Annotated in this window: 56 protein-coding genes and 1 pseudogene (2 of these 57 running past the window's edge); 33 read left to right on the top strand and 24 right to left on the bottom strand. The window is 64.1% G+C overall.

Annotated features, from left to right (window positions below; all coding sequences use genetic code 11):
* Window positions 1-753, top strand: partial view of an autotransporter outer membrane beta-barrel domain-containing protein gene (locus tag BRA1417_RS0121335; protein WP_027517561.1) — the 3' portion only. Its footprint begins 399 nt before the window's first position; the window shows 753 of its 1152 coding nt (coding positions 400-1152); the start codon falls outside the window, past its left edge; its stop codon occupies window positions 751-753.
* Window positions 754-832: 79 nt separating this feature from the next.
* Here BRA1417_RS0121335 and BRA1417_RS0121340 read toward each other — a convergent pair whose 3' ends face one another.
* Window positions 833-1873: a LysR family transcriptional regulator gene (locus BRA1417_RS0121340; RefSeq protein ID WP_027517562.1), complete on the bottom strand. Its 1041-nt coding sequence runs from the start codon at window positions 1871-1873 to the stop codon at window positions 833-835.
* A 71-nt stretch (window positions 1874-1944) separates the two neighbouring features.
* Between BRA1417_RS0121340 and BRA1417_RS0121345 the strand changes: the two genes are divergently transcribed.
* From BRA1417_RS0121345 to BRA1417_RS0121365, 5 genes are all read left to right on the top strand, one after another.
* Window positions 1945-2562, top strand: coding sequence for a hypothetical protein (locus BRA1417_RS0121345; RefSeq protein WP_027517563.1), 618 nt, complete (start codon window positions 1945-1947; stop codon window positions 2560-2562).
* Window positions 2549-3169: a GNAT family N-acetyltransferase gene (locus BRA1417_RS0121350; RefSeq protein WP_007591919.1), complete on the top strand. Its 621-nt coding sequence runs from the start codon at window positions 2549-2551 to the stop codon at window positions 3167-3169. The genes BRA1417_RS0121345 and BRA1417_RS0121350 overlap by 14 nt, the downstream gene beginning before the upstream one ends.
* 25 nt (window positions 3170-3194) lie before the next feature.
* Window positions 3195-3758, top strand: coding sequence for an isochorismatase family protein (locus tag BRA1417_RS0121355; RefSeq protein WP_027517564.1), 564 nt, complete (start codon window positions 3195-3197; stop codon window positions 3756-3758).
* Window positions 3759-3788: 30 nt separating this feature from the next.
* Complete coding sequence (locus BRA1417_RS44870; RefSeq protein WP_007609402.1) at window positions 3789-3959, top strand: hypothetical protein; 171 nt, start codon at window positions 3789-3791, stop codon at window positions 3957-3959.
* A gap of 158 nt (window positions 3960-4117) precedes the next feature.
* A complete protein-coding gene (locus BRA1417_RS0121365) occupies window positions 4118-5500 on the top strand; it encodes an aspartate aminotransferase family protein (protein WP_027517565.1) in 1383 nt (460 codons plus the stop codon).
* 188 nt (window positions 5501-5688) lie between these two features.
* Here the strand turns inward: BRA1417_RS0121365 and rnd are convergent, their stop codons facing one another.
* Window positions 5689-6840: a ribonuclease D gene (gene rnd / locus BRA1417_RS0121370; RefSeq protein WP_027517566.1), complete on the bottom strand. Its 1152-nt coding sequence runs from the start codon at window positions 6838-6840 to the stop codon at window positions 5689-5691.
* Window positions 6841-7213: 373 nt separating this feature from the next.
* A complete protein-coding gene (locus tag BRA1417_RS0121380) occupies window positions 7214-8113 on the bottom strand; it encodes a LysR family transcriptional regulator (RefSeq protein ID WP_027517567.1) in 900 nt (299 codons plus the stop codon).
* Window positions 8114-8216: 103 nt separating this feature from the next.
* Between BRA1417_RS0121380 and BRA1417_RS0121385 the strand changes: the two genes are divergently transcribed.
* Window positions 8217-9206, top strand: a complete 990-nt coding sequence (locus BRA1417_RS0121385; protein ID WP_027517568.1) for a zinc-dependent alcohol dehydrogenase family protein — start codon at window positions 8217-8219, stop codon at window positions 9204-9206.
* Between the two features lie 87 nt (window positions 9207-9293).
* On the opposite strand, the gene BRA1417_RS0121390 is transcribed toward BRA1417_RS0121385, so the two are convergent.
* Window positions 9294-10769, bottom strand: coding sequence for a YdiU family protein (locus BRA1417_RS0121390; RefSeq protein WP_027517569.1), 1476 nt, complete (start codon window positions 10767-10769; stop codon window positions 9294-9296).
* 194 nt (window positions 10770-10963) lie between these two features.
* Here BRA1417_RS0121390 and aspS point away from each other — a divergent pair, with 194 nt between their 5' ends.
* Window positions 10964-12736, top strand: a complete 1773-nt coding sequence (aspS, locus tag BRA1417_RS0121395) for an aspartate--tRNA ligase (RefSeq protein WP_027517570.1) — start codon at window positions 10964-10966, stop codon at window positions 12734-12736.
* 143 nt (window positions 12737-12879) lie between these two features.
* Here aspS and BRA1417_RS0121400 read toward each other — a convergent pair whose 3' ends face one another.
* Complete coding sequence (locus tag BRA1417_RS0121400) at window positions 12880-14850, bottom strand: hypothetical protein (RefSeq protein ID WP_027517571.1); 1971 nt, start codon at window positions 14848-14850, stop codon at window positions 12880-12882.
* Between the two features lie 245 nt (window positions 14851-15095).
* Here BRA1417_RS0121400 and BRA1417_RS0121405 point away from each other — a divergent pair, with 245 nt between their 5' ends.
* On the top strand, window positions 15096-17405 hold the full coding sequence (locus BRA1417_RS0121405; protein ID WP_027517572.1) for an NADP-dependent malic enzyme: 2310 nt from the start codon (window positions 15096-15098) through the stop codon (window positions 17403-17405).
* A 177-nt stretch (window positions 17406-17582) separates the two neighbouring features.
* On the top strand, window positions 17583-18035 hold the full coding sequence (locus BRA1417_RS0121410; RefSeq protein WP_007591884.1) for a DoxX family protein: 453 nt from the start codon (window positions 17583-17585) through the stop codon (window positions 18033-18035).
* A gap of 11 nt (window positions 18036-18046) precedes the next feature.
* Here the strand turns inward: BRA1417_RS0121410 and BRA1417_RS0121415 are convergent, their stop codons facing one another.
* The 4 genes from BRA1417_RS0121415 to BRA1417_RS0121430 all read right to left on the bottom strand — a co-directional run bounded on the left by BRA1417_RS0121415 (window position 18047) and on the right by BRA1417_RS0121430 (window position 22059).
* Window positions 18047-18598, bottom strand: a complete 552-nt coding sequence (locus BRA1417_RS0121415) for a dihydrofolate reductase (protein ID WP_027517573.1) — start codon at window positions 18596-18598, stop codon at window positions 18047-18049.
* A gap of 8 nt (window positions 18599-18606) precedes the next feature.
* A complete protein-coding gene (locus tag BRA1417_RS0121420; protein WP_027517574.1) occupies window positions 18607-19632 on the bottom strand; it encodes a polysaccharide deacetylase family protein in 1026 nt (341 codons plus the stop codon).
* 166 nt (window positions 19633-19798) lie between these two features.
* Window positions 19799-20368, bottom strand: a complete 570-nt coding sequence (locus BRA1417_RS0121425) for a glutathione peroxidase (protein ID WP_027517575.1) — start codon at window positions 20366-20368, stop codon at window positions 19799-19801.
* Window positions 20369-20460: 92 nt separating this feature from the next.
* Entirely contained in the window at window positions 20461-22059 is a 1599-nt protein-coding gene (locus BRA1417_RS0121430) for a L,D-transpeptidase family protein (protein WP_027517576.1), read from the bottom strand.
* 208 nt (window positions 22060-22267) lie between these two features.
* Here BRA1417_RS0121430 and BRA1417_RS0121435 point away from each other — a divergent pair, with 208 nt between their 5' ends.
* Window positions 22268-22816: a CreA family protein gene (locus BRA1417_RS0121435; RefSeq protein ID WP_027517577.1), complete on the top strand. Its 549-nt coding sequence runs from the start codon at window positions 22268-22270 to the stop codon at window positions 22814-22816.
* Window positions 22817-22848: 32 nt separating this feature from the next.
* Here the strand turns inward: BRA1417_RS0121435 and BRA1417_RS0121440 are convergent, their stop codons facing one another.
* On the bottom strand, window positions 22849-23058 hold the full coding sequence (locus BRA1417_RS0121440; protein WP_027517578.1) for a hypothetical protein: 210 nt from the start codon (window positions 23056-23058) through the stop codon (window positions 22849-22851).
* Between the two features lie 416 nt (window positions 23059-23474).
* Between BRA1417_RS0121440 and BRA1417_RS44875 the strand changes: the two genes are divergently transcribed.
* Both BRA1417_RS44875 and BRA1417_RS0121450 read left to right on the top strand, forming a co-directional pair.
* The gene (locus BRA1417_RS44875) at window positions 23475-23639 is read left to right on the top strand and encodes a hypothetical protein (protein ID WP_198034845.1); all 165 of its coding nucleotides are present in this window, start codon (window positions 23475-23477) and stop codon (window positions 23637-23639) included.
* 35 nt (window positions 23640-23674) lie between these two features.
* Window positions 23675-24037, top strand: coding sequence for a hypothetical protein (locus tag BRA1417_RS0121450; protein WP_027517579.1), 363 nt, complete (start codon window positions 23675-23677; stop codon window positions 24035-24037).
* A 3-nt stretch (window positions 24038-24040) separates the two neighbouring features.
* Here the strand turns inward: BRA1417_RS0121450 and BRA1417_RS0121455 are convergent, their stop codons facing one another.
* Complete coding sequence (locus tag BRA1417_RS0121455; protein ID WP_027517580.1) at window positions 24041-24289, bottom strand: DUF6719 family protein; 249 nt, start codon at window positions 24287-24289, stop codon at window positions 24041-24043.
* Between the two features lie 67 nt (window positions 24290-24356).
* Window positions 24357-25829, bottom strand: a complete 1473-nt coding sequence (locus BRA1417_RS0121460; protein ID WP_027517581.1) for a PLP-dependent aminotransferase family protein — start codon at window positions 25827-25829, stop codon at window positions 24357-24359.
* Between the two features lie 74 nt (window positions 25830-25903).
* Here BRA1417_RS0121460 and BRA1417_RS0121465 point away from each other — a divergent pair, with 74 nt between their 5' ends.
* The 7 genes from BRA1417_RS0121465 to BRA1417_RS0121495 all read left to right on the top strand — a co-directional run bounded on the left by BRA1417_RS0121465 (window position 25904) and on the right by BRA1417_RS0121495 (window position 32434).
* Window positions 25904-26629 (top strand): pyridoxamine 5'-phosphate oxidase family protein, encoded by a 726-nt coding sequence (locus BRA1417_RS0121465; protein ID WP_027517582.1) that lies wholly within the window; start codon window positions 25904-25906, stop codon window positions 26627-26629.
* Between the two features lie 54 nt (window positions 26630-26683).
* A complete protein-coding gene (locus BRA1417_RS0121470) occupies window positions 26684-27961 on the top strand; it encodes an ArgE/DapE family deacylase (RefSeq protein WP_027517583.1) in 1278 nt (425 codons plus the stop codon).
* A 253-nt stretch (window positions 27962-28214) separates the two neighbouring features.
* Window positions 28215-29024 (top strand): alpha/beta hydrolase, encoded by an 810-nt coding sequence (locus tag BRA1417_RS0121475; protein ID WP_027517584.1) that lies wholly within the window; start codon window positions 28215-28217, stop codon window positions 29022-29024.
* A 33-nt stretch (window positions 29025-29057) separates the two neighbouring features.
* Complete coding sequence (gene kynA, locus BRA1417_RS0121480; protein WP_027517585.1) at window positions 29058-29897, top strand: tryptophan 2,3-dioxygenase; 840 nt, start codon at window positions 29058-29060, stop codon at window positions 29895-29897.
* An 8-nt stretch (window positions 29898-29905) separates the two neighbouring features.
* Window positions 29906-31108 carry a kynureninase gene (gene kynU, locus BRA1417_RS0121485; RefSeq protein WP_027517586.1) on the top strand — a complete coding sequence of 401 codons (1203 nt, stop codon included), beginning with the start codon at window positions 29906-29908 and terminating at the stop codon, window positions 31106-31108.
* 145 nt (window positions 31109-31253) lie between these two features.
* Complete coding sequence (locus tag BRA1417_RS0121490; RefSeq protein ID WP_027517587.1) at window positions 31254-31655, top strand: PaaI family thioesterase; 402 nt, start codon at window positions 31254-31256, stop codon at window positions 31653-31655.
* A 167-nt stretch (window positions 31656-31822) separates the two neighbouring features.
* Window positions 31823-32434, top strand: a complete 612-nt coding sequence (locus BRA1417_RS0121495; protein WP_027517588.1) for a GNAT family N-acetyltransferase — start codon at window positions 31823-31825, stop codon at window positions 32432-32434.
* 80 nt (window positions 32435-32514) lie between these two features.
* Here the strand turns inward: BRA1417_RS0121495 and BRA1417_RS0121500 are convergent, their stop codons facing one another.
* From BRA1417_RS0121500 to BRA1417_RS0121525, 7 genes and pseudogenes are all read right to left on the bottom strand, one after another.
* The gene (locus BRA1417_RS0121500; protein ID WP_007591844.1) at window positions 32515-32820 is read right to left on the bottom strand and encodes a hypothetical protein; all 306 of its coding nucleotides are present in this window, start codon (window positions 32818-32820) and stop codon (window positions 32515-32517) included.
* Window positions 32821-32915: 95 nt separating this feature from the next.
* A complete protein-coding gene (locus BRA1417_RS0121505) occupies window positions 32916-33602 on the bottom strand; it encodes a DUF2161 domain-containing phosphodiesterase (protein WP_027517589.1) in 687 nt (228 codons plus the stop codon).
* 189 nt (window positions 33603-33791) lie between these two features.
* A pseudogene (locus tag BRA1417_RS45685) lies at window positions 33792-34047 on the bottom strand (hypothetical protein).
* Complete coding sequence (locus BRA1417_RS0121510) at window positions 34044-34187, bottom strand: hypothetical protein (RefSeq protein ID WP_245286256.1); 144 nt, start codon at window positions 34185-34187, stop codon at window positions 34044-34046. Before BRA1417_RS0121510 ends, BRA1417_RS45685 begins: the two are co-directional and overlap by 4 nt.
* 107 nt (window positions 34188-34294) lie before the next feature.
* Window positions 34295-34975, bottom strand: coding sequence for an SDR family oxidoreductase (locus BRA1417_RS0121515; protein WP_027517591.1), 681 nt, complete (start codon window positions 34973-34975; stop codon window positions 34295-34297).
* A gap of 40 nt (window positions 34976-35015) precedes the next feature.
* Entirely contained in the window at window positions 35016-35759 is a 744-nt protein-coding gene (locus tag BRA1417_RS0121520) for a tyrosine-protein phosphatase (protein WP_027517592.1), read from the bottom strand.
* 167 nt (window positions 35760-35926) lie between these two features.
* Window positions 35927-36130, bottom strand: coding sequence for a DUF2735 domain-containing protein (locus BRA1417_RS0121525; protein WP_027517593.1), 204 nt, complete (start codon window positions 36128-36130; stop codon window positions 35927-35929).
* A gap of 537 nt (window positions 36131-36667) precedes the next feature.
* Here BRA1417_RS0121525 and BRA1417_RS0121530 point away from each other — a divergent pair.
* Genes BRA1417_RS0121530 through BRA1417_RS0121550 form a run of 5 tightly spaced genes read left to right on the top strand, consistent with a single transcriptional unit; the run spans window position 36668 to window position 40154 of the window.
* A complete protein-coding gene (locus BRA1417_RS0121530; protein WP_027517594.1) occupies window positions 36668-37702 on the top strand; it encodes a glutamine synthetase beta-grasp domain-containing protein in 1035 nt (344 codons plus the stop codon).
* 34 nt (window positions 37703-37736) lie between these two features.
* Window positions 37737-37904 (top strand): hypothetical protein, encoded by a 168-nt coding sequence (locus BRA1417_RS44130; RefSeq protein ID WP_156948838.1) that lies wholly within the window; start codon window positions 37737-37739, stop codon window positions 37902-37904.
* Window positions 37897-38598: a GrlR family regulatory protein gene (locus BRA1417_RS0121540; protein WP_027517595.1), complete on the top strand. Its 702-nt coding sequence runs from the start codon at window positions 37897-37899 to the stop codon at window positions 38596-38598. Before BRA1417_RS44130 ends, BRA1417_RS0121540 begins: the two co-directional genes overlap by 8 nt.
* 18 nt (window positions 38599-38616) lie before the next feature.
* A complete protein-coding gene (locus BRA1417_RS0121545) occupies window positions 38617-39300 on the top strand; it encodes a substrate-binding domain-containing protein (RefSeq protein WP_027517596.1) in 684 nt (227 codons plus the stop codon).
* 32 nt (window positions 39301-39332) lie between these two features.
* Window positions 39333-40154 (top strand): tetratricopeptide repeat protein, encoded by an 822-nt coding sequence (locus tag BRA1417_RS0121550; RefSeq protein WP_027517597.1) that lies wholly within the window; start codon window positions 39333-39335, stop codon window positions 40152-40154.
* A gap of 87 nt (window positions 40155-40241) precedes the next feature.
* On the opposite strand, the gene BRA1417_RS44135 is transcribed toward BRA1417_RS0121550, so the two are convergent.
* A complete protein-coding gene (locus BRA1417_RS44135; protein WP_156948840.1) occupies window positions 40242-40430 on the bottom strand; it encodes a hypothetical protein in 189 nt (62 codons plus the stop codon).
* Between the two features lie 121 nt (window positions 40431-40551).
* On the opposite strand from BRA1417_RS44135, the gene BRA1417_RS0121555 reads away from it, so the two are divergent.
* Window positions 40552-41256: a GrlR family regulatory protein gene (locus tag BRA1417_RS0121555; RefSeq protein ID WP_027517598.1), complete on the top strand. Its 705-nt coding sequence runs from the start codon at window positions 40552-40554 to the stop codon at window positions 41254-41256.
* Between the two features lie 158 nt (window positions 41257-41414).
* On the opposite strand, the gene BRA1417_RS0121560 is transcribed toward BRA1417_RS0121555, so the two are convergent.
* Window positions 41415-42200, bottom strand: coding sequence for an IclR family transcriptional regulator C-terminal domain-containing protein (locus tag BRA1417_RS0121560; protein ID WP_035968706.1), 786 nt, complete (start codon window positions 42198-42200; stop codon window positions 41415-41417).
* A gap of 114 nt (window positions 42201-42314) precedes the next feature.
* On the opposite strand from BRA1417_RS0121560, the gene BRA1417_RS0121565 reads away from it, so the two are divergent.
* Genes BRA1417_RS0121565 through BRA1417_RS0121585 form a run of 5 tightly spaced genes read left to right on the top strand, consistent with a single transcriptional unit; the run spans window position 42315 to window position 48087 of the window.
* Window positions 42315-43532, top strand: a complete 1218-nt coding sequence (locus BRA1417_RS0121565) for an ABC transporter substrate-binding protein (protein ID WP_027517600.1) — start codon at window positions 42315-42317, stop codon at window positions 43530-43532.
* Window positions 43533-43579: 47 nt separating this feature from the next.
* Complete coding sequence (locus BRA1417_RS0121570; protein WP_027517601.1) at window positions 43580-44530, top strand: 3-carboxyethylcatechol 2,3-dioxygenase; 951 nt, start codon at window positions 43580-43582, stop codon at window positions 44528-44530.
* Window positions 44531-44575: 45 nt separating this feature from the next.
* Complete coding sequence (locus tag BRA1417_RS40650; RefSeq protein WP_035968708.1) at window positions 44576-46387, top strand: FAD-dependent monooxygenase; 1812 nt, start codon at window positions 44576-44578, stop codon at window positions 46385-46387.
* 24 nt (window positions 46388-46411) lie between these two features.
* Window positions 46412-47293, top strand: a complete 882-nt coding sequence (locus BRA1417_RS0121580; RefSeq protein ID WP_027517602.1) for an alpha/beta fold hydrolase — start codon at window positions 46412-46414, stop codon at window positions 47291-47293.
* A gap of 11 nt (window positions 47294-47304) precedes the next feature.
* Window positions 47305-48087, top strand: a complete 783-nt coding sequence (locus tag BRA1417_RS0121585) for a 2-keto-4-pentenoate hydratase (RefSeq protein WP_027517603.1) — start codon at window positions 47305-47307, stop codon at window positions 48085-48087.
* A 57-nt stretch (window positions 48088-48144) separates the two neighbouring features.
* Here BRA1417_RS0121585 and BRA1417_RS0121590 read toward each other — a convergent pair whose 3' ends face one another.
* From BRA1417_RS0121590 to BRA1417_RS0121600, 3 genes are read right to left on the bottom strand one after another with little or no spacing between them, the layout of a single operon-like run.
* A complete protein-coding gene (locus tag BRA1417_RS0121590; RefSeq protein ID WP_027517604.1) occupies window positions 48145-48762 on the bottom strand; it encodes a hypothetical protein in 618 nt (205 codons plus the stop codon).
* A gap of 8 nt (window positions 48763-48770) precedes the next feature.
* Window positions 48771-49295: a (2Fe-2S)-binding protein gene (locus BRA1417_RS0121595; RefSeq protein ID WP_027517605.1), complete on the bottom strand. Its 525-nt coding sequence runs from the start codon at window positions 49293-49295 to the stop codon at window positions 48771-48773.
* Window positions 49292-52063 (bottom strand): xanthine dehydrogenase family protein molybdopterin-binding subunit, encoded by a 2772-nt coding sequence (locus tag BRA1417_RS0121600; protein ID WP_027517606.1) that lies wholly within the window; start codon window positions 52061-52063, stop codon window positions 49292-49294. Before BRA1417_RS0121600 ends, BRA1417_RS0121595 begins: the two co-directional genes overlap by 4 nt.
* Before the next feature lie 235 nt (window positions 52064-52298).
* Between BRA1417_RS0121600 and BRA1417_RS0121605 the strand changes: the two genes are divergently transcribed.
* Together BRA1417_RS0121605 and BRA1417_RS0121610 are read left to right on the top strand one after the other, a co-directional pair.
* Window positions 52299-53906 carry a multicopper oxidase family protein gene (locus tag BRA1417_RS0121605; protein WP_027517607.1) on the top strand — a complete coding sequence of 536 codons (1608 nt, stop codon included), beginning with the start codon at window positions 52299-52301 and terminating at the stop codon, window positions 53904-53906.
* 121 nt (window positions 53907-54027) lie between these two features.
* On the top strand, window positions 54028-55543 hold the 5' portion of the coding sequence (locus BRA1417_RS0121610) for an ABC-F family ATP-binding cassette domain-containing protein (RefSeq protein WP_018456346.1). 107 nt of this gene lie beyond the right edge of the window; the window shows 1516 of its 1623 coding nt (coding positions 1-1516); the start codon lies at window positions 54028-54030; its stop codon lies beyond the right edge, outside the window.

Consider the following 55543-nt stretch of genomic DNA (forward strand, 5'->3'; position numbering starts at 1 on the left):
GGAGACTTTGTCGGCGACAAGCGCAAGACATTTGGCGGTGTCGCAGGTTTCGGCGCGCGGCTCGCGCCGGGTGTCAATCTCGGCTTCTCCGTCGACCAGAGCCACACCGACATCGACGTGCCGCTCGCACTTCAGTCCGCGACGCTGGACCTGACCCAACTCGGCTTCAGCGGCTCCGTCGACAAGGGCCCATGGACCTGGGCCTTCGCCCTGGTGCACGGCTTCGGCAAGGTCCGCTCCAGCCGGGATACTGGTCTGGGACTTGCGACCGCGGGTTATCGCGCCGCAGTCGACGGCGCGCTGACTGAGATCAGCTATTACTGGACCAAGGACCAGATGCGCATCGTGCCCAAGGGTGCACTGGAATATGTCCGCGCCACCAGCGTCGCGTTCCAGGAGGTTGGCGGCCTCGATCCACTCAATGTCGGCTCGACGGCGCTCTCCCGCGCGCGGGTCATGATCGGAGCCGAGATCGGGCGCTACTTCATCTTCGACCAGAAGATCCTGGACCTGTCCGCCTACGGCAAGTTCGTCGACAATTTCCATCAGAACCTGGGATCGGTGCAGGTCAGCCTCGGGACCCAGAGCATCGTCGTGCCCGGCATCGGCGAGAGCCGCTACGGCGCGGATGCCGGCGCCTCGGCCTCGCTCAGCCTGACCAACACGGCGCGGCTCTACGTCAACTACGACGGCAAGTTCCGCAACGAGCTGACGTCGCACCAGGGCACGGTCGGCTTCGAATATCGGTGGTGAGGCGAAGCCTGCCCGCGTCCGCCCAGAGCAGGACCCGGAAAACTGCGAAGCGGTTTTCCGAAAAGATCATGTTCAAGCTTTAAGTCGGCATTGCCGCGACATATCCCGTCAATCCAAAGCCCTCGCGCGCGGCCGTCATCATCGGCGCTAGCGCGTTCGGATGGATGAACTCGTCGCGGAAACAGGGATGGATCTTGGGATCGAAGATTTTCTTTAGCCAATCGACCACGATCTTGTGGCGCTCGGAGGCGCGGAACTCCTTGTGATAGGTGAGCCAGAGATCGGCGTGGTGGCTGACGCCGAGATCGACGGCAACGAGCGGGGCACCGAGCGCGATCGAGACTGTCGGCAGGAACCCGATGCCGGCGCCGCGCTCCACCGCATAGAGCACGCCGACCGAGGAATTGGTCTTGATCCCGACGATGCCCTCGAGGGACTTAAGCCCGAGCACGCGGGCGTAGGCGCCGTCGTCGACCTGCGGGGCGCTCTGCTTGATGATGCGGTGGTTCTTCAGCTCGGCTAAGGTCGCGGGCACGCCGTAGAGGTTTTCGTACTCCTTGGAGACGAAGGGATAGATATGCAGCCTGCCGAGCTTGGCGACGATCAGATCGGGATTGGTCGGTGGCTCGAGCTGGATCGCGATATCGGATTCGAGCCGCGCGACGTCGGCCTGTTCCATCGCGCAGCGCAGGTCGACGGTGATCTTGCGATAGGTCTTCTGGAAGTCGATCAGTCGCGGCAGGATCCAGAAATTGCCGGGGCCTTCCGTCACCGCGACGCGCACGGTGCCTGACATGTCGTTCGACGATCGCGAGGCACGCCGGAACACGTTGAAGGCATGACGCTCCATATGCGCGACGTCGGCGATCATCGCGCTGCCTTCGTCGCTGAGCGTGAGCCCGCTCTGGTCGCGCAGGAACAGCTTGCAGTCGATGCTCTCTTCGAGCCGGTCGATCCTGCGCATCAGGGTGGTGGAGGTGAGCCCGAGCTCCTCGGCGGCGTTGCGGAAACTTTTATATTTTGCGCAAGCTAAAAACAGTTTCAAATCGTCCCAGGACATATCCAGGGCTTCTTCACGGTGCTGCATCATCGCAGCACCCCGGTGCAATAACTGCTGCATACGCCTGATCCCCAGCCGCTAAGCTCTTGGTCATAGCGGGGCACGAAAGCCGCGAACGATAGAGGGGTGACATGGGTATGGAAAGGGGCTCGTTTGCCGCAAGGCATGATTTCGACGCGCTGCCACTCAGTCCGGATGTCGACGTCCGTCGCGCTCAATCTTCCGAAATCGCCGCGCTTTCGCAGTTGGCGCACCGGCTGGTGCCGGGCGTTCGGATCGGGGCGGCGGAGCTTGCAAACTATTTCGCCTTCGATCCCGAGAGCATCCTGACTTTCAGCCGGAAGGGCACCCTCGTCGGCGGCATGGCCTTCCTGTTTCTCAACGATCGCGGGCATGATGCGCTGCTGCTCGACGAGATCTGCCTCACCGCGCCGGAGACGCGCCATCTCGCGTCCGCGAAGGAAGACGTTTCCGCCATCTACATCTGGGCGATCGCGGCGACGGGGCGCGGCGTCGCCGGTCTTGGCAAGGCCGCGGCTCATCTGAGACAGCTAAGGTTTCGCAACGCCAATTGCTATGCGCAGCCGTCAACCGTGGCCGGACGCGACATCATGAAGGCGACGGGCTTCGAGCCTGTTCCGAGCTTCCAACCCGACCTCTGGTGCTACGAGCGGCCCTGGCATCGGCAGCCGATGCGCATGCCGGGCGCGATCATTCAAGCAAGGAGTTTTGCAGATGCACGGTACTAGGATTCCTCTCGCGAAGCCCGATTCCCGCGCCATCACCATTCGCCTCGCACGCGATCTCAGCGATCTCATGCTGGTCACCTCGATCCGCTCGGCCGTCTATCTCGCCGAGCAGGATTGCCCGTTCGATGAGGAGTTCGACGGCAACGACATGGTCGCCGCGCATTTCATCGGCTATGTCGGCAACGAGCCTGCGGGCTGTCTGCGGGTGCGGTTCTTCGGCGATTTCGCCAAGGTGGAACGGCTTGCGGTGCGGCACCAATATCGGCGCTCACGCGTCTCGTTCAAGCTGGTGCAGGCGAGCGTCGACTATGTGAAGCGCAAGGGCTTTCGCAAGATCTACGGCCAGGCGCAGGATCGGCTGGTCGACTTCTGGGCCCATTTCGGCGCCAAGCCGCTCGGCCACAATCGCAAGATCACTTTCTCCGACTTCTCCTACACGGAAATGCTGCTGGAGATCGAACCGGGCCCGGATGCCATTACGCTGGACAGCGATCCGTACGTGATCATCCGACCCGAGGGCGATTGGGACCGGCCGGGCGTGCTCGACGCCTCGGCAGGACGGGCCGTGACGTCGCCGCTGCGGGACGTCGCGCTCGCTGGCCGTTGAAACTGGTGCAGCTGCGCGCAAAACCATGCTGGTTTCCATCACCGACGATCCGCCGATTCTGGTCTGCGCGGATCTCCAGGTCGAATATCTGACCCCCGGACGTCGCCACGTCATCCTCGACGGCGATGCCGCCACGGCGCGCTGCGTGGAACTGCTGACGCTGTGGCGCGCCAATCTCTGGCCGGTGATGCATCTGAAGCGCATCGCACAGGCGGCCTGGTTCAATCCGGCATCCAAGCTGACCGATTGGATCGCGGACGCGAAGCCGCGGCCGGGAGAAATGACGTTCGAGCACCCGCTGCCGTCGGCCTACAGTTCGGCACGGTTTGTGGACTACATGTCCAATATCCGCAATGTCCGTTGCGTGCTCGCGGGTTTTTCCCTGGATGAAACTGTCCTGGCCACCGCTATCGACGGGTTTCACCGCAGTCATCGCTTCCAGGTGGTGGCTGACGCGGTGGCCTGCCGGCAGCCGGGGACAGGCGATGCTGCCGCCTACAAGCATGCGGTAGTGAATGTGATCGGGAATTTTGCTACAATCCAGTCCAGCGCCGAACTGATCAGAACCAGCGGCGCCGTTGCGGTGTAGGCGGCCGCGATCGACGGATGGAGTGGGACATTGTCACGGGGAGATCAGCTCGAGGAGCTGGCAAGCGATTTGTCGCGTGCCGCCGAGGCGGCGCGCCGTCTTGGTCTGCCCACGACGGTGTATCTGCTCTCGATGGCGCTGGTGGAGGTGCGGGAGGCCGCTGCCGCCGATAGCGACGGGAATGACGACGGCGCGGCGTGACAGCTGCCCGATGTGCGGCTTTGTGCAACGCTGCTGAGCGCTTGCTGCCGACGAATTGACGTTGCAAGTTTTGTGCAGTGGCAATAGCCAAGGAGCTGGATCATCGAGTGATGACGCTGGCCGCGCCGGCGACGTGACGCTTTCAAGGATGCCTGCAAATGTCCATGTTGCCCAATTCGCAAGAAGCCCGGGATGTAGCCTACCAGCTCCATCCCTACACCAACGCGCGCGCCCATCAGCAGGCCGGTCCCCTGGTGATCGAACGCGGAGAGGGCCCTTACGTGTTCGACGCCTCGGGCAAGCGCTATTTCGAGGCGATGGCAGGCTTGTGGAGCGTCGGGCTCGGCTTCAACGAGAAGCGGCTGGTCGAAGCCGCGCACAAGCAGATGCAGGCGCTGCCATTCTATCACACCTTCTCCGCCAAATCGCACGGGCCCTCGATTGATCTCGCCGAGAAGCTGGTGGCGCTGTCGCCGGTGCCGATGAGCAAGGTCTTCTTCACCAACTCCGGCTCGGAGGCCAACGACACCGTTCTGAAGTTGATTGCCTATCGCTCCAATGCGCTCGGCCAGCCACAGCGCAAGAAGGTGATCAGCCGGATGCGCGCCTATCACGGCGTCACCATTGCGTCCGCCAGCCTCACCGGCCTGCCGAACAACCACCGTTCATTCGACTTGCCGCTCCCGAACATCCTGCACACGGGCTCGCCGCATTTTTACAAGGACGGCGCGCCCGGCGAGAGCGAGGTAGCCTTCGCGACGCGGCGGGCCGAGGAGCTCGATGCGCTGATCCAGAAGGAAGGCCCGGACACGATCGCGGCGTTCTTCGGCGAGCCGGTGATGGGCGCGGGCGGCGTCATCGTGCCGCCGGCGACCTATTGGGAGAAGATCCAGAAGGTGCTGAACAAGTACGACATCCTGTTGGTTGCCGACGAGGTCATCTGCGGCTTCGGCCGCACCGGCAAGATGTTCGGCTGCGAAACCTACGGCATCAAGCCTGACGCGATCGTGGTCTCCAAGCAGATCACCTCGAGCTATTTCCCGCTGTCGGCCATCATGATGAACGATCGCATGTTCGAGCCGATCGCCGATGAGAGCAACAAGATCGGCGTGCTCGGCCACGGCTTCACCGCGGGTGGCCATCCGGTCGGCTCGGCGATTGCGCTGGAGAATCTGAAAATCATCGAGGAGCGGGGCCTAGTTGCGCACGCCGCCGAGCTCGGTGGCTACATGCAAGGCAAGCTGCGTGAACTCACCAGCCATCCGCTGGTCGGCGAGGTCCGCGGTGTCGGTATGATCGCTGCGATTGAACTGGTGCTGGACAAGGCGCGCAAGACCGCAGCGGCAACGCCGGGCGCCGTCGGCGGCATGGCCAGCCGCATGCTGCAGGAGCGCGGCGTGATCTCGCGCAACATGCTCGATGCCATCGCCATCTGCCCGCCGCTGATCGTCACCAAGGCCCAGATCGACGAACTGGTTGCGGCGATTTCAGGTGTGCTGGACGACATGAAGGGCGAAGTGGCGAAGCTGACGCCGGCGTAAGGGAAGCGTCAGTGCAGGCGGAGCGATCCGCCGCATCCTCGGTGTCGTCCCGGCGAAGGCCGGGACCCATACCGCGGGGTCTCTCGATGGGGATGGTCGGAGTCCCGAACGACGAGTATTCGCCAAACTCCTCCCTGGGGTAATGGGTCCCGGCCTTCGCCGGGACGACGTTGCGGACGGATGGAGGCCTATTCCGCCCGCTGAACCCCGATCACGCGGCCTTTCTCCACCGCCAGCGCCAGCTCACCGCGTTTTAGTTTCAGTGCGGCCTCGCCGAACAGCTCGCGGCGCCAGCCGCGTAGCGCCGGCACGTCGGCCTCGTCGTCGGCCGCGATCTCCTCGAGATCGTCGACGGTCGCAATCACCTTGCTGGCGACCGCATGGCGCTCCGCGGTCATGCGCAGCAGCACCTTCAACAGCTCGACGATCGCGGCGCCATTGTTGTTGTTGCGCGGCTTTTCCAGCTTCGGCAGCGTGGCGTGATCCCGCGCCAGCCCGCGCTCGACGGCGGCGACGATGTCGGCGCCCCATTTGGATTTCTCAAAACCCTTCGGCACCGAGCGCAGGTTTGCAAGCTTCTCGATCGTATTCGGCGCGTGGGTCGCGATGTCGCTGACGGCTTCGTCGCGCAGCACGCGGCCGCGCGGCACATCGCGGCTCTGCGCCTCCTGCTCGCGCCAGGCGGCGACCTCCATCAGGACTGCGAGGTCCTTGGGCTTGCGCACCCGCGTCTTGAGCCGTTCCCAGGCGCGCTCGGGGTGGAAGTCGTAGGTCTTGGGCGAGGTCAGAACCTCCATCTCGATCGAGACCCATTCGCTGCGCCGGCGCTTCTTGAGGTCGGCATCGAGCGCTGCGAACACGTCGCGCAGATGCGTGACGTCGGACACCGCGTAGTGCATCTGCTCCTTGGTCAGCGGCCGGCGCGACCAGTCGGTGAACCGATGAGTCTTGTCCGGGCGGTGCCCGGTGACCTTCTCGACCAGCGCGTCGTAGGCGATGCTGTCGCCGTAGCCGAGCACCATGGCCGCGACCTGGGTGTCGAACACGGGGTGCGGGATGATGCCCGCCTGGTGCCAGATGATCTCGATGTCCTGGCGGGCGGCGTGGAACACCTTCAACACGCCCTCGTTGCCCATCAGCTCGAAGAACGGCTTGAGATCGATGCCCGCGGCCAGGGTGTCGATGACGATCGCTTCCTCGGCGCTGGCCATCTGCACCACGCACAGCAGCGGGTAGTAGGTGGTCTCGCGCAGGAACTCGGTATCGACGGTAATGACGGGGTGCTTGGCCAGCCGGCTGCAGGCAGCCGCAAGGTCAGCGGTGGTGGTAATCAAATCCATGAACGGCCCATGACAAGTCCATCAGCCGTTCTGCCGAAAGCGCTGTGATGTCAAGGGGCTCGAAGCAAATTCGAGCCTTGCATTTGGGCCGGAATCGCATTCTCCGACGAAAATCCTATTCGTAGCGGACCCGCCGGGAGGGTTTGCGCGCGCAGGGCAGTGCCACCACGACCACGCACATGGCGACCAGCGCCAGCCCCAGGAACTCGAAAACCAACAGATCCACGGCAATATCCCCCAGCAACATTGCTAAACTTGTCCGGGGGGAATTGAGGGTCTGTTAATTCTCGTGGTTACCGGCGGCGGGCTGGGCCGGATGGTGGACGCGGGGTTAACGGGGGCACCATGCGATGCAGCACCGCGGCACTGGCGTTCACGTCATGAGCTTCGGCAGGGCGGCCGCCAAGGCGTCCACGGCGGCGCGAACTTTCGGCGGTATCCGGGGCGAGCGGGGCCAGAGCGCGTGGCAGTCGTAGAGAAATCCCGGCTGACCGCTCAACAGATTGATGAGTGTACCGGCGCGTAGGTGTTCGCGGACCAGCCAGTATGGCAGCCAGGCCAGTCCCATCCCCTGTGTAGCGGCGTCCGCAATCGCGTCGAGATCGTCGAGCCTGAGCCTTCCCGCCGGCATGATTTCGCTCGGAGGCTGGCCTTCGCGGGGAAACAGCCACGGCCGGACGCGTCCGGAGCGGCGATAGATGATCGCTTGGTGTGCGGCGAGATCGTCGAGCGATTTCGGCTTGCCGTTGGCGCGCAGATAGGAGCGCGAACCGCACACCACCATGCGCTGGCTTGCGATGCGCCGCGTCATCAGGCCGGATTGATTGTTTAGATCGCCGGTCCGGATCGCAAGATCATAGCGGGCCTCGATGATGTCAGCGATCGGGTCGCCGAACGAGAGATCGAGCTCCAGATGGGGATATCGTCGCGCGAGCTTCATCAGCAAGGGGGCGATGCAGTGCCGGCCCAGCAGGGCGGGCATAGTCACGCGAAGCCGGCCACGCGGCTCGGACAATTCGTCGGAAGCGACGGCGTCGGCGGCCTCGGCTTCGGCGAGCACAGTGCGGCAGCGCTCGTAATAGGCTCGGCCTGTCTCGGTCAGGCTCTGGCGCCGTGTGGTGCGGTTGAGGAGGCGGACGCCAAGGCGCTCCTCGAGAAAACGAACGTGCTTGCCGACCATTGGCCCCGACATTTCGAGCGCATCGGCTGCAGCGGCGAACGAGCCTACATCAACCGCTTTGACGAAGACGGTCATGCTGGTCAGGCGGTCCATGATTGCAAACTCCTGGTTTCGACTGTTCGGCCGTTTCAACGCTTTATCCGCTGCCCTGCGGTTGGCATAGCTCCATTCAATTCAATTGTTTTGGAGTGTATTCATGGCGCGCGTCGTTCGCTTCCACAGACATGGTGGCCCCGAGGTGCTGCGCATTGAGACCGTCGACGTCGCGCCGCCAGGGAGGCGCGAGGTGCAGATCAGGGTCAAGGCCCTGGGGCTCAATCGCGCGGAAGCGCTCTTGCGGAAAGGGACCTATATCGAGATCGCGACCTTTCCGTCCGGCCTCGGTCTCGAGGCCGCCGGCATCGTCGAGGGGATCGGCGAAGGCGTGAGCGGCTTCTCGGCGGGCGAGGTCGTCAGCATCGTGCCGCCCGTGTCGATGGTGCGATGGCCGGCCTATGGCGAGCTCGTCACGTTTCCCGCGGAGTTCGTCGTGAAGCACCCGCCCGAGCTCGGCTTCGACGCGGCGGCCGCGACATGGATGCAATATCTGACGGCGTTCGGCGCTCTGGTCGATATTGCTGGGCTAAAGCGAGGGGAGGCAGTGGTTATTACGGCAGCGTCGAGCAGTGTCGGGCTTGCAGCGATTCAGATCGCGAACCGGATTGGTGCGATGCCGATTGCAGTGACGCGAACCTCGATCAAGCGGCAAGCCTTGCGCGATGCTGGCGCCGCCGACGTCATCGCCTCGGTCGAAGAAAACATCCGGTCGCGCCTGGAGGGCATTGTCGGCTCAAACGGCGTTCGTGTGGTGTTCGACGCGGTCGGCGGCCCGATATTTGAGCCGCTCACCGCCGCAATGTCGCCGGGTGGCGTTCTCATCGAATATGGCGGCCTGAGCCCCGAGCCGACGCCATTTCCGCTGGTCAACGTCCTGACCAAGAGCCTGATGCTGCGCGGGTATCTCGTACACGAGATCATCCGCAATCCCTCGCGGCTCGCAGCGGCGAAGAGGTTCATCCTCGACGGGCTGCGCGACGGCGCATTGCGTCCGATCATCGCTAAAACGTTTCGATTTGAAGAGATCGTCGAGGCGCATCGCTTTCTGGAGTCAAACGAGCAGTTCGGCAAAATCGTGGTGACGATCTGAGCGAACGATCGTCCTGGATAAACGATTTCCGCACCCCGCATCGCGGGTTACGCCTTCGGCTCGTCCACCCTGCGCACCGAGCTTGCCTCACGTCCCGCAAAACGTCTGCAGCACCCGCTGCTCCGGCAGCGGCGGATCGGCGTAGGCGGCGTAGTCCGGCTGGTCCTCGAGCGGTTTCGCCAAGACCTTCACCAGTTCCTCGAACGGAGCGTAGTTGTCATCGTTGACCGCGGCCTGGATCACGGCCTCGATGCGGTGGTTGCGCGGGATGAAGATCGGGTTGACGGCGTGCATGGCGGCTTGCCGTTCGGCTGCGCTCTGCGGCTCCAGCGCCGTGCGCTCGTGCCAGCGCCTGGCCCATTCGTCGAACGCCGCTGGGTCCATGAATTGCGCGCGTGCATCGTCGGCAGCCGGATCGCCCGCGGCATCCCCCAGCCTGCGGAAGGTGAGGGTGAAGTCGGCCTGGTTCTTGGCCATGGCATCCAGCAGGTCCTGGATCAGCGCATCATCGCCGTCGCGCTCCGTGAACAGGCCGATTTTCTTGCGCAGGCCCGCCTGATAGGCGTCGCTGAACGTCTCGGAGAAGGCGCCGAGAATGTCCTGGGCTTCGGCGACCGCCTTTTCCTGGTCGTCGGAGAACAGCGGCAGCAGGCATTCGGCCAGCCGGGTCAGATTCCACAGCGCGATGCGCGGCTGGTTGGCATAGGCGTAGCGGCCCATCTCGTCGATCGAGGAAAACACCTGCGCCGGATTGTAGGCATCCATGAAAGCGCACGGACCGTAGTCGATGGTCTCGCCTGATATCGATGAGTTGTCGGTGTTCATCACGCCATGGATGAAACCGACCAGCAGCCAGCGTGCGACGAGATCGGCCTGGCGCGCGACGACGCCACCGAGCAGCGCGTGATAGGGCCGCTCGGCGCCTGATAGCTCCGGATAGTGCCTGGCGACGACATGGTCGGCGAGCCGGCGAATGGCATCGGTGTCGCGGCGAACGGCGAAGAATTGGAAGGTACCGACGCGGATGTGGCTCGAGGCAACACGGGTCAGCACCGCGCCGGGCAGCGCGGTTTCGCGGATGACGTGCTCGCCGGTGACGACGGCGGCGAGCGAGCGCGTGGTCGGGATGCCGAGCGCGAACATCGCCTCGCTCACGATATATTCGCGCAGCACCGGCCCGAGCGCGGCACGGCCGTCGCCGCGGCGGGAGAACGGGGTGGGTCCCGAGCCCTTCAGCTGGATGTCGCGGCGGATGCCGTCCTTGTCGATGACCTCGCCGAGCAGCACCGCCCTTCCGTCGCCCAGCTGCGGTACGAACTGCCCGAACTGGTGGCCGGCATAGGCCATGGCGATCGGATCGGCGCCGGCGGGAACCGTCTTGCCCGCCAGGATTTCGGCGCCCTCACGGGTCTCCAGCACATCTGGATCGAGCCCGAGCTGGACCGCCAGCGGCCGGTTCAGCTTGATGAGCCGGGGCGCCGCCACCGGCGTCGGTGCGACACGGGCGAAAAAGCTGTCCGGCAGCGCCGAATAGGAGTTCTGGAACGGGAAATGGACTGTCATGGCCTCAAGATAGGCGTGGAACGCCGGATGGCAAAGGCTTGAGCCCGGATTGGGCAAAAAGGGGCACTTCCAGCCGAAAACAGGGCGTTCCCTTGGTTGCCGCTTGGGGCCTCGTCGGGTAAACCCTGCCGCAACTTCGGACCGGTCGTTTCAGGCCGTCCGATTCGATCCTCAGACATCATTTTGGGATGACCATGCATCGCTACCGGTCACATACATGCGGCGCGCTCCGCGAGAGCAACATCGGCGAGACGGTGCGCCTTTCAGGCTGGGTCCATCGCGTTCGCGACCATGGCGGCGTGCTATTCATCGACCTGCGCGACCATTACGGCCTGACCCAGTGCGTGGTCGATCCGGACTCGCCGGCGTTCTCGCAGGCCGAGAAGCTGCGTTCGGAATTCGTGGTCAAGATGGATGGCAAGGTTCGCCGCCGCCCCGAAGGCACCGACAATGATGATTTGCCCACCGGCAAGATCGAGATCTATGTCAGCGAGATCGAGGTGCTGGGACCTGCCGGCGATCTACCGCTGCCGGTGTTCGGCGACCAGGAATATCCCGAGGACATCCGCCTGAAGTACCGCTTCCTCGATCTGCGTCGCGAGAAGCTGCACCAGAACATCATGACGCGCGTCGAAATCATCAAGTCGATGCGCAGGCGGATGGAGGGGCAGGGCTTCTTCGAGTTCAACACGCCGATCCTGACCGCATCCTCGCCGGAGGGCGCGCGCGACTTCCTGGTGCCGTCGCGCATCCATCCCGGCAAGTTCTACGCGCTGCCGCAGGCGCCGCAGCAGTACAAGCAGCTCTTGATGATGTCGGGCTTCGATCGTTACTTCCAGATCGCGCCCTGCTTCCGCGACGAGGACCCGCGCGCGGATCGTCTGCCGGGCGAGTTCTACCAGCTCGACGTCGAGATGAGCTTTGTCACGCAGGAAGACGTCTTCGCCGCGATGGAGCCTGTCATCACCGGCGTGTTCGAGGAGTTTGCCAAGGGCAAGCCGGTGACCAAGGGCTGGCGCCGGATTCCGTTCGCCGAGGCGCTGCGCAAATACGGCTCCGACAAGCCGGACCTGCGCAACCCCATCGAGATGCAGGACGTCTCCGAACACTTCCGTGGCTCCGGCTTCAAGGTGTTCGCGCGGATGTTGGAGGACCCCAAGAACCAGGTGTGGGCGATCCCGGCGCCGGGTGGCGGCTCGCGCGCCTTCTGCGACCGCATGAATTCATGGGCGCAGGGCGAGGGACAGCCGGGCCTTGGCTACATCATGTGGCGCGAGGGCGGCGAAGGTGCCGGTCCGCTTGCCAACAACATTGGTGCTGAGCGCACCGCCGCGATTCGCGCGCAGATCGGCGTGAAGGAAGGCGATGCCGCGTTCTTCGTCGCCGGCGATCCCGACAAGTTCTGGAAGTTTTCAGGTCTCGCCCGCAACAAGGTCGGCGAGGAGTTGAACCTCACCGACAAGGAGCGGTTTGAGCTGGCCTGGATCGTCGACTTCCCGATGTACGAGTACAACGAGGAAGACAAGAAGGTCGACTTCTCGCACAACCCGTTCTCGATGCCGCAGGGTGGCCTCGATGCCTTGAAGGGCCAGAACCCGCTGACCATCAAGGCGTTCCAGTACGACATCACCTGCAACGGCTACGAGATCGCCTCGGGCGGAATCCGCAATCACGTGCCGGAAGCGATGGTGAAGGCGTTCGAGATCGCCGGCTATGGCGAGCAGGAAGTCGTCGATCGCTTCGGCGGCATGTACCGCGCTTTCCAGTACGGCGCCCCACCGCATGGCGGCATGGCCGCCGGCGTCGACCGCATCGTCATGCTCTTGTGCGGCACCAACAATCTGCGCGAGATCTCGCTGTTCCCGATGAACCAGCAGGCCATGGACCTCCTGATGGGCGCACCGTCGGAGCCCAGCCTCAAGCAGCTCCGCGAGCTGCACGTGAAGGTGAATCTGCCGCAGAAGTGAGGCTGTCTCCACGGCGTCATTGCGAGCTAGCGAAGCAATCCAGAATCTTTCCGCGGAGGGACTCTGGATTGCTTCGCTCCGCTCGCAATGACGGGGAGGGATTTGCGCCGGTCCAATTGCCACCCCGCGCGCAGCGTCGTTCCCTACAGCCCCGTCGACGCCTCGATCCTGAACTGGGCAAGCGCGCTCTGTGGGTCGGTTTGCAAGAGCTGCATCAATTGCATCAGCGGTGCCTTGGCGCGCGGGGACAGCTTGATGGAAAGCGTCTGGCGCGGCGTCTCGACGAAGCGGGCGATCGCGTCCACGGCCGCGTTCGCATCCGGATTGGCGGAAGCAACTTGCTCGCGTTTAGCCTTGATGCTCTCGACGAGCGCCTGGCGTGCGGTATCGCGGCTGACATTCTGCATGCGCGCGAACTGCGCCACGACGAGATCGACGACGCCGCTGTCGCGCACTGAGAACTCGAGCGTGGCCGCCTCGATCCGGGCCGCCTGTCCCATGAGTTGGGCGGGATCAGTCGAAAACACCTCACGCGGCACGTTGCCGAGCGCAATACGCAATTGCGCGCTTGCGATCCCGCCGATGTCGAGCGTCGCCGGCGTCAGAACGAAGCTGTTGGACTGTTCGGCCCAGGCGGCGCCGAGATCAAGATCGACCGCGAGCTTGTCGAGCCCGCTGGCAATCAATGGAAGCTGCTTCGGGTCGGATGGATCGGTGGGCGTGACAAATTTGGCAACCACATGCGCCTTGCTCGGGATCGTGCCGACCAGCTGCCCCCAGTCCAGGCTCAGCGTGTCGATCGTGACCAGCTTCTTGGTGGTCTTGAACGGCGCCGTCACGCCCTTGATCTCCGCGCTTGCGAGCACGCCAAACAGGCCCAGCATCTGAGCCGGCGAGGGGGGCTGTCCGGGATGGGTGAGGCTCGCCGCCCACCGCATGAGGTTCGCGATGCTGAGCGATTTGAGTGCGAAGCGCTCCATCTTGATTTGCCCTTGTGGCGTCGGCGTATCGAGGCCTTCGAGCGCGAACTCGCCCTCTTGGTATCTGATGGCCCTGAGCCGGGGCGTCCCTTGCGGGGTTGTCATCGACATGGTGCCGATCTCGATCTTGCCGACGCGAAGGCCTTCATAGAACCCGGCGAGCTTTTCCATGATCTCGCGCGATTGCGCCGGCGTCGGCGGGACCGAGTTGTCCGGCGGCAACAGCGCCAGGATCTCGGCGGGCCGAAATTTCGATGGTTGCACCGCGATGTCGGTGATGGCGATCCCGTCGACCTGCATCCGGATGCCGAGCGTCGAGGTCACGACATAAGTGCCGCTGGACATCTGTCCGTAGACACGATGATAGCTGTCGTCGTTGGCCTTCTGGGGATCGAGCGCGGCGGCGATCGCGGTCGAATCGAAATCATTGATGATGATATCGGACACCTCGCCGGTCAGCTTGTCCGCCTTGCCCGGCTGCGGAACGTTGATCGTGAAACTGGCGCGCTCCGCCTTGATCGCGGCGATCTTGCCTTGGCCGAGCTTCTGGATCGCGAGACCCGAATAGGCGACCTCGCCACTGCCCCCGGCGCTTTTGCCCGCGTCGAAGACCACTGCGAGGCTCGGCGCTATCACGTAAGATGCCGTCACGTTTGCGTACTGGTCGAGCACGAACCGGTACATGTCGATCAGGGAGCCTGACGCCGGTGCGTTCCGAGCATGAATGGGACCGACGTAATCCCGCATGGTCAACTGCGGGACCTTGTAGAAGACTTTCAGCTTCCCGGGGCCGACCTGGTCGAGCGCGACCTCGAAGTCCGAGACATCGATGCTGTCGGCCGCGAAGCGTGTCTCCTCGACCTGACGGATGCCCACGCCCTTAATAGCGGCGATCTTGACATGCGCCTGTGGCTGGTTGGCAGGCTCGACCGCGATATCCTCGATCGTCAACGTCCGACTCGTCAGATCGAACGCGACCTTGCCGTGGCTTGCCTTGCCGCCACTGGTCCGGATCTGCTCGAAGACCGCCTCCACCTCGGCGGCGACGCGATGTTTTGCGTAGAAGTTGAAGCCGAACCATCCGCCCGCGGTGACCACGGCCACGACGATCAGGCCGATCAGGATGCGCTTCATTCCCAGCTCCAGTTGCTCGCGTTGCAGCACGCAACCTGCCATATTCGCAAAGCAATGCGCGGTCCAGGGAAAGTGAGCGCTATCAGATATTTGACGGCGCGCACTGTTGATGTGGCCGCAATCGGATGTTGCCACCGGGGCGCCCGGCGTGCTTCATCCCGTTTCCATGACCCGGAAATACCACCCGAAGGCGGGCCGGTCAGGACAACGTAGTTTGAGGCCGGTAACGCGAGGCGAGACACCGCATGTCGTCTTATTCCGATGATCTCCACCAGGCGGCGCTCGCCTATCACCGTCTGCCGCGCCCCGGGAAGCTCGAGATTCAGGCGAGCAAGCCGCTCGCCAACCAGCGCGACCTCGCGCTGGCCTATTCGCCCGGCGTCGCCGCCGCCTGCCTGGAGATCGCCAAGAATCCGGCGGAAGCGGCGACGCTGACGATCCGCTCCAATCTGGTCGCCGTGGTTTCGAACGGCACCGCCGTGCTCGGCCTCGGCAATATCGGCCCGCTGGCCTCCAAGCCAGTGATGGAGGGCAAGGCGGTCCTGTTCAAGAAATTTGCCGGCATCGACGTGTTCGACATCGAGATCGCGGCCGACACCATCGAGCGCGTGGTCGAGACCGTGGCCGCGCTCGAGCCGACCTTCGGCGGCATCAATCTCGAGGACATCCGCGGACCGGAATGCTTCGAGATCGAGGCGCAGCTCAAGGAGCGCATGAAGATCCCGGTCTTCCACGACGACCAGCACGGTACCGCGATCATCGTTGCCGCCGCCGTCACCAACGCCCTGCGACTCAACGGCAAGAACCTGTCGGACGTCAAGATCGTGGCATCGGGGGCAGGGGCCGCAGCGGTCGCGACATTGAACCTGCTGGTGTCGATGGGCGCGCAGCGCAAGAACATCTGGGTCTGCGACATCGACGGCCTTGTTCACGAAGGCCGCAACACCACGATGGACCGTTGGAAGGCGGTCTATGCGCAGAAGACCGACAAGCGCACGCTCGCCGACGTCATCGGCGGCGCCGACATCTTCATCGGCCTCTCCGCACCGGGCGTGCTCAAGCCCGAGATGGCCAAGGCGATGGGCGACAAGCCGCTGATCATGGCGCTCGCCAATCCGACGCCGGAGATCATGCCGGAGGAGGCGCGCAAGGTGCGCCCCGACGCCATGATCTGCACCGGCCGCTCCGACTTTCCGAACCAGGTCAACAACGTCCTGTGCTTTCCCTTCATCTTCCGCGGCGCGCTCGACGTCGGCGCCAGCGCGATCAACGAGGAGATGAAGCTCGCCGCCGTCGAGGCCATCGCGCAGCTCGCGCGCGAGGCGCCGTCCGATGCGGTCGCGCAGGGCTTTGACACCGGCGAGACGCAAGGTTTCGGCCCGGGCTCGCTGATCCCGAGCCCGTTTGATCCGAGGTTGATCCTGCGCATCGCGCCGGCGGTGGCGAAGGCCGCGATGGAATCGGGCGTTGCGACCCGGCCCATCACCAATTTCGACGAGTACACCGCGTTGCTCGAGCGTTTCGCCTTCCGCTCCGGCCTCGTGATGAAGCCGATGTTCGCGAAGGCCAAGACCCAACCGGTGCGGGTGATCTACGCCGAAGGCGAGGACGAACGCGTGCTGCGCGCGACCCAGGTGGTGCTGGAAGAGAAGCTGGCGACGCCAATCCTGGTCGGACGTCCGTCGGTGGTCGAGGCGCGCATCAAGCGCTTCGGTCTGTCGATCAAGGCCGGCAAGGACTTCGACCTCGTCAATCCCGAGGACGATCCGCGCTACCGCTCCTACGTGCAGTCCTATGTCGAGGTCGCTGGCCGCCGCGGCGTCACGCCGGATGCGGCGCGCACGGTGGTGCGCACCAATAACACCGTCATCGCGGCGCTCGCCGTGGTGCGCGGAGAGGCGGACGCCATGCTCTGCGGCGTCGAGGGCCGCTACATGAGCCATCTGCGCCATGTCCGCGAGATCGTCGGGTTCACACCGGGGATCAGCGACTATGCGGCGCTGGCACTGCTGATCACGAGCAAGGGCGCCTTCTTCATCGCCGACACCCAGGTGCGGCCCAATCCGAGCGCCGAAGAGCTCGCCGAGATCGCCTCGCTCGCGGCGGTCCACGTCCAGCGCTTCAACATCAAGCCGAAGATCGCCTTCGTCTCGCATTCGGATTTCGGCAGCTACGACACGGAATCCTCGCGCAAGATGCGTCGGGCAACCCAGCTCCTGAAGGAGAAGCATCCGGAGCTCGAGGCCGACGGCGAGATGCAGGGCGACACCGCGCTCTCGGCCGCCGCGCGCAAAATGGTGCTGCCGCACTCCAACCTGGAGGGCGAGGCCAACATCATGATCATGCCTAGCCTCGACACCGCCAACGTCGCCTACCAGATGATCAAGTCGCTGGCGGACGCGCTGCCTGTCGGTCCGATCCTGATCGGCCCGGCGCGCCCGGCCCACATCCTCACCCCGTCGGTGACGGCGCGAGGCATCCTCAACATGACCGCGGTGGCTGTGGTGGAAGCGCAGGAGCGCGCGTCGCGGCAGCAGCCGACGTTGTTCACGTAGGCCGCTGCGTGGCCTTCCCTTCTCCCACAAGGAGAGAAGGTGCAGTGCCGGGGCACCAACTTTGAATTGCTCGCAGTTAGTCATTTCCGCGTTTGTAAACCGACGAATGTATCTTCATAATCGGGAGGTGCTTTCGCAAAAATCCGGTTTCAAAAAGCCTGAGCAAAGAGGCCGATCATGCCAGCGTTCGTGACTTTCGGGCGGATCCTGTTCGCCGTGCTGTTCATCTACACAGGTGCGGCAAGACTGTTTGCCATGCAGGCGACCGTTGATTTCATCGCCGCCAAGGTCGTGGTGCCCGACATGATCGCGCCTTACGCCAAGCAGATCGAGACGGCGACGGCCATGACCACGCCGCAACTGCTGGCCATCGCGGTGGGCGTGCTCGAGATCATCGCAGGCGTGATGATCGCGCTGAATTTCGGGGCGCGGTTCTTTGCGATGCTGATGATCATCTATGTCGCGGTCGCGACCTTCCTGTTCTACGACTTCTGGAACCAGGTGCCGCCTGACAACGGCAAGATGCTGGTCGACGCGCTCAAGAACCTGTCGATCATTGGCGCGCTGTTCATGATCATGGGCTACGGCCGAGCTACGCGTCCGGCCGAGGCGGCCTACGGGGACGTATAAAGGTCAAACCACTACGTCCTGCGCCACGGCGTGACGGTCACGTCATGCGCGGCGTCGAGCAGATAGGGCGCGCCCGGCTTCATCCCGTGTGAAGCCAGCACCTCCTGAGGCGTGCGCGCCGGGACTTCCACAAAACAGCCTTCGCCGCCGGGCAGCCGCAGATGCGGGGCTTCCGACAGCCAGAACGTATCGTAGCGATCCATGAACATGTCGAACACGACGGGGCCGCCGATGATTGCGACGGTGCCGGAAGCGACATCGGCGAACGCGCAGGCGTCCTCGAAGCTGGCGTGATCCGGATTCCACAAGGTCGCGTTCGGCATCTCGGGATCGACGGTCAGCGCCTTGATCTTGCGGGTCAGGATCAGGCGCTTGCGCTTGGGTGAATTCGGCTGCTGCTCGTGCGAGTGACGGCCGTGCACGATCAGCGCCGCGCGATCGAGCGCCTGCTCGAAGAACAGCTTGTCGCCTTCGAACTTAAGGCTGTCGGGCATGACATGGTCGGCGTCGGCGAGCATGCCGTCCGCGGAGACGATGACGTAGCCTTCGATGCGAAAGGACAATGGCGCGGCTATTCGGAGACCGTCGTCACGACGCTGTTGACTGGCCGGGTGCTCACCGTCGGCAGCTTAACGTCCTTGAGCAGCTCCTGGTCGTATTCCGGCAACGTCGAGGCCGGGAACTTGGCTCGCATCGCCACAACTTTGTAGCCGCCGGCCTTCAGGCGCTTGAGCAACTCGGGCAGGGCCTCCGCGGTGTGCTTCTGGAAATCGTGCATCAGGATGATGCCCTTGCCCTTGCTGTCCAGTTTCTTCATGACGGTTTCGACCACCTTCTCGGGCTTCGAGGCCTTGAAGTCGAAGGAGTCGATGTCGCAGGAGAAGATCGCCGTGTTGCGATTGCCGAGATAGGTGACCATCTCCGGCGGATGCTGGAGCGCCGGGAAGCGGAAGAACGGCGAGGGCGAAATGCCGCCGAGCGCCCATTTCACCGCGGAAAGACCCTTCTCGATCTCTTCCTTGCGCTGCGCTTCCGTGAGCTTCTTGTTGTTGAGGTTGGCGTGCGACCAGGTGTGGGTGCCCACGGTATGGCCGGCTGCGTAGACCTGCTTGAGGATCTCCGGCTCGTAGGTCGCGTGCTTGCCGATGGAAAAGAAGATGCCGGTGGTGCACTCGTCGGCGAGCGCCTTCAGCACCGCAGGCGTGTTCTTCGGCCAGGGGCCGTCGTCGAAGGTCAGCACCACCTCCTTGTCGCGCAGGAAGTCGAGCTCCTTGAAATGCTCGAAGCCGAAGCCGGGACCACCCGTGGTATCGATCTCGACGGTCCGGGCGACCCCGAGCGCGCCCGGCGTGTTGCAAGCTGCGCGCGCGGGCTGCGGAGCCTGTTTAGGCGGAGGAGGATTGACGAAGCCCGCCGGCGCGGCTGCTGCTGCAGGAGCGGGCGCCGGAGCCGCAGCGGGCGCAGCCGCAGCCGGTGTTGCCGCCGGTGCGGCCTGCGTCGCGACAGCGGGCTTTGCAGCCGGGGTCTGCGACCATGCCGCGCCCGTCATCGCCAGAGACATTGCGCTTGCTAAAATGAGTCCTGCCGCCACACGCATGGTGTTGTCCTCGAGATTGATCCCGTTGTTCCGCCGCGGCTTTTCGCCTCCGGCAAAACCATCCTGCCCCTAACGATCCTAGCCTAGATGGTGGGCCCTCGCCATTGCAACGGCTGTTTGGCGCGCCAGCCCAATTGTGCCCAACCGGGTTGTGGGACGTGCGCCGTCAAGTGTCGGCCAGCGCTTTGGCGACCGCCGTCTTGATCCGCGTGTCGGCCGGCTCGACCGTGGATGCAAAGACGTCAGCGATATAGCCGTCCCGCCCGATCAGATATTTGTGGAAGTTCCAGCGTGGAACATCCTTGGGGCGCGCCTCTGCGGCCCATTTGTAGAACGGATGCGCCTTCGCACCGACCACGACAGCCTTGGCCGCGATCGGGAAGGTAACGCCGTATTGGTGGTGGGCGGTCTCCGAGATCTCGCTGGTGCCGCCGGGCTCCTGTCCGCCGAAGTCGTTGGAGGGCACGCCAATGACGGTGAGGCCGCGTTCGCGAAACTCGCCCCAGATGTCTTGCAGGCCGGCATATTGCGGCGTGTAACCGCAGAGCGAAGCGGTGTTGACCACTAGCAGCGGTTTGCCGGTGAAGGCCGCAAGGCGGATGTCGTCGCCTGACAATGCCGGGAAAGAGAAGGCGTAGGCGGAGATTCGGCTCATGCCGCCATCCGCCAGTGCACGCGTCACCGGCGCCAGCGTGCCTGCAAAGGCGGCGATGAGCATCGTCCTGCGGTTCATCATGACGGCGTCCCCCGAAATGATCCGGGGCACATGTTACCCCGCCGCTGCGAGCGGCCTCGTCAACACCGCGTTATCTGTCGCGATAAAGCCCGCTAGTACAGGCGGACGATGAAATCGGTGCCTTCGCCAGTCTCGCCCTGGTTGATGCCCTGGTCGGAGACGATGATCGAGCCGCCTGACGTCAGCATTTCGTTGATCTTCGTGATCGTGTCGGCCGGGACCGAGATACGGTCGAGGGCTTCGGCCGGACTGTCCGGCGTGACCACAGGCTTGGCAGCGACGGGAATCACGGCTGCGCCACGCTGGTGGCCTGTCATGCGGCGATCATCCTCGCGCGCGGCAGAGCGGACGGACACCGGCAGGGACACCACCGACCAATGCAGCGCATTGGAATCGGCCTTGTCGACTTCGGCGGTAAAGACATGCGTGCCGAGCGGTCGATCGCTCGCGGCGATCGTGACAGGCACCTCGAACAGCGGCGCAAAGTTCTGCCGCACGTAGAGCTTGGAATCCTTGCGGCTGATGAAGACCGCGATCTGGCCCGCGCGCTTGGGCGCTTCAGGTTTCGCCACGGGCGCCGGATCGGCAACGCGGGCTTCGTCCTTCTTGACGTCGGGCGTGGCCGCCTGCGCGGCCGGTGCATCGGGCGTCTTCGCGGGTTCGGACTTGGCGGTTTCGGACTTTGTGGTTTCGGACTTCGGCGTCTCCGCGGCCTCGACAGGCTTCGCTTCAGTGTTCGCAGGCTGCGCGGCGTCTCCGGCCTCGGGCTTGGCCGGGTCCGCCGCCTCAGCGGTCTTGGTCTCGGGCTTTGCCGTGGTCTCGGTCTGGTCGGCCGAGGCCTCCTCGCGGACCGGGGCATATCCGGTCGTCACGTCCGACAGCACGGTGTGGCCGACCGACGAGCGCAGCTCGAGCACGCCGTCGGCGCTGGCAGTCTTCGTTTCAACCGGCTTTGCTTCGGTGGCCCCGGTATTGGCCGCGCCCTTGTCGGCCTTGTCGCCGGCATTGGTCTGCGGCTCGAGGCTGGCGGCGGGTTGCGGCGGCACCCGCACCGAGGCAAGCAGCGGATGTGAGAAGTTCTGCGGCGACATCTGGCCGGGCGAAACGATCACGCGCGCGCCCATCCTCGTCCAGTTCCACATCTTCACAGCGAACGCCATCGGCATGCGGATGCAGCCGTGCGAGGCCGGATAGCCCGGCAGCACACCGGCATGCATGGCAACGCCCGACCACGTGATCCGCTGCATGTACGGCATCGGCGCGCCGCTATAGATGTTGGAGTGGTGGAATTTGTGCTTCTGGATGACGCTGAACACACCCATCGGCGTCGAATGGCCCTTCATGCCAGTCGACACCGGGGATTCCGCGAACACGCCCTTGGTGTCGTAGACCGTGACTTTCTGCCGGTCGATCGAGACGACGATGACGAGGGGGCCTTGCGGTTTCGTGCCCGCTTCCTTTTCGGCAACGACGTCCTTCTTGACGGCCGCACCGCGCTTCTGCGGCTTCTGGCGCGGGACTTCGGGATGGCGCTCCTGGCGCCCGTACGACCCGTCGGAATAATCCGTCCAGTAATAAAACGCCGCGTCCGCCTGGCTCGCCGTGCCGATCGCACCCGCCGCCGTCAAAATGGCGACCTGCCAAAATCGCGCCGGCTTGGCAGAAAAACCAGACCCGTTCACGCTGTTCATCATCGAATCCATAATCCAAATCAGATGTTAGTCTCTCAGAGGGGATACGCGTTCACCAGCACGGCGGTTCTGCGATCAGCTACTTTTGTCCAAAGCGTAGCAAAAAAGCCTCACGGAGCGGTAAACGGCGGCCGTATCGGCTGGCAGGTCGTCTTCCTGATCGCTTGCCCTATGCCTACATTGCTGGGACTTGTTAGCGGAGAACTTCATGTCATCTCGTTTCCCCGGTCTTTCCAGCATCCGATTGAAAGGCCTCGCTTTATTCCTCCTGGCGCTGACCGTGCCGGCAGCGTCCGCCTCTGCCGCGGACGAGCCGGATCTGATCTTCCGCCGCTCGACCGTGTTCAAGTGGATGAGCCCAAACGACAAGCTTGCGACCTATGGCCTCGACGACCCCGAAGTCGAGGGCGTTGCCTGTCATTTCACGGTGCCGGAGAAGGGCGGCTTCAAGGGCTGGCTGGGCCTTGCCGAGGAGGTCTCGGACATTTCGCTCGCCTGCCGTCAGGTCGGCCCTATCAAGTTCAAGAACAAGATGGAGCAGGGCGACGACATGTTCCGCCAGCGCCGCTCGCTGTTCTTCAAGAAGATGCAGATCGTGCGCGGCTGTGACGCCAAGCGCAACGTGCTGGTCTACATGGTCTATTCGGACAGGCTGATCGAGGGTTCGCCGAAGAACTCGACCTCGACCGTGCCGATCATGCCGTGGGGACCGGCGGACGCAAACGTCCAGAAGTGCGGCGAGTTCTTCACTCAGTGACGCTCTTGCGTTCACTCAGTGAGGGTTTGCGTTCACTCGGTGATGTCAGCGCGGCTGGCGCGCGGTTTTGCAAGATGCGAGCCGGTCAGCCGCACGAATGATTGCGGCGTGGCCTCAAACCCACGGCTCGATTGCAGCGCCATTTCGCCAGGCGAATTGGCGCTGCTGCGAACAGCTCGTTGCTCCCGGCGGTCCGTTCGTTGGTCCGCATCGCGCGTCGTTGCGCGATTCTGCGCCGTCATGTTGGCCGTTCCTCACGTGAACGCGCTCGGCGATTTCCGGGCGTCTCGGTCTCGATAGCTTGGGTCGCCGTCGAAGCGCCCCCGGTTGACGGGGCCCAGCCTTCGTTCGGCTTCTCTTCAGCAGAAAAACGTAAAACGCATGTGAAGGGTGTGAGGCGGGATCATGACGGCGCCAGCATTCCGGCGCGCAGCCGAGCGCGCACGGAACCTGCCAAGCCACATTGGGCGGCCGCACGACCCATCTGAAAAGATTGAGATTTTCCGTCGAATATGTCGTCGCCCCGAGCGGGACGAAACAATTCTCACGGAGATGAAACCATTTTCCGGCTTTGGCGCATCACGCGCGAAACCGCCCATGGTTATCAACCTCACAACGACGACGGCGCACGCCGGCCACCGAATTCGGAGAGAACTCCATGCCCACGCTCAGCCTCATCCTTGCTTTCGGTTTTGTGCTCGCCGGCTCCTCGTTCGCAGGCTCGCCGGATGGCAATGTCCCCGGTATCGGCACTTTCCAGTATAGCGGTTCGCCGATCATGACCCCGGCGCCGCAGCCGATCGTGGTTGCCGCGCGCTTCTGATCGCCAACAAGAAAAATCATCCGATAAAGGCCATCATGCTTGTTCGTTTCTGCGCTGCGGCGTTCATATCCCTTCTGACGATCAGTGCCGTTCAGGCGCAGGTGCGCTCTCCCTCCAGATTACCCGATCCCCGTACTGAGTTCGTGAGGCAATGCGCGCCGCGCATGATCGGGCGGTGGGAGCATCCGGAAGAGGTTTGCGGCTGCCTGCACGATCATGCTGCCGCCGTCGTCGAGGATCGCGATCTCCGCGAGGCCCTGCTGCGCGGCATCAGCGAGACCGGGGTGCCGACGATCGAGACCGACTGGGTCCCGGCCGCAAAGCAGACCGAAATTGGCCCGACCTTCACCAAGATCGCCAAGCCGACCCTGCAATGTATGTTCGATCCGGCGAAATAGCGCTCATCGCTTTGATTTCGGACCAAACCGCGACACGCAGGTGCTCGTCCGTGCGACGCCCTTGTCGGTCATCTTGGCGCCGCGCACTTCCTTGACCTGTCCGGCGGGGCAGGTTCCGTCGTCCACTTGCACGCGCTGGCCGAGCTTGAGATCGACGATGTCCTGCTCGCGTCCGACCGTGCCTGCGCGCGCGGTTGCGGCGAGTGCGATGAAGATCAGGAGCGAGAGGCAAGTCGCGCGGCGTAGCAGCATGGTGTGAGCTCCCGGCATCGATGCCGCAATGTAGGGAGCGGCAGCCGATTCTGATAGTGAACGTTCGTCATGCCCGCCGGGCCGGCTTGCGCCTCGCACGCAAGGCCGCTCGCGATTCCCGCGCGAGCCGCTCGGCGGATGCGACGAGCTTCGGAACCGCGTGGCCGGAAAATCCCAGAACGAAACCGGGAAGAGGACGCGCGCGTGAATAGGTGTCGGCCAACAGCCAGCCTTCGGCGCCGGCGGCCCGCTTGGCGTCTGCCGCTACGGCCAGATCGACCGAGGGATCGAACCGGGCGACAAGATGCAGACCCTGTGATGGGACCGGCACCGACAGCACGCCGTCGGATGTGGCTTCGAGCGTCCCGGCCAACGCGTCGCGCGCCTCGCGATAAAGCTTGCGCACGCGCTTCAGGTTCGCCACGAACGCGCCGGAATTGAGCATGTCGGCCACCGCACCCTCCATCAGCGTGCCGGGAAAGCGGTCGAGTGCGGCCCGCGCGGCTGTGACATCCGCAATCAAGCGCTCGGGCAGGGCGCAATAGCCGATGCGCAGGCCCGGAAACAAGGTCTTGGCGAACGTGCCCATGTAGATCACGCGCTCGAGGTGATCGATCCCGGCCAGCGACATCAGCGGCGCGCCGTCGTAACGGAATTCGCTGTCGTAATCGTCTTCCAGCACGAAGGCGCCGGCCTGCCTGGCCCAGTCCAGCAGCTCGAGCCGCCGCGGCATCGACATCTGCACACCCAGCGGAAACTGGTGCGACGGCGTCACATAGGCTGCGCGCGCGGACGGCGCCGTTGCACGGCCTCTGGCGACACGCATGCCGTGCGCGTCGACGGGAACGGACACGGCACGATAGCCGCAATGCGCGATGGTTTTCCGCGCAGCGGGGTAGCCGGGGTCTTCGCACCAGACCTGGTCGTTGGGCTTCAGGATCGCGCTCAGCACGATGCGCAGCGCGTGCAGCGTGCCCGACGTCAGCATGATCTGATCGGGATCGCAGCGCAGGCCTCGCGCCGACAACAGATGATCGGCGATCGCCGCACGCAGCTCGCGGCTGCCGCGGGGATCGCCATAGTGCAGATGCTCCGCGCCGAAGGCGCGCATGCGACGGCCGACAAAGGCCCGGAAACGCTGCACGGCGCGCGCGTCGATATGGGTGCAGCCGAGTGAAAACGCGCCTTGCCCCGGCGTTTCGACGCTGATCTTCGGCCGCTTCGGCTCGGCCGCGCGGGCGGGGATGCGCGCGGCGACGAAGGTGCCGGAGCCGACGGTGGCGTCGGCAAAGCCGTCGGCAATCAGCCGCTCATAGGCGGTGACGACCGCATTGCGCCGAAAGCCGGTCTGTTTGGCCAGCGTGCGCGACGGCGGCAGCGGCTCGCCGGGTTTCACCAGGCCGCCGACGATCGTTTCGCGCAGTGCCTGATACAGCCGGTGCGCCGACGCGGCGCCAGCCGTGATGTGCGGGCCTGCGAGATCGAGCGGCAGCTCGGCCTTGGCGGGCGAGGGGACTGAATTGGTCGGAATTTTTCGCATGGAATTGGCACTATCGCAGACCAAATCCGCGGCTACAACTGCGCTGGAAGTGATCCAATCCGACAGGAGCGGCCGTGAGCCAGACCGAGAGCCCAAATTCCTATCCGACCTCCGCACGCAACCAGGTGAAGCGCCGTCACGATCGCGGCTTCTATGATCACGACACCGTTCATCGCATCCTGGATTCCTCGATGCTCTGCCACGTCTCCTACGCCATCGACGGCCAACCCTATTGCACGCCGACCTTCTTCTGGCGCGAAGGCACGAAGCTGTATTGGCACGGCTCGAGTGCCAGCCGCATGCTGCGCAACCAGACCCGGGGCGAGCGCGTGTGCCTGACGGTCGCCCATCTCGACAGCCTGGTGCTGGCGCGCTGCGGATTCAATCACTCAGCTGACTACCGCGCGGTGATGGCATTCGGCACCGCCTATCTCGTCACCGATCCCGAGGAGAAGGAGCGCGCGGTCATCGCGATGGTCGACCGCTTCTTCCCCGATCGCACCGCAAGCCTGCGGGCGAGCAACACGCAGGAGATCAAGGCGACCTCCTTTATCGCGATGGAGATCGAGGAAGCCTCCGCGAAAATCCGGGCCAAGGGTGTCGCCGACGACGACGAGGACTATGAATTGCCGATTTATGCCGAGCGCATCCCGGTGCGCACCGTGCTGGGCGCGCCGGAGCCTTGCCCGCGGCTGCTCGAAGGCGTGCGCCGGCCGGCGACACTGAATGGCTATTCGGAGGGCCGGCTGCTCGAAGATGCATTGCGGGATGCCTATTTTGCAGAGTACCCGAACGGCTGAAATCGGTTAGCTTGCGCTCCATCGATGATCTCAATGTCCGATTGGAGTTGCCTGATGAATGCCGAAACGCAGCAGAGGATTCTTGACGCCGTCGATGCCGGCTTCGAAGCCCAGCTCGCGACCACACGCGATTTCGTTGCGATCCCCTCGACCCGCGGGGCGGAGGGGCCGTGCCAGGACATGATCGGCGACCTCCTGCGCGCGCGCGGCTACGAAGTCGACGACTGGCACATCAATGTCGACGACCTCAAGGATCTGCGCGGCTTCGGACCCATCGAGCATGATTTTTCGAAGGCGCGCACCGTGGTCGGCACGTACCGGCCCAAAATCGAGGCGGGCAAATCGCTGATCCTCCAGGGCCATTGCGACGTCGTACCGGCCGGCCCGCTGGAACTGTGGGACACCCCGCCGTTCTCGCCCGTCATCAAGGACGGCAGGATGTTCGGTCGCGGTGCCTGCGACATGAAGTCGGGCACCATCGCAGCGCTCTCCGCGCTCGATGCGATCAAGGCCGCGGGCCTGAGGCCGACGGCGCGGATTCACTTCCAGTCCGTGATCGAGGAGGAGAGCACCGGGGTCGGCGCGCTCTCGACACTTCAACGCGGCTATCGTGCCGATGCTTGCTTCATTCCTGAGCCGACCGGCGGCAAGATGGTGCGCTCGCAGGTCGGCGTGATCTGGTTCCGCCTGCGCGTGAAGGGCCATCCGACCCATGTCGCCTTCGCCGGCTCCGGCGCGAACGCAATCATGGCGGCCTATCATTTGATCCAGGCGCTGCAAAAACTCGAGATCGAGTGGAACGAGCGCGCGAAAGCCGATCGTCACTTCAAGACGCTGAACCATCCCATCAACTTCAACCCCGGCATCATCAAGGGCGGCGACTGGGCCTCCAGCGTGCCGGCCTGGTGCGACGTCGATTGCCGGATTGCCGTGTTGCCGGGCTGGTCGATCGCCGATCACCAGAAGGAGATCATGGCCTGCGTTGCGGCTGCCGCGCGCAACCACCGCTTCCTCGCCAACAATCCCCCGGAAGTCGAATGGTCGGGCTTCTTGTCGGAAGGCTACGAGCTGACCGACGCCGCCGCGCCGGAAGCCGCGTTCGGCAGGGCCTTCAGCGCGGTCTATGGCGGCCAAATCGAAGACCTCGTCTTCACCGCGCTCACCGACACCCGCTTTTACGGCCTCAATCACGGCATCCCGAGCCTCTGCTTCGGCGCGAGCGGCGGCGAGATGCACGGCTTCAATGAATATGTCGATCTGGACTCCCTTAAGAAGACGACCAAGGCAATGGCGCTGTTCATCGCGGATTGGTGCGGGGTGGAGAAGGGGTAGGGGCCTTCCGCCGTCATTGCGAGGAGCCCTTGCGACGAAGCAATCCAGTCTGTCACCGCGGAGACAGTCTGGATTTGCTTCCGCGTTCGCTAAAGCTTCGGCAGACAAGTCGCTGCGCTCGCAATGACGGGGATTGCCCAATCCACCGGCGTTCCAAAATCCTTTAAGCTTAAAAGAAAGACTAGGATGCCGCCCGCGGCGGTGGCAGACTGGCGCCAGATCCAGAAGGCCTTGAGTCCGTCGAGGAAGCACGATGCGCGATTGGGATGACGCTTACGCCAATTCGGCCCATATCCCAGGCTCGGACAAGATACCGGCGCTGTGGGCGGAGCGGGCGGCGGCTTATCGCGCCCGGCTTAAGGAGTTTCGCGCTGACATCGCCTATGGCGCCGGCGAGCGCCAGCGGCTCGACCTCGTCCTGCCCGACGGCGACAGCAAGGGCCTCGTCGTGTTCGTCCACGGCGGCTATTGGATGCGCTTCGACAAATCGGCATGGACTGATCTCGCCGAAGGCGCGCGTCGTCATGGCTGGACCGTGGCACTGCCAAGCTACACGCTGACGCCGGCCGCGCGCATCTCCGACATTACGGCAGAAATCACCACGGCGACCGCCAAGGCGGCCTCGCTCGTCGCGGGTCCGATCCGGCTCGCCGGCCATTCCGCGGGCGGGCATCTCGTTACGCGCATGCTGTGCGACGACAGCCGGCTGGAGCCCGCCGTCTACAACCGCATCGCCGGCACGCTTTCGATCAGCGGCCTGCATGATCTGCGTCCGCTGCTCAAGACCAGGATGAACGACACCCTGCGCATGACGATGGAGGAGGCGACGCTGGAAAGCGCGGCGCTGCATCTGCCGCGCGGGCCTTCGCCCGTGACCGCCTGGGTCGGTGGCAACGAGCGGCCCGAATTCATCCGCCAGTCCGATCTGATGGCCAATGTCTGGACTGGATTCGACGTGCCGACTCGTCTTGTCGTCGATCCCGGGCTGAACCATTTCACCGTGATCGACGCCCTCAAGGACCCGTCGTCGCCAATCACCGCGCGCCTGATCGGCCTCGACTGACGGGGCCTCAAGGATCGATTGAAAGGGCCTGCCATGACGTCCAGCCAATACGATCCCGCAAGCGAAGGCGCCGAGACCGATTTCGCCCGGCGCATGTCCTACGGAAGCTATCTGGCGCTGGACGCGATCCTCGGCGCGCAGCATCCGCTGTCGGAAGCGCATGACGAGATGCTGTTCATCATCCAGCATCAGACCACCGAACTGTGGATGCGGCTCGCCATCCACGAGCTCAGCGCCGCACGCCGTTCGATCGCGAAGGACGAGGTGCAGCCTGCAATGAAGATGCTGGCACGGATGTCGCGCATCTTCGAGCAGCTCAACGGCGCCTGGGACGTGCTGCGCACCATGACGCCCAGCGAGTATACGCGCTTCCGCTCGCAGCTTGGCCAGTCCTCAGGCTTCCAGTCGCGGCAATACCGACAGATCGAATTCCTGCTCGGCAACCGCAACCACGCCATGCTCAAGCCGCACGCGCACGATCTGGAAACCACGCAGTTGCTCGAAGCCGAGCTCGCGACGCCAAGCCTCTATGACGAGGTGCTGCGGCTCGCCGACCGCAACGGGCTCAAGATGCCTGCGGCGGTGCTGGCGCGCGATGTTCGCGAGACTCATAGCTTCAACGAAGGTGTGCTGCAGGCCTGGCGTATTGTCTACGAGGCGCCGGAAACGCACTGGATGCTCTACGAGCTTGCCGAGAAGCTGGTCGATTTCGAAGATTATTTCCGGCGCTGGCGCTTCAACCATGTGACGACCGTCGAGCGTGTCATCGGCTTCAAGCGCGGCACCGGAGGCACCGGCGGCGTCAGCTATCTCAAGCGTATGCTGGAGGTCGAGCTGTTTCCTGAACTCTGGCGCGTGCGCACGATCCTGTAGAGATTTTCATGACCACGCTTCGCGTCTACGACGACACCAAAGCGCTGTTCCATATGCAGGACGGTGTGATCTATCTCGACGGCAATTCGCTCGGCGCGTTGCCGCTTGGTGTCGCCGAGCGCGTCAGCCGCGTCATCACCGCCGAGTGGGGTGATGAGTTGATCCGCGCATGGAATACGGCGGGCTGGTATGCCCAACCGCGCCACGTCGGCGATCGCATCGCGCGGCTGATCAGTGCGGAAGCCGGCTCCGTCATGGTCGGAGATACGCTGTCGCTCAAGGTCTATCAGGCGCTCGCCGCCGCGCTCGACATGAACGCATCGCGCAGGGTCGTCCTGTCGGACACCGGCAACTTTCCGACCGACCTCTACATGGCCGAAGGACTGATCGCGACTCTTGGCCGTGGGCATCAACTGCGCCTGGTGGCGCCGGAGGAGATCGAGGCTTCGTTGTCGGAGGAGATCGCGGTGCTCTACATCACCGAGGTCGATTACCGCACCGGACGACGCCACGACATGGCGGAGCTGACCGCAAGAGCGCATGCGCTCGGCATCGTTACGGTCTGGGACCTCGCGCATTCGGCCGGCGCGCTACCGGTTGACCTTGCAGGCACCGGCGCTGACTTCGCCGCCGGATGCACCTACAAATACATCAATGCCGGCCCCGGCGCGCCGGCCTTTCTCTACGTCGCGCCGCGCCACGCCGACAGCGTGCGCGCCGCTTTGTCGGGGTGGATGGGGCACGCAAAGCCGTTCGCGTTTGAGCTTGCCTATGCGGCCGCCGGCGGCGTCGAGCGCATGCGCGTCGGAACGCCACCGGTGCTGGCGATGGCGGCGTTGGAGGCCTCGCTCGACATCTGGGATCGCGTCGATATCGGGGAAGTCCGCGCGCGTTCGCTGGCGCTCGGCGATCTCCTGATTGCCGAGGTCGAACGCCGCTGTCCCTCCTTGAAGCTCGTCACCCCGCGCGCTCATCAGCGTCGCGGCTCGCAAGTCTCCTTCGCCTTCGCAGGCGGCTACGCTGCGATGCAGGCCCTCATCGCCCGCGGCGTCATCGGCGATTTCCGCGCGCCTGACATCATGCGATTTGGCATCGCGCCGCTGTATATCGGCGAGAGCGAGATCATGCGGGCGGCCGAGATCATGGAAGAGGTGATCGCGGGTGAGATTTGGCGGCGGCCAGAGTATCAGGTGGTGAATGCGGTGACGTGAGGGGGCCCGTGCCCCGGACGCAGCGCAGCGCCTCTCGGCGATGCGCTGCAGAGCCGAATGTCACGGCGGCGATTACCTCGGACGTCATTGCTTTGCCACGCGGAGCAATTCACCCTGTGAGCAGAATGATTTGGGAGGAGATCCGATGACGCCGCTCGAGACACTTAAAGCGATGAAGATGCCGTTTGCCGAACTCAAGGGCGTCGAGTTCGTCGAGGCCGGGAACGATCGCGTGGTGGCACGGATGACGGTCAGGCCCGATCTCTGCACGCTTCATCACACCATCCACGGCGGCGCGGTGATGGCGCTGGCCGATTCCGTCGGCGCGGCGGCCACCGTGATCAATCTGCCGGAGGACGCCAAGGGCACGACTACGCTTGAGAGCAAGACCAACTTTATCGGCGGCGCCAAGGAGGGAACCACGGTGATCGCGACCGCCACCCCAGTCCACAGAGGCCGGCGGACCCAAGTCTGGACCACCCGGCTGGAGACCGAGGACGGCAAACTGGTCGCCGTGGTGACGCAGACCCAGCTGGTCCTCGTATGAATACGGGGCTTGATTTTGTTAACGAATTAGTCGCCTCCAATGCCCGAAACTTTGGCAGGTTCCCGTCTTGAAAAGTTTGTTGCGATGCACAATATTGGAGGCCTAGGGATTCGAACGCCTCCTCGAGGGACACCAAGAGGAGTTTTGACTTGTCACTCGCAGCAGATTTGGAACTTGAAGTAACCAGCCGCGCGAAGTCCGTTCAGGGCTACGTGCGCACCTTGAGCCAGCAGGAAGAATTGCCGCTTTTGCGCGATCATCTGCTGAGGCTCGATGCCGAAAGCCGGCACGACCGCTTCAACGGTTTTCTTGACGACAGTTTTATCGAGCGTTACGCCGCGCGCTGTGCCGAGGACGGCACCGTGATCGTCGCCTATATCGTCGACGGCGTGGTCCGCGGTGCAGCCGAGCTGCATCCGCCCGAGGGCGATTCGCTGCCCGAGGTCGCCTTCAGCGTGGAAGCCTCGGCGCGGCGCCAGAACGTCGGCACCGTGCTGTTCAGCCGGCTGATCGCGGAAGCGCGCTGGAAAGGCTACAAGCGCCTGCGCATCACCACCGGCGCCGAGAATCACGCGATGCGGGCGCTCGCCAGGAAGTTCGGCGCGCATCTGCAATTCCGTCATGGCGAATCGACCGGTACGATCGATCTCGCCAAGGCGCCTGAGGACGAGCTCGCTGATCTCGCGGCCTCGCCATTCGCGGCGGGCCGCGCTCTTATCAGCTTCAACTCGACCTGCTGGAAGATCATTTCCAGCATCTATGGCAATCGCGCCGCCTGACCTAAAAGCCGACTGGAATCAAAAAAGCGGACCGGCAAAACCGGTCCGCTTTTGTATTGGATATAGGGGGAACTAAGCGCTCAGGTGCCAGTGCGCTTGTCGTTGCCGAAGCGGCGCACGACACGGCGTTCGACAACTACCGAACGCTGCGCCCCCTGTTCGCCGGCGATCACGCGGGTCGAGGTGATGCGGCTGTTGGTGCGAACCTGTTTCTTGACCTCGGCCTGGACGACATCAAGCGGCATGCCCATCAGGGCTGCGGCGATCTCGGCCTGCTGCTCCTGATCGTCGGTGATGCCGACGGCGGCGAAGATCGCCTCGTCCAGGGTCGGCGGATCGTGGCGCACGCGCCGCGTGCCATATTTGGTATTCCAATCTGCGTTCATAACGGCCTCGTTTCGATGCCGGGATACCTAGTGCCGTCTATGTTGCATTGCAATATGAAATCGGTGTGGCATCTCAGCTATGCACCGGTTGGGTGTCAGGGTGGTGACGCGACACCGGCAACATCCGCAACTCGCTCTTGTGGCCAGCGTTTCAGCGCCGCGTGGCCCGCTTCCGTCAGCCCGTAGATTCCCCGCTCGGTGCGTTCGAACCAGCCATACACATTGTTAAGCATGATCTTGCCGGCATCGGGACAGCGTTGGCGCAATTCGTTCACCCGCCGTGGGCCCGCCGCGAGCTCCGAGGCGCAGGCCAGCGCCTGCTGCCGATAGGCCGTCATGATCGGCGCGCGCGTGCTGCCGCCCAGCACCGGATCGCCCTGGCGGCGCTGATGCTCTGCGACGAGGCGCGAGCGGACCTTCGGCTCGCGGCGTGGGGCGGCCGTCGGCGGCTTCACCAGCACCTCGACCTGACCGCGGTCGGTCACCCCGAGCATGCCGAAGCCGAGGCGGCGACAGAGATTGCGATAGCGTGCGTCGGTCTCGCGTCCCTTGCCGCGCACTGACATCTTTGCTGCGATCCAGACCTCGTCGCCGGCCGGTGCGCGATCGACGGCCTGAAGGATCAGCTCGAGATTGAAGCTCAGCTTGAGCTCGCCGATCACGACTACCGGCGGATCACCGGCGCTGAGGCCCACGAGATCGCAGCCGCCGATCTCGCCCTTGACCATGAAGCCGAGCTCTTCGAGGAAGCGTTTGACAGGCAAATAGAGCGTGGTTTCCAAAGGAAGCTTCCGAGTGTCACGTCCGATCGGAGAATCAGTTGCGGCAGTTTAGCCCGGAACGGGCTTGGGGCTCCGCGCCATTTGATCGGGAACAGATGATCCGGCTGTTGGCGAGAACATCGCACTCACCGGCAAGAAGAGCATCCGTTTCAAGGGCAATCTCCGGCTTTTGGTGCCGGATTGACGCCTTTAGCCTATGAGACGGTCGTAGTCTGCGTGTGAGCCGATCCAGAACCAGACGCAGGCGCCATCAGACTCGATAGCCAGGGCGCGATAAACGTAGGCCGACTCTGGCGGACCAAAATCGTCCGACCCGTTTGAACTGAAGCGAGGGATGAGTGGGGTCGTTCTTCAGCAGCTTGAAATTGGCATCGGCGAGCCGCCGAACATTGACGGGCAATGCCTCATAAGCCTTCCAGAATCTCGCTGAAGCCGTGTGCTTCACAAGTCGCGCGTTTGGGCGGCGCGATAATCGCTCAGCGCTTCCTCGGCAAATTGATCGAGCTTACCCGCCTTGATGTCTTGCTCCAGCACATGATCGAAGCGTTCCGCATCGAACTGCTCGAACCAGGCGCGAAACCGCACCAATTCGTCAGGCGTAAGCCGTTCGATCGCTCGTTCGATATCTTCAGTTGTCATTGTTCAAATATAGCAGCCGGATGGGCTCGGGAAAAGATGCGTGGCCACCAACCCTACAGCCGCCCGCCGACCGGGATCAGCGCGCCGGTGACGCCGCTGGCGGCATCGCTGGCGAGGAACAGAATGACCTCCGCAAGCTCCTGCGGTGTCACCCATTTGGCGAAGTCGGCTTTCGGCATGTCGGCGCGGTTCGCGTTGGTGTCGATGATCGAGGGCAGCACCGCGTTCACGGTCACCTTGCCTTTCCACTCGCTCGCCAGCGCCTCGGTGAGCCGGTGGACGCCGGCTTTCGACGCCGCATAGGGGCCCATGCCGGAGCCGGCCTGAAGCGCGCCCATGGCGCCGATATTGACGATGCGGCCGGCTGTGGACGCAGCCAGATGGGCTAGCGCCGCTTGCGAGGCGTTGAGCGCCGTCAGCAGGTTAAGCGCATGCATGCGTTGCCATGTCTTGACGTCGCCGTCGCCCACGGTCTCGGAGGCGAAGCCGCCGGCGATGTTGATCAACACGTCGACCTTGCCAAAGTGTCTTGCCGCCGCCTCGACTGCCGTCTTTGCTTGTGCTGCGTCGGACAGATCGACGCCGCCGATCTCGATGCGCTCAGGCGTCGCGGAGATTTGCGATGGCGCATGGTCGATGCCGGCCACGCGCGCGCCGCGCGACTGCGCGATCTCGGCGACGATTTTTCCAAGTGCGCCGAGTGCTCCGGTCACGATCAGAACCTTGCCTTGCATCGTTGTTCTCCGGGTACGGCCACTCAAGATCTACGGCCGCTTACGGTTGCAGATAGCGCGCCTTCAGCGCGGTCCGCTCCGCTGTGCCGAGCTTGAGACCGTCGCGCAAGTAGGTTTCGAGATCGCCATACTCGCTACCGACGGCTCCGAAAGCAGCGGCAAGATACGAGGCCTCGACGGTGCCGATCGCGTCGAGAACGTCGGCAGGAAGATCGGAGATGTTTGATGCGTCACGCTTGTAGTGCCGGTTGGTCAAGAGGTAGTCCTCGGCAATGACGTGGTCGGCTACACCGAGCGCATGCAGGATCAGCGCGCTGGCAAAGCCGGTACGGTCCTTGCCGGCGGTGCAGTGAATGACGAGCGGCGCGCGGTCCTCAAGGAGATGCCCGAACAGATTGCGAAAACTGGCCGTGTTGTGGCCGACATAGTTGCGATAGGAGTCGCGCATGAGTTCGAGCGCGACCGGCGCGGTCAGCCTGCCCCTGGAGAGCTCGGCGCGGAGCGCAGCCACGACCGTCGGCTCGATCGGCAGCGAATGCACGGCGATCTCGTTGACCACGCAGACGCCCGCCGCGCGCTCCTCGATGCCGCGAAAATCGAAGGCGCTGCGCACGCCCAGCGCGCGGACGATCTCGACATCGGCAGCAGTGAGCTGGCCAAGATGGTTGGAGCGGAAAATGTGCCGCCAGCGCGTGCTCCGGCCATCTGCGGTCGGATAGCCGCCGAGGTCGCGAAAATTGCTGGCGCCTTGCAGGGCGAGATGGCGGGCAGGGGAGTCGTTCATGAGGTGTCTTGTCAGGCATCTGAAGCGGTCGGTAACCGCCTGTGCGACCATATGATCCCGCAATCAAGTCCGGAATCAAAAAGGGCCGAAACACCGTTGTTTCGACCCTTTTTCGAACTGACGCCGGGCATTGAGAGAGCGCGGCGGTATTGAACCGAACGCAGGCATCAGCGATCCCATTTCGGCTTGGCTTCATCGACCGCTTCCTGATGGTACCAGCTGCCGCTGCAAATCGTCTCGTTCGCGGGGAGCGAGGCGTGGCTGGCGGGCAGGCGGGTCTCACCGTTGCGGCGCCCCCCGAGAGCCGAGCGGCCCCCGACAGGGAATTGGTAGATCTGTGCAGATCCGTGACTCAGTCCATTGTTCATCATTGCGGTATCTCCCGAGATCGCAGCGCTGGGCCTCCATGGTGCGCCCGACTCGTTGGCTTGTGGTTACTGGAATCCCCATATCGGCCGTGCATTCCGAAATGCAAAGTGCTGAAAAGGAAATCAGCCTCGGCCTATTTTGTAGGCAGACTACTTTCTGCTTCCTCTAAGGCAGCGCTCGGGTGGCTAACGCGTGGGCCGTTGCGAAGGTTGCGGGCGCCGGGCGCAGACTTGGCGAATATTGCCGGACGTTGATGCGCGTTTAGCCGGCAACCTCCGGCCCGGGCCTGCCTGCTCCAGAATCGGGCGATTTCCGCGGGATTTTGCGGTGCAGCTTCACGCAAAGGTGCGCCGCTATGACGCACGGCGCAATCGACGATCCGCCGGGAGGGAGAGGAGGCCGGCGGCGGTGGAAAACCTCCCGCGCTGCGGCCTTTTGGCACGTTAAATGCTTGGAAAGGGTCGGCCGATGTTGGCCGGGTAAACAATCGTGCGGGGGCCTGCGGCCCCCACCTTTCGCATCATCTACAGAGAGGCTCAATGACCAAGTATAAGCTCGAGTACATCTGGCTCGACGGATATACGCCGACTCCGAACTTGCGCGGCAAAACTCAGATCAAGGAATTCGCGTCGTTCCCGACGCTCGAGCAGCTTCCGCTCTGGGGCTTCGATGGCTCCTCCACCCAGCAGGCTGAAGGCCACAGCTCCGATTGCGTGCTGAAGCCGGTCGCGGTGTTCCCGGATGGCGCCCGCACCAACGGCGTGCTCGTGATGTGCGAAGTCATGATGCCCGACGGCAAGACCCCGCACTCGACCAACAAGCGCGCCACCATCCTCGATGATTCCGGCGCCTGGTTCGGCTTCGAACAGGAATACTTCTTCTACAAGGACGGCCGTCCGCTCGGCTTCCCGGCCTCCGGCTATCCGGCCCCGCAGGGTCCGTATTACACCGGCGTCGGCTACTCGAACGTCGGCGACGTCGCCCGCAAGATCGTCGAAGAGCATCTCGACCTCTGCCTGGCTGCCGGCATCAACCATGAAGGCATCAACGCGGAAGTCGCGAAGGGCCAGTGGGAATTCCAGATCTTCGGCAAGGGCTCCAAGAAGGCCGCTGACGAAATGTGGATGGCCCGCTACCTGATGCTGCGCCTGACCGAGAAGTACGGCATCGACATCGAGTTCCACTGCAAGCCGCTCGGCGACACCGACTGGAACGGCTCCGGCATGCACGCCAACTTCTCGACCGAGTACATGCGTACGGTCGGCGGCAAGGAGTACTTCGAGGCGCTGATGGCCGCCTTTGACAAGAACCTGATGGACCACATCGCCGTCTACGGCCCGGACAACGACAAGCGTCTGACCGGCAAGCACGAGACCGCGCCCTGGAACAAGTTCAGCTACGGCATTGCCGATCGCGGTGCTTCCATCCGCGTGCCGCACTCCTTCGTCAACAACGGTTACAAGGGCTATTTGGAAGACCGTCGTCCGAACTCGCAGGGCGACCCATACCAGATCGCTTCGCAGATCCTGAAGACGATCGCCTCCGTGCCGGCCGACAAGAAGGCCGCCGCCTAGGATCCTCCCGGCCCGGGCTGGGGGCTGGCCCGGGTTGGACTTCGATCCGCCGAAGCCGAAAGGCTTCGGCGGATTTTTCATTCCGATGACAGCGGCAGCGGAAGACCCCTCGGACATCATGGCGCGAAACTTGTCCATCGCCGCCGAAAGCGGGATAGAGTACGGCTGGATGCGCGCAGGGCCGGGGACGGCTGGTGTTTGAAGGCTTCTACAAGACGAGATTTCAGCTCGGCGACGCGGTCGGCCGGAGCGTGATGCATGCCGGCAACGGCAAGATGCTCGGCGGCAATTCGGCCTTCGCTCATATCGGCACCTACGCCAAGACCGAAGGCGGCGTCGACATCGTGATCAACACCGTCCGCCACAATCCCGATCCGAACTATCGCGCCATGGCGGGCACGGACGATGCGACCTTGCTCGCCAAGGGCTGGGCCGACGGCGATCTCTATCGCTTCAAGGGCGAGCTCAAGGAGCTGCCCGGCGTACCCTTTCAGTCGTTGATGACGCCCATCACCGAGGACGAGATGCCGATCGCCGGCGGCGTCGGCGAGGCCGGCATCGCCGACGGGCTCTACTCGGTGCATCTGCGCATGCTCGACGGCGTCGACGGCGGTCTCACCGGCGTGATGCTGCTCAACAAGGGCCGCATCCTCGGCGGCGATGCATCGTTCTACTATCTCGGCAGCTACACCGCTGCCAACGGACGCTGGAAGGGCCAGATCCTCAACCAGGAGCACACGCCGGCCAAGGACGATCCGATCTTCGGCGGCCACGAGGTCGGCATCGGCTTCTCCGGCACTTATGACGCCGAGGAGGCGGTGCTGGAGGCAACGGCGCTTGCCGGCAAGCGCAGCCTGCGCCTGACCGCCGCGCTCAAGCTGATGCACCGCGCCTGATCGCCACGGGAATCGCTGATGGAAACAATTCGCATGCTTTCGACGCTCGGCCTGATGGGCGCGATGCGCAGCCTGTCCTCCGCGTACGAGACCGCGACCGGCGTCCACATCGACGCCGACTTTGCGCCGACCCTGGCGCTGCTCAAACGGTTGCGCGACGGCGAGGCCGCCGATCTCGTGATCCTCACCCGCGAAGGGCTCGACGAGATGATTGGCGAGGGCCGCGTCGTCTCAGGGAACGCAGCCGATCTCGCGCGCTCCTTCGTCGGCATCGCGGTGCGGGCAGGGCAAGCACATCCCGACATCGCCACGGAATCCGCGCTGCGCAACACGCTACTGGCGGCGCGGTCCGTCGCCTATTCGCGGCTGGGCGCGAGCGGGGTCTATTTCGCCCGGTTGATCGCGCAGATGGGAATCGCGGCAGAGATCAACGCGAAGGCCACCATCGTCGAGCAGGGCTTTACCGCGGAGCGGCTCGTGAGCGGCGAGGCTGACCTCGCCGTGCAGCAGATCAGCGAGCTGAAGCAGGTCGAGGGCATCGAGGTGATCGGACCGATTCCGCATGATCTGCAAACGCCGGCCGTGTTCTCCGCCGGCCGGATGGCCAACGCCGAGCACGCCGACGCCGCGGATCGGCTGCTGCGCTATCTGGCATCGCACGAGGTCGTCCCCGTGCTGCGCCAATCGGGACTCGAGCCTTGAATTTGCCGGGACCGCGACGCAACGTGGTGCCCATGCGGACTTTCCTCCTTGCGATCCTTCTCACGCTTGCGGCGCCGTTGCCGGCGCATGCGCAATCGGCCGATCTCGTCCTGTGCGACCGCGTCGCCGCCGATCCCAGCGATCCCGACAAGCCGGCCGATATGAAGGGCGTGACGGAGATTGCGGCCTCCGACGTTGCGACCGCCATCAGATTCTGCAAGCAGGCGGCACCGTCGTCGCGGCGCGCGATGTTCGCGCTCGGCCGCGCCTATGCGGCCAATCGGCAGACGGCGGACGCGATGGCTGCCTGGCGCAAGGCCGCCGACAAGGGATCGAGTGCGGCAATGGTCGAGCTCGGTGTGGCCTACGGCACCGGCGCCGGCGTCGCCAGGGATGAAGCGCAGGCGCGGAAATTGTTCGAGAAGGCGGCACAGGCCGGCAATCCCCGCGGCATCAGCAATCTCGCCGCGCTCGGTGGCACCGGCGGTGCTGCGCCGGCCGATCCCGCACAGGCGCGCGCATTGCTCGGCAAGGCCGCCGAGACCAATGCCGAGGCGCAGTACCAGCTCGGCATGATGCTCTCCGAAGGCACGGGCGGGGCAAAGGACGACGCCGCGGCGCGTGCGCTGTTCGAGAAGGCTGCCGCGCAAAACCATCCCGGCGCGCTGGAGCGGATGGGCGCCTTCGCGCAGGAAGGCCGCGGTGGGCCAAAGGACAAGGACGCCGCGAAATCCTACTACGAGCGCGCCGCAGCGCTCGGCGACGAGGATGCCAAGCAGGCGCTGGAGCGGCTGCGCTGTCCCTATGCGATCAAGGACAAGCAGGGCAAGCTCGTCACCACGCTGTGCTTCTAAAGCGCGATGAATGCGCTTTGGAATTATTTGTGAGCATGATCCTTTCGGACAACCGCTGCGCACTTTTCCGGATCATGCTGTAGCTCCTCAGCCGGCGGGTTCGCAGCCGGTTTCGGTGAGCGCGTAAGGGCCGCTCGCGACCGGCCAAACAAAAAAGTGGAAAAACAACCCATGCACAGTAGCCAAGTGGTTGAAATCACAGGCCTGCAAATGGTGTGAAATCGCCACCTGCGGAATTACCGAAATCGCTTGCGCCGTCGGGCAAAACAGGCGCATGATGGCATCATGGCAGGGTGTGGCTTCGCGAATGCCCCTGCGCGAAAAAGCCCGATGGTCTTGGTGCGATGGCGGTGCTAGGTAGCGCGTGCTTTCCTTATGATTTTGCGGGTCAATTGCGTTGCTGGACGGGCTCTACAAGGTTGAATACGGCGTCAACGATGCCTTCGGCCGCAGCATCATGTGCATGCATGACGGCAAGCTGCTGGGCGGCAATTCGGCCTTCGCGCATCTCGGAAGCTATGTCGAGCGCGACGGCGAGATCATCGCCGAAGTCATCACCGAACGGCATAACGACGATCCCAACTACAGGCCTCTGATGGGGGCTGATGTGGCCTCGATCGGCGCGCGCGGCCGGCTCGTCGGCAACCAGATCCGTCTCGCCGGCAGCGCGGACACGATGCCGGGCGCCGGTTTCTGGGCCAATCTCACGCGGCTCGACGACGAGGGGCTGCCGCCGCAGGGCACGATTGGGCCGGGCGGGGTGGTGAACGGGCTCTATGCGATCCACCTGCGCGCGCTCGACGGCGTCGATGCCGGGCTCTCCGGCGTCATGCTGCTGATGGACGGCCGCATCCTCGGCGGAGATGCGTTCTTCTACTATCTCGGCTCCTATTCCTCGGCTGACGGCCGCTGGAAGGGCGAGATCCTCAACCAGGAGCACACGCCGGCGAAAGGCGAGAACCCCGTGTTTGGCGGCTATGAGGTCGGGATCGGCTTCTCCGGCACCTGCACCGCCGAAAGCGGCGAGCTCGAAGGCATCGCACTCGCCGGCAAGCGCAGCCTGCGCTTGGCGGCCTCGCTCAAGCTGATGCGAAGGGCGTGAAGGTGCGGGTACACATAAGGTTGCGAGTATCTGCTTCTCACGCGCGAAACACGGCAATGAACATTGATTCCCGCGCTTTTTGACGTTCGGCCGCAGATCCTTCGCCACTCCTCGAAGTGGCGTCCTTTTCATTCGCGCGCAACACGTAGGCGGCTGCGTCAAGAGACTTTTCCGCGCGCCTTGTTTGCCGTGGACCACCGCCGCTCGATTTCCTTCACCGCCGCCCGCATGTTGGGCAGATACTTTTTGGCGGCGGCCTCCGGCGTCATCGACGACGAGAAGAAAATCAGATTCAGGCTGCCGAGGACGGGGCCGCCCCCCGGAATGGCCAGCGCGATCGCGCTGATGCCCGCCTCCGATCCACCGACGGACGAGGCGTAACCGTCCTTTTTCGTCTGTGAGAGAATGTCCTCGATGAAACGACGGTCCTTCGCCAAAGCCGCGTCCTCCTCAACGAGTGATGCGGTGAGGTCCAGCATCTCTCGTCGCAGAGCAGGCGCGGAGGCAGCCAGGATGGCTTTTCCAAGAGCGCTGCGCACCAAGGATCTCCTCCGTCCGACCATGGACCGATGAACGGAGAACGGACTGAAGGGATGTGTGCTTTCCCGAATAAGTACCGACCCGAGTTCGAACACTCCGAAGTCGCTTGGCCAGGAGACGCCATCCAGTAGGCCGAACATCGCGGGCAGTGCCGCCTGGCTCGATAGATCCCGTGAAGACACGCCTTCGCTCAAGGTGCGTACTTGGGACGTCAAGCCGAACAAGGCATTCGTCTCGTTAAAGGTCACGTAGCCATCTTCGCGCAGCGTATCGAGCAGACGATAGCAGGTGGTACGGTTGAGTCCTGTCCGCTTTGCGAGCTGTACGACGTTGGATGGGCCGCTTGCATTGAGCTCGTTGATCAGCGCCAAGCCACGGGAAAGTGCCCTTACGCTGCGGTGCATGATCCCTCCAGACGTGTTCGCACTGCGAACATTTCATAGACTCAGATGGAATCCTAGTTCAATCGGCGGCAATCCATCCCGGCACGCCCAAAAGGGCGGCGACGGGAGGAAACGATGGTTCATTCAAGCTTTTATTTGTCTGCGGCCGTGTGCTTGGCTCTCGCGGCCCCTGCGGCGGCGCAAACCGCCGGCGGCCCTCCGACTCTCAGCGGAGGTAAGGTCAAGGTCGGTGTCCTGACCGACATTGCCGGTCCGACGGCCATGGCGAACGGCAAGGGCTCGGTGATCGCGGCTGAAATGGCCGCCGAGGACTTCGGCGCCGGCCTCAACGTCGAGGTGATCTCGGCCGACCATCAGGGCAAGCCCGACATCGGATCCCAGATTGCCGCACGCTGGTTCGACGTCGAGGGCGTGGACGTGGTCGCCGATATGCAGGGATCACCGATCGGCTTCGCCGTGCAGAACATGGCGGCGCAAAAGAGCAAGATCATGCTGTTGTCCGGTTCGACCTCCTCGGACTTCAACGGCAAGGCCTGCTCGCCGCTAACGGTCCAGTGGACGGTCGACACCTACAACCTCGCGAAAGGCGCCGCCAAGTCCGTGATCGAAGCCGGCGGAACGAAATGGTATTTCCTCACGGTGGATCAGGCGTACGGCAACGCCTTGACGCGCGATACGTCCGAGCAGGTCAAGCTCAACGGCGGGCAGGTGGTCGGCAACTCGGTGTTCCCGCCGAACACATCCGACTTCGCGTCGTTCCTTCTCACCGCGTCCAACGCCGGCGCCAACGTGATCGCGATCGCGGCGGCGAGCGGCGATACGGTGACCGCGATGAAGCAGGCGGATGAATTCGGTCTGAGCTCAACGGCCAAGATCGTTCCGCTTCAATCGGTGCTGACGGACGTCTACGCGGTAGGTCAGAAGATCGCGCATGATGCCTACGAGGTGTCGCCGTTCTACTGGGACCGGACGCCCGAAACGCGCGCCTGGGCCGAACGCTTCTTCGCCAAAGCCAAGATCATGCCGACCGGATTCCACGCGGGCGTCTACTCCTCGGTCGCGCACTACCTGAAGGCCGTCAAGGCCACGGGTACCGACGACGCCCCGACGGTCATGAAGCAGATGGAGAAGGAACACGTGCACGACTTCTTCGCGGCCGACGGCTACATCCGTGCCGACCGCAAGATGATCCACGACATGTACCTGCTCCGGGTCAAGAAGCCCGGCGAAAACAAGGGTGCCTGGGATCTCTACAACGTCATTCAGACGCTGCCCGGTGAGTCCGTCAACCGCCCGCTATCCGAAAGTCCGTGCCCGCTGGTGAAGAAGTAGCCGCCAGCCATCGATCGACCATCCAACTCGGCGCAAGGAATCCGAACATGTCAGTCGCCATCGTCTGCGCTTCTCACACGCCTCTGATGTACAAGGGACCGGCCAGCAACGAAACCGAGCAACGCGTCCGAACCGCGTTCGGACGGCTCGGGACCTTCGTGAAGGAGTTCGCACCCGACTACATCATCCAGTTCGCTCCCGATCACTTCAACGGCTTCTTCTACGACCTGATGCCCTCGTTCTGTGTCGGTGCCGGCGCAGTCTCCCTGGGCGACTGGGGAGGCGGGACGGGACCGCTGGATGTTCCGGAGAAGACGGCGCTCGAGCTCATCGACCATGTGCGAGCCGAGGATTTCGACGTGGCGGTTTCGTATCGCATGCCGGTCGATCACGGCTTCGTCCAGTTGTGGGAGGCGATGCTCGGGGACTTCAAGTCGATCCCGATCCTGCCGATCTTCGTCAACGCCGCGGCGCCGCCCGTTCCGACTTACCGCCGCGCCCGGCAAATCGGTGAATCGGTAGGGCGGTTCGCTGCGCGTTCCGGCAAGCGAGTCTTGTTTGCCGCGTCGGGCGGACTCTCGCACGATCCGCCGCTGCCATCGATCAAGGACGCGCCGCCGGAGATCCGGGAGCGGCTGATCAATGGACGAAATCCGACCGCGGAAGCCAAGCAAGCCCGCGAGAAGCGGGTGCTCGAGGCGGGCGTTCTCGCAGAAGCGGGAGAGGGGCCGTGCCAGCCGCTCAATCCGGATTGGGATGCGCAGTTCATGGAGATCCTGCGGAGCGGCCAGATCTGGCGTGCCGACGCGCTCGACACCGACAAGGTCCGCGAAGTTGCGGGACGCGGTGCCAACGAGGTGCTCGCATGGGTCGCCGCCTTCGGCGCCTTCTCGACCGGGGGCCGCTTCAAGATGGAGCAGGAATTCTATGAGGCCATTCCGGGCTGGATCGCCGGCATGGCGATGATGGCGGCCAAACAGGCTGAAAGCGCTCACTGATCACGAAAACACCGCGCGAATGCGGAAGCATCGCGGAGCAGGCAAATGGCATACGAAACAGACGTGCTCATCATCGGCGCCGGGCCAACGGGCTCGACGACCGCTCTGGCGCTCGGCAATTGCGGCGTTCGCAGTCACATCGTGTCGCGCGGCAACTGGATGGCAGACAGCCCGCGGGCCCACATCACCAACCAGCGCGCCAATGAGGTCTTCCGCGATCTCGGGATCGCGGACGACGTCGCCAGGTACGCGAGCCCCTGGGAGCTGATGGGCGACACGACCTTCACGACAAGCCTGGCCGGCTCCGAGCTGATCCGGATGCGGACATGGGGGACCGGAGACGATCGCCGCGGCGATTACCTGCGTGCCAGTCCGTGCGGAATGGTCGATATCATCCAGCCACTGCTCGAGCCCATCCTGTTCCAGAAGGCGGCCGAGAAGGGTGCGACCTTCGCATTCAACACCGAGTATGTCCGTCATGAGCAGGATGCGGACGGCGTAACGGCGACGCTGCGAGATCGCCTGGATGGGCGTGAGTACACCATTCGCGCACGCTACATGGTCGGCGCGGACGGCGCTCGATCCATGGTGGTGGACCATCTCGGGCTTCCGATCGAAGGCCAGATGGCGCGCGCCGGCACCGTCTACACCATCTTCAACGCAGATCTGTCCAGGTACAGCAAACATCGGCCGAGCATCCTGAACTGGATCGTCACTCCGGACGCGAGCTTCGGGGAGATTGGCATGGGGCTGCTGCGGGCCGTGCATCCGTGGACGCAGTGGATCGCCGGTTGGGGCTTCGATATCAGCAAGGGCGAGCCGGACCTCGCGCCGGAAGCGATCATTCCGAAGATCAAGGTGCTGATCGGCGACCCTTCGGTCGACATCGACATCGTGAGAACCTCGATCTGGTACGTCAACCAGGCCTACGTGACCCAGTATTCGAAGGGTAGGGTGTTCTGCGGCGGCGACGCGGTCCACCGGCATCCGCCGTCGAGCGGGCTCGGCAACAACACATGCGTACAGGACAGTCACAACCTCGGTTGGAAGCTTGCGTACGCCGTGAAGGGTTGGGCCGGTCCGAAGCTTCTGGAAAGCTACTCGCAGGAGCGGGCGCCGGTCGGAAAGCAGATCGTGCTGCGCGCCAACCAGTCCCGGCTCGACTATGCCCCGCTGAACGCATGCTTCCGCGTGCCGGGCGCCGAGAATCCGGTCGCCGCCGGCATCGCGCGTTTTCGCGATCCGGGCCCGGATGGCGTCGCGGCCCGGAAGGCGGCGCAGGCCGCGCTTGATCTCAAGCAGACGGAATTCAATGCCCAGGGTACCGAGATGAACCAGCGGTACGTATCCTCGGCCGTGATTCCCGACGTCGGCGGCGAGCCAGAGCAATGGCGGCGAGATCGCGGCCTCTACAATCAGCCAACGTCGCGCCCGGGTGCCAAGATCCCGCATGCGTGGCTCGTCGATCGCGACGGCTTGCGGGTGTCGACCCTCGACGTGACGGGTAAGGGCCTCTTTACCGTCGTGACGGGCCTCGTTGGCGTCGCATGGAAGGAAGCGGCACTGCGCCTTGACCTCCCGTTTCTCCGGGTCGTCGTGACGGGCTCGCCCGAAGCGCAGGACCTCTATTGCGAGTGGCAGCGCATTCGCGAGATCGAGGAAGCTGGAGTTCTTCTTGTTCGCCCCGATGGTGTGGTCGCCTGGCGCGACATGGAGGGGACTTCGGACCCCGGAGAAGCCGTGGACCGGCTGACCGCTGCGATACGGAGGGTCCTCGATGTTTCGGACCTTTCGGCGATCCCGCGCGAGAAGCCGCAGCCGCCATCGAAGCCCAGCGGCACCCCGCTCTTCGCCTGACACACAAACCAACGAGATCGAGTCATGAGCGACACAAGACCAGCGAACTTCTCCAGCGTCTGGGCCGACCTGCGGGGCGTGTCCTTCAAGCAGCACTTCATCGAGGCCGGCGGAATCCGGACCCGCTGCATCGAGTCGGGCGACCCGTCCAAGCCGCTCGTCCTGGCGCTGCACGGCGTCGGGGGCCATGCAGAGGCATATTCGAGGAATTTCGGCCCTCATGCCGATAGCTTCTGGTTCGTTGCCATCGACATGCTGGGACACGGTTGGACCGACAAGCCCGCGATCGACTACCAGGTCAAGGACTACGCCGGCCACGTGCTTGCTGTCCTCAAGACCCTCGATAGGGACAAGGCGATGATCAGCGGTGAATCGCTGGGTGGATGGGTCGCGACCTATCTCGCCGTACATCGTCCCGCCGTGGTGGAGAAACTGGTCCTCAACACCGCCGGCGGTTGGACCGCGCACCCGCAGGTGATGGAACGACTGAAGAAGCTGTCGAACGAGGCTGCTTCCGATCCCGCATGGGAGCGGATCAAGACACGCCTCGAATTCCTGATGTGCGACAAGAGCATGGTCTCGGACGATCTCATCGAGACCCGTCGTGCGATCTACGCGCAGCCGGGATTCGCCGACACGATGAAGCGGATCATGTGTCTGCAGGACATGGAAATCCGCCGACCGAACATGATCACCGCCGACCAGTACCGGTCGATCAAGGCTCCGACCATGGTCGTGTGGACCTCGCATGATCCGACCGCCACGCCGGAGGAAGGCAAGCAGATCGCGGACATGATTCCGGGTTCGAAATTCGTCGTCATGAACCGCTGCGGCCACTGGCCTCAGTTCGAGGACGCGGAGCAGTTCAATCGCCTCCACATCGAATTCCTCCGGACCGGCAAGTAAGGATCGTTGACATGAACCAGCAAACCAAGCACGGCGAACTCGCCGCCCGGATCCGCGCGGCTTACGCCGGCACCCCGATCGCGCCTATCCGGACGCAACTTGCCGAGCTTGACGTCGATACGGCCTATGCCATCCAGCAGGAGAACACTGCGCACTGGGAAAAGGAGGGGCGGCGCGTTGTCGGAAGCAAGATCGGATTGACCTCCCGTGCGGTCCAGAAGCAGCTCGGCGTCGATCGCCCCGACTTCGGCGTACTCTTCGCCGACATGATCGTGGGAGAAGACGAGCCTGTCGCCGCGGTACGCGTCCTGCAGCCGAAGATCGAGGCGGAAGTAGCCTTCTTAGTCGACCGCGATATCGAGATCGAAACGCCGACCGTGGCCGACGTCGTGCGGGCAGTGGCCTATGCGATGCCCGCCCTCGAGATCGTCGGCAGCCGTATCAACAATTGGGATATCGGGATCGTCGATACCGTCGCCGACAACGCTTCGTCCGGGCTCTTCGTTCTTGGAGGGCCCGTCCGGCGGCTGGATGGCTTGGACCTCCGCGCCCTCCAGATGCAGATGACGAGGAAGGACGAGGTCGTCTCGAAGGGGACGGGCGCCGCCTGCCTCGGCAATCCGCTTAACGCGATGGCCTGGCTCGCCGGCGAGCTGGCGCGTCGCAAGCGGCCACTGCGTGCCGGCGACGTCGTTCTCTCTGGAGCGCTTGGACCGATGGTGCCCGTGGATCCGGGCGACGCATTCGAGGCCAACATTGCCGGGCTCGGGACCGTTTCGGCACGATTCGCCTAGCCGCACGAGCCGTATGCGTGGTGAACTCCTCGGGTGGCGGCGGTGCAGTCGACGTCGTCAAGGCGCCGGACACGCCGCTCCGGTCTTCACCCACGCCTCCACCAGCGCGCCGGCCTGCGCTTGCGTGCCCGGCACGGGCGAGCGGCCGAAGCCGGGCTTCCAGGCCCAGCCGACGAGGGTGTCCTTGCCGATATGGTCGATCAGGTCTTCCACCTTGCGCCCGCCATTGCGCGCGGGATCCCTGATCTGCTCGCAGATCTCGCCGACGGATTTGCCTTCCCATGCCATCTCGCGCGGGGCGAGATGCCATTCGGGATGGCCGGGCATGCGGCCGGGCTCGAAATTGGCCTTCTGGTGGCAGCTGTTGCAGCGCATCGCCTCGAGGCCGTGGCCGTCAGCGCCGCGCGTGACCGGCGGCTGATGCAGGCGGGCATTGTCGCCCTGGTGCGGCCTGTCGCCGGCCGGATGACAATTGGTGCAGCGCGGATGCGTCAGCACCTTGCCGAGCTCGGTGAAGATTGCGGCCGAACGCTTCTCTGTGTCGCCGATCGAAGCAAAGCTCTCGGGCGCGGCGAGGGCGTGGCTTGCCGTCTCCGACGCCGCGTAGCCCGCACTGAGACTGCCGGCGAGGGCGGCGACCACGGCAATCATCTTGAACCGCACGTCGGGGATCATGATGCGTGTCACTTGGTGGCCATGAGGTAGCGCTTCGAGTCGGCGAGGATCACGTCGCGTACCGCCTCGTGATATTTGATGTAGCCGGTGCAGCGACAGAGATGACCGTCGAGCGCATCCGCGATGGTCTGCTCCAGTGCTTCGCGCGCGACCGGTGCCCGCGACAGGCGCTCCAGCAAGACCTGACCCTCATTGAGGAAGCCGGCGGTGCAATAGCCGCACTGAAAGGCGAAATGCGCGATGAAGGCCTTTTGCAGGGTCGAGAGCTCGCCGTCCCTCGAGTGCCCCTCGACGGTGCGGATCGACTTGCCGTCGAAATTCACCGCGGGCGCGACGCAGGTCGGGCTGGTGGTGCTGGTGCCGTCGGGGGCGTCGACGATGACGGCGCAGCTCAGGCATTGCGCGGCGCCGCAGCCGAACTTGGTGCCGGTCATGCCCAGCATCTCGCGCAGAAAATCGTTCATCGAGAGATCATCGCGGACGTCCATCGGGCCGTGCTTCTGGCCGTTGATGGCGAGGCTGAGGGTCGTCACGCGAGCACTCCCTTCAATAGGCTTGCGGTGACCGGCAGCGCGCGGAAGCGATGGCCGGTAGCGTCGTGGATGGCGTTGATCAGCGCCGGCACGATCGGGATCATCACGACCTCCGCCATGCCCTTCGGCGCTTCGTCTGCCGTTTGCGGCTTCAGCATCTCGATCTCGAGATCGCGGAGCGGCAGGTCGGAGCCGCGTGCGACCAGATAGCGCCCGAGATTCCATTCGCCGTTGCCGGGACCGCCCTCGAACGGCGGCAGGGTTTCGAGCAGCGCGTAACCGACGCCCATGGCGAAGCCGCCCTGGGCCTGGCCCATCACCACCTCGGGCACCAGCGCGGTGCCGCATTCGAACACGCTGTAGGCCTTGGCGATGCGCAAGCTCCCGGTTGCGCGCTCGATCTCGACGCGAACGACCGTGCCGCACATCGAGGTGTAGGCGGTGCCGATCCGGTTGTTGTCGGTCGGCGGAAACTTGACGCTGGTGCGGTTGATCCGCTCGAACTTGCCGTTGCCTTTGCGGATCGCCAGCGCGTCGATGTCGGCGCGGTATTGCTCGCCGGACAGCGGGAAGCGGGCCCGCGACCACGCCCAGCGCGAGAAGCTGTGCGCAACCGCACCGGTGACGAAGCCGCGCGCGTGAGCCGTCGCCGCAAGCGCAGGGAGGCCGAGTGGTTCGAGGCCGGGCATGGTGAGCTGGCCGTTCTGCCAGCTTGCGGCGGCCCATTGTCCCGCGCGCGGATCGGTCTTTGCGATGCGCCACAGCTCGAGCGCCGCGGGCCACAGGCCGAAGCGGAAAATCACGCGGGCGGCTTCCGCGGCGGAATGCGTGCCGACATGGGCGCCGATCGAGGAGCTCGTTGGCGAGCTGATCGCGGGCACCCAGCGCGGATTTTTCTCCGCGGCATTCTGGGTCTTCTGGTCCATGGTGGAGGGATCGCCCGATGTGATCAGCCCGAGCACGTCATAGCTGTCGACGCGGGCGACCGAGACCTCGTCGGCGATGGCGCCGAGATGGCCGGCGACCCGGTTGGCCAGCGCCGTCCCGACGCCGTTGCCCATCTCGACATGATCGCAGAAGATCACGATCTTGCCGTCAGGTCCAAGCTCGACACGGCCGAGCGAGCCGTCCGCCCCGGAGCCATAGTCTTTCGTGACGCAGGCAACGCCGGTGCCGACCAGCCGATCCGAGGATGTCTGCTTGAACTGCGCCCGCTGCTGCCAGATCGGGTGCTGCTCGAGCTTGTCGAGGATTTCGGGCGTGCGCACCGAGACGATGTAAGGATTGCCCGTCATGGTCCGACCGTTCTGCGGCAGCGCATTGCGCCGCCGGAATTCGATCGGATCGCGCTTGAGCTCGGAGGCGGCTTCGTCGATCAGGACCTCCAGCGCCGTCATGGCTTGCAGGATGCCGTAGCCCCGCATCGAGCCCGCGCTCACGCCGCGCGAGTGCACCGCGACGGTCCTGACGTCGACCTTCGGAATGTCGTAGATGCCGATGGCGCCGGTGGCTGCGACGACGGCGACGCTCGCCGAGAAATGGGCGAGCCCGCCGCCATCGAGCACGTGATCGGCGGCGAACCCCTTGATCTTGCCGGTCGCGCGATCGATGCCGATGCGCGAGCGCATCTTGATCGCGTGGCGTTTGATGCCGGCCTGAAACTGCTGGTAGCGGTCATGCGCCAGCCGCACCGGCTTGCCGGGAAAGCAGACCGCCGCGAGCGCAACATAGAGAATGAAGGGCGTGTGATCGCGGCCACCAAAGCCGCCGCCGACATGGGCGAACTGCGCGTTGATATGCGCCGGCTTGTAGGGCGCGCGGGCCTTGGCCAAGAGGTGCGCGATCGACTCCGCCGCCTCGTAGGGCGACTGCACGCCAAGCAGCAGTTCGAGATTGCCGCCCTTGCCGTCGTACCAGGCGAGCCCGCATTCCGGCTCCAGGAACATCGGGTCGACCGATTGCGTCTCGAACTCGCGGTCGAGCACCAGCATGGAGGCGTCATCCGCTGCAAGCTCCGCGCGGATCTGCTCGCCATGTTTCGCCGCCTTGGCGTAATCCGCCGGCATGTCCTTCGCGAGCGGCGACCACACCGGCAGCGCCGCGCTTTGCACCTTCTTGGGCGAGACCCAGCCGGCCTGGAGCGGCGAATAGACATCCGGCTTGTCAGGCGAGGGACCTGCCACGCGGGTGAAGCGAAAGGCCCCGTAATCGGGCACGATCACAGGCCCGGTCTCCTCGCCGAATTGGACGAACGTGCCGTCGCGCAGCGCCAGACGCGCCTGATCGAAGGCGTCGAATTTTTCGAAGATCAAAATCGCGACCGGCTGCCCGAGATAAAGCGGCGTCTTGCCGATCGGACAGAACAGGTCGCCCGCATAGAATTCCGGCACCTGCGTCCCGATCCGATCGAGATCGGCGGCTGTCACCACCACCGACGGCTTGAGCGCGCCGCCGAGGCGGGCGAGGTCGAGTCCGGTATAGACATGCGTGGCGTCGTTGGCGCGGACCAGGATGGCGTGCGAGGTGGCCTGCGGCCAGCCCGCCAGATCGTTGGCCCGGAAGTCGGAGGCGTAAAGTTTCGCACCGGTGACCTTGGCGACGCCGTCGACACGGCCGGCGCCCGTTGTCGCGGGATTGAACTTGCCGCGTCCGGGCAGCGTCTCGTGCGCTGCGAAGGGCACGCCCGCCGCGGACGCCAGATGTGACAGGCTGACCGAGATGCCTCCCGCCGACAACCACTTCACGAACTCACGTCGCGAAGGCCCCATGATCATATCCTTGTACAGAGTTTCGAGAACATCGGGATGCGGCCAGCATGCGATGTCCGGAGGGCATAGGCGAGCGCCGGCGCGAATCCGTCACGATGCATCATGCAACGATAGAACGGGTGAGGAGGTTTACAACCGATGAATGTAGTGCGCTTGCGCTTCGAATTGTGGTTTCGTGCTTGCTTTAAAATCGAATCGAACGGAAGACGGTCCGGCAACAGGGGGCGCAATTCAAATGCAGCAGGATTCGAACGGTGCGTCTTCAGTCACCGGCACCATGGGCACGACGACATTGTCGCGCCGTCAATTGCTGGATTGCGGTCTCAAAGCCGGCGCGTTGTCGCTGTTCGCAGGTGCCGCAAATGCCCAACACACCGTGCACGACCATGCGGGCACGTCCCACACCGCGGACATGTCGCCGAGCATGGGGATGGTCGCTGAAACGCCCGTTCCCGCCATGGACCAAGCGCTGGTCGAGCCCGAGGTGCGGCGGTCCGTCAATGGCGTGCTGAGCACGACCATTCGCGTCGGCTATGCCTATCGCCAGATCGGCGGCGTCAGGCTCTATGTCAGATCCTATGAAGGCGGCAGCCCCGGCCCGACCTTGCGCATGAAGCCCGGCGATACCCTGCGCATCAAGATGATCAACGATCTGCCGCCGAACCGCGATGGATTGCCGGCCGACATCAGCCATCCGCACCAGTTCAACAACACCAATTTCCATTTCCACGGCGCCCATACCAGCCCGAGCGGGATTTCCGACAACGTCATGCGCTCGATGGCGCCGGGCCGCAGCTACAACATCGAAATCACCCTGCCGGCGGATCACACCAAGGGCACCTATTGGTATCACCCGCATCACCACGGCAGCGCCGACATTCAGATGTCCTCCGGCATGGTCGGCGCTGTCGTCATCGAGGGCGATTTCGCCGAAATTCCAGAGATCGCGACCGCCCGCGAACGGCTCATGGTGCTGACCCAAGTGGTCTATGATGCCAATGGCATGGTCGAGAATTTCGAGACACTGTTTCCCGAGACCGCGACGCGTTTTCTCGCCATCAACGGCCAGCGCCGGCCTATGATCGAGATGCGGCCCGGCGAGGTGCAGCGCTGGCGCATCCTCAATGCCGCCTATCAGGACGACATGCTGCTCGACCTGGAGAAGCACGACCTCCAAGCGATCGCCTATGACGGCATCCAGCTCGGCGCCATGCAGCCGCTCAAGCAGGTCCTGATCGCGCCCGGCCAGCGCGCGGACATTCTGGTGAAGGCAGGCGGCCCCGGCACCTACGCCTTCAACGCGGCGCAGTACGACCAGGGCCATCCTTCGCCAGTGGGACCGCTGGCGCGGGTCGTGGTGTCAGGCGCGCCCATGGACATGAAGCTGCCGCGGGCCCTGCCGCCGGCGCCGCTCGCGACCATCAAGGATTCCGAGATCACCAACCGCCGCAAGGTGGTGCTGTCGGCCACCGCGCCGGAGGCGGATGCCGCCGGCCATTGGCAGGAATTCGAGTTCTTCGTCGACGGCAAGAAGTTCGATCCTGGCCGCATAGATCAGCGGGTCAAGTTGGGCGCGGTCGAGGAGTGGACCATCGTCAACACACATGAGCATGACGACCACGTGTTCCACATCCATACCAACCCGTTCCAGGTGATCTCGGCCAACGGCAAGGCGCTGGCGGTGCCGGAATGGCGGGATTCCGTGATCGTGGAGCGCAAGGGCGGGCAGGTCGTGTTCCGCTCGCGCTTCATCGATTTCACCGGTGTCTACATGCTCCATTGCCACATGATGAACCATGAGGAGATGGGCATGATGCAGACCGTGGAGGTCTACAAGGCCTAAGCTGCGGCTCGAATTGCGCGGATTTGGCGGCGGGCAGGGCTGATCCGGGCTTGGCCGGGCTTCCCCTGGCGGCCCGCATGGCCTATTGACGCTGCAACGCAACAATCCCCCAAAAAGACCCATGATCCGCCTCGACAACGTCAGCAAGCAAGCCGGCCACCAGATCCTGTTCATCGAAGCGTCCGCCGCCCTCAACAAGGGCGAGAAGATCGGGCTCGTCGGCCCGAACGGCGCCGGCAAGACTACGCTATTCCGGATGATCGCGGGCGAGGAACTGCCCGACGAGGGGCAGGTCTCGACCGATCGCGGCATCACCATCGGCTATTTCAACCAGGACGTCGGCGAGATGGCCGGCCGCAGCGCCGTGGCCGAGGTCATGGACGGGGCGGGACCGGTGAGTGCGGTGGCCGCCGAGCTGCGCGAGCTCGAGACGGCGATGGCGGACCCTGATAAGGCCGACCAGATGGACGAGATCATCGCCCGCTACGGGGAGGTGCAGCACGCGTTTGAGGAGCTCGACGGCTACGCGCTCGACGGCCGCGCGCGCGAGGCGCTGTCCGGCCTCGGCTTCAGCCAGGAGATGATGGACGGCGACGTCGGCAAGCTCTCCGGCGGCTGGAAGATGCGCGTGGCGCTCGCCCGCATCCTCTTGATGCGCCCCGACGTCATGCTGCTCGACGAGCCGAGCAACCATCTCGATCTCGAAAGCCTGATCTGGCTGGAGAAGTTCTTGCACGATTACGAAGGCACGCTGCTGATGACCTCGCATGATCGCGAGTTCATCAACCGCGTGATCTCGAAAGTGGTCGAGATCGACTCCGGCTCGCTCACCACCTACGCGGGCAATTACGAGTTCTACGAGCAGCAGCGGGCGCTGAGCGAGAAGCAGCAGCAGGCGCAGTTCGAGCGCCAGCAGGCCATGCTCGCCAAGGAGATCAAGTTCATCGAGCGGTTCAAGGCGCGCGCATCCCATGCGGCGCAAGTGCAGAGCCGGGTGAAGAAGCTCGACAAGATCGAGCGGGTCGAGCCGCCGCGCCGCCGCCAGACGGTGGCATTCGACTTTCCGCCGGCGCCGCGGTCGGGCGAGGACGTCGTTGCGCTCAAGAAGGTGTTCAAGGGCTACGGCAGCAAGCGGATCTATGACGGGCTCGATTTCATGATCCGCCGCAGGGAGCGCTGGTGCGTGATGGGCGTCAACGGCGCGGGAAAGTCGACGCTGCTCAAGCTCGTCGCTGGCGCAAGCGAGCCGGACGAGGGCACGGTTGCGGTCGGCGGCAGCGTCAAGATGGGTTATTTCGCCCAGCATGCGATGGATTTGCTCGACGGCGAGCAGACGGTGTTCGAGTCCCTCGAATATGCGTTTCCGACCGCCGGGCAGGGCTCCCTGCGCGCGCTCGCAGGCTGCTTCGGCTTCTCCGGCGACGACGTCGAGAAGCGCTGCCGCGTGCTGTCAGGCGGCGAGAAGGCGCGCCTGGTGATGGCCAAGATGCTGTTCGATCCCCCGAACTTTCTGGTGCTGGACGAGCCGACCAACCATCTCGATCTCGCCACCAAGGAGATGCTGATCGCGGCGCTGTCGGATTTCGAGGGCACCATGCTGTTCGTCTCGCATGACCGGCATTTTCTCAGCGTCCTGT

It is taken from the genome of Bradyrhizobium sp. WSM1417, from assembly GCF_000515415.1.
Classification (GTDB): Bacteria; Pseudomonadota; Alphaproteobacteria; order Rhizobiales; family Xanthobacteraceae; genus Bradyrhizobium.

Bases quoted from the DNA above. Each gene is read 5' to 3' on its own strand.
- BRA1417_RS0121515 (WP_027517591.1), bottom strand. From the start codon at position 34,975: ATGCAAGGCAAGGTTCTGATCGTGACCGGAGCACTCGGCGCACTTGGA.
- rnd (WP_027517566.1), bottom strand. From the start codon at position 6,840: ATGGATTTGATTACCACCACCGCTGACCTTGCGGCTGCCTGCAGCCGG.
- BRA1417_RS0121430 (WP_027517576.1), bottom strand. From the start codon at position 22,059: ATGAACAGCGTGAACGGGTCTGGTTTTTCTGCCAAGCCGGCGCGATTT.
- BRA1417_RS0121380 (WP_027517567.1), bottom strand. From the start codon at position 8,113: ATGGACCGCCTGACCAGCATGACCGTCTTCGTCAAAGCGGTTGATGTA.
- BRA1417_RS0121605 (WP_027517607.1), top strand. From the start codon at position 52,299: ATGCAGCAGGATTCGAACGGTGCGTCTTCAGTCACCGGCACCATGGGC.
- BRA1417_RS0121355 (WP_027517564.1), top strand. From the start codon at position 3,195: ATGCTGGTTTCCATCACCGACGATCCGCCGATTCTGGTCTGCGCGGAT.
- BRA1417_RS0121525 (WP_027517593.1), bottom strand. From the start codon at position 36,130: ATGATGAACAATGGACTGAGTCACGGATCTGCACAGATCTACCAATTC.
- kynA (WP_027517585.1), top strand. From the start codon at position 29,058: ATGACGTCCAGCCAATACGATCCCGCAAGCGAAGGCGCCGAGACCGAT.
- BRA1417_RS44875 (WP_198034845.1), top strand. From the start codon at position 23,475: ATGCCCACGCTCAGCCTCATCCTTGCTTTCGGTTTTGTGCTCGCCGGC.
- BRA1417_RS0121590 (WP_027517604.1), bottom strand. From the start codon at position 48,762: ATGATCCCCGACGTGCGGTTCAAGATGATTGCCGTGGTCGCCGCCCTC.
- BRA1417_RS0121490 (WP_027517587.1), top strand. From the start codon at position 31,254: ATGACGCCGCTCGAGACACTTAAAGCGATGAAGATGCCGTTTGCCGAA.
- BRA1417_RS0121455 (WP_027517580.1), bottom strand. From the start codon at position 24,289: ATGCTGCTACGCCGCGCGACTTGCCTCTCGCTCCTGATCTTCATCGCA.
- BRA1417_RS0121460 (WP_027517581.1), bottom strand. From the start codon at position 25,829: ATGCGAAAAATTCCGACCAATTCAGTCCCCTCGCCCGCCAAGGCCGAG.
- BRA1417_RS0121385 (WP_027517568.1), top strand. From the start codon at position 8,217: ATGGCGCGCGTCGTTCGCTTCCACAGACATGGTGGCCCCGAGGTGCTG.
- BRA1417_RS0121450 (WP_027517579.1), top strand. From the start codon at position 23,675: ATGCTTGTTCGTTTCTGCGCTGCGGCGTTCATATCCCTTCTGACGATC.
- BRA1417_RS0121410 (WP_007591884.1), top strand. From the start codon at position 17,583: ATGCCAGCGTTCGTGACTTTCGGGCGGATCCTGTTCGCCGTGCTGTTC.
- kynU (WP_027517586.1), top strand. From the start codon at position 29,906: ATGACCACGCTTCGCGTCTACGACGACACCAAAGCGCTGTTCCATATG.
- BRA1417_RS0121570 (WP_027517601.1), top strand. From the start codon at position 43,580: ATGTCAGTCGCCATCGTCTGCGCTTCTCACACGCCTCTGATGTACAAG.
- BRA1417_RS0121565 (WP_027517600.1), top strand. From the start codon at position 42,315: ATGGTTCATTCAAGCTTTTATTTGTCTGCGGCCGTGTGCTTGGCTCTC.
- BRA1417_RS0121400 (WP_027517571.1), bottom strand. From the start codon at position 14,850: ATGAAGCGCATCCTGATCGGCCTGATCGTCGTGGCCGTGGTCACCGCG.
- BRA1417_RS0121530 (WP_027517594.1), top strand. From the start codon at position 36,668: ATGACCAAGTATAAGCTCGAGTACATCTGGCTCGACGGATATACGCCG.
- BRA1417_RS44135 (WP_156948840.1), bottom strand. From the start codon at position 40,430: ATGCGCCTGTTTTGCCCGACGGCGCAAGCGATTTCGGTAATTCCGCAG.
- BRA1417_RS0121560 (WP_035968706.1), bottom strand. From the start codon at position 42,200: ATGCACCGCAGCGTAAGGGCACTTTCCCGTGGCTTGGCGCTGATCAAC.
- BRA1417_RS0121585 (WP_027517603.1), top strand. From the start codon at position 47,305: ATGAACCAGCAAACCAAGCACGGCGAACTCGCCGCCCGGATCCGCGCG.
- BRA1417_RS0121545 (WP_027517596.1), top strand. From the start codon at position 38,617: ATGGAAACAATTCGCATGCTTTCGACGCTCGGCCTGATGGGCGCGATG.
- BRA1417_RS40650 (WP_035968708.1), top strand. From the start codon at position 44,576: ATGGCATACGAAACAGACGTGCTCATCATCGGCGCCGGGCCAACGGGC.
- BRA1417_RS0121470 (WP_027517583.1), top strand. From the start codon at position 26,684: ATGAATGCCGAAACGCAGCAGAGGATTCTTGACGCCGTCGATGCCGGC.
- BRA1417_RS0121390 (WP_027517569.1), bottom strand. From the start codon at position 10,769: ATGACAGTCCATTTCCCGTTCCAGAACTCCTATTCGGCGCTGCCGGAC.
- aspS (WP_027517570.1), top strand. From the start codon at position 10,964: ATGCATCGCTACCGGTCACATACATGCGGCGCGCTCCGCGAGAGCAAC.
- BRA1417_RS0121500 (WP_007591844.1), bottom strand. From the start codon at position 32,820: ATGAACGCAGATTGGAATACCAAATATGGCACGCGGCGCGTGCGCCAC.
- BRA1417_RS0121550 (WP_027517597.1), top strand. From the start codon at position 39,333: ATGCGGACTTTCCTCCTTGCGATCCTTCTCACGCTTGCGGCGCCGTTG.
- BRA1417_RS0121425 (WP_027517575.1), bottom strand. From the start codon at position 20,368: ATGATGAACCGCAGGACGATGCTCATCGCCGCCTTTGCAGGCACGCTG.
- BRA1417_RS0121440 (WP_027517578.1), bottom strand. From the start codon at position 23,058: ATGACGGCGCAGAATCGCGCAACGACGCGCGATGCGGACCAACGAACG.
- BRA1417_RS0121405 (WP_027517572.1), top strand. From the start codon at position 15,096: ATGTCGTCTTATTCCGATGATCTCCACCAGGCGGCGCTCGCCTATCAC.
- BRA1417_RS0121350 (WP_007591919.1), top strand. From the start codon at position 2,549: ATGCACGGTACTAGGATTCCTCTCGCGAAGCCCGATTCCCGCGCCATC.
- BRA1417_RS0121340 (WP_027517562.1), bottom strand. From the start codon at position 1,873: ATGCAGCAGTTATTGCACCGGGGTGCTGCGATGATGCAGCACCGTGAA.
- BRA1417_RS0121345 (WP_027517563.1), top strand. From the start codon at position 1,945: ATGGGTATGGAAAGGGGCTCGTTTGCCGCAAGGCATGATTTCGACGCG.
- BRA1417_RS0121580 (WP_027517602.1), top strand. From the start codon at position 46,412: ATGAGCGACACAAGACCAGCGAACTTCTCCAGCGTCTGGGCCGACCTG.
- BRA1417_RS0121435 (WP_027517577.1), top strand. From the start codon at position 22,268: ATGTCATCTCGTTTCCCCGGTCTTTCCAGCATCCGATTGAAAGGCCTC.
- BRA1417_RS0121365 (WP_027517565.1), top strand. From the start codon at position 4,118: ATGTCCATGTTGCCCAATTCGCAAGAAGCCCGGGATGTAGCCTACCAG.
- BRA1417_RS0121520 (WP_027517592.1), bottom strand. From the start codon at position 35,759: ATGAACGACTCCCCTGCCCGCCATCTCGCCCTGCAAGGCGCCAGCAAT.
- BRA1417_RS0121475 (WP_027517584.1), top strand. From the start codon at position 28,215: ATGCGCGATTGGGATGACGCTTACGCCAATTCGGCCCATATCCCAGGC.
- BRA1417_RS0121600 (WP_027517606.1), bottom strand. From the start codon at position 52,063: ATGGGGCCTTCGCGACGTGAGTTCGTGAAGTGGTTGTCGGCGGGAGGC.
- BRA1417_RS0121420 (WP_027517574.1), bottom strand. From the start codon at position 19,632: ATGCGTGTGGCGGCAGGACTCATTTTAGCAAGCGCAATGTCTCTGGCG.